The sequence below is a fragment of the Pantoea sp. CTOTU46764 genome, assembly GCF_031974595.1.
GTDB classification, from domain to species: domain Bacteria; phylum Pseudomonadota; class Gammaproteobacteria; order Enterobacterales; family Enterobacteriaceae; genus Pantoea; species Pantoea trifolii.
In genome coordinates this window covers 1-43,623 of record NZ_DALYOQ010000034.1, presented here as the reverse complement: position 1 = coordinate 43,623, position 43,623 = coordinate 1, and the positions used below count along the sequence as shown (strand labels likewise).

The 43,623-nt window shown below is 54.5% G+C and carries 38 protein-coding genes, 1 tRNA gene and 1 rRNA gene; 17 read left to right on the top strand and 23 right to left on the bottom strand.

Annotated elements, in window-relative coordinates; all coding sequences use genetic code 11:
• Positions 1–101, top strand: a 5S ribosomal RNA gene (rrf, locus tag RTM06_RS13015); the annotation flags it as partial.
• A 150-nt stretch (positions 102–251) separates the two neighbouring features.
• Here rrf and RTM06_RS13010 read toward each other — a convergent pair.
• The 15 genes from RTM06_RS13010 to msrP form a co-directional block, all read right to left on the bottom strand.
• On the bottom strand, positions 252–1,013 hold the full coding sequence (locus RTM06_RS13010) for an amino acid ABC transporter ATP-binding protein (protein ID WP_061720213.1): 762 nt from the start codon (positions 1,011–1,013) through the stop codon (positions 252–254).
• An 8-nt stretch (positions 1,014–1,021) separates the two neighbouring features.
• Positions 1,022–2,122, bottom strand: a complete 1,101-nt coding sequence (locus RTM06_RS13005) for an amino acid ABC transporter permease (RefSeq protein WP_061720212.1) — start codon at positions 2,120–2,122, stop codon at positions 1,022–1,024.
• A gap of 15 nt (positions 2,123–2,137) precedes the next feature.
• On the bottom strand, positions 2,138–3,316 hold the full coding sequence (locus RTM06_RS13000) for an amino acid ABC transporter permease (RefSeq protein WP_256697614.1): 1,179 nt from the start codon (positions 3,314–3,316) through the stop codon (positions 2,138–2,140).
• A 66-nt stretch (positions 3,317–3,382) separates the two neighbouring features.
• On the bottom strand, positions 3,383–4,408 hold the full coding sequence (locus RTM06_RS12995) for an amino acid ABC transporter substrate-binding protein (protein ID WP_293792380.1): 1,026 nt from the start codon (positions 4,406–4,408) through the stop codon (positions 3,383–3,385).
• Positions 4,409–4,950: 542 nt separating this feature from the next.
• Positions 4,951–5,247 (bottom strand): DNA-binding transcriptional regulator Fis, encoded by a 297-nt coding sequence (gene fis, locus RTM06_RS12990; protein ID WP_007891954.1) that lies wholly within the window; start codon positions 5,245–5,247, stop codon positions 4,951–4,953.
• A gap of 24 nt (positions 5,248–5,271) precedes the next feature.
• A complete protein-coding gene (dusB, locus tag RTM06_RS12985; RefSeq protein ID WP_036648759.1) occupies positions 5,272–6,237 on the bottom strand; it encodes a tRNA dihydrouridine synthase DusB in 966 nt (321 codons plus the stop codon).
• Positions 6,238–6,627: 390 nt separating this feature from the next.
• Positions 6,628–7,356 carry a carbonic anhydrase family protein gene (locus tag RTM06_RS12980; RefSeq protein ID WP_312182665.1) on the bottom strand — a complete coding sequence of 243 codons (729 nt, stop codon included), beginning with the start codon at positions 7,354–7,356 and terminating at the stop codon, positions 6,628–6,630.
• A gap of 203 nt (positions 7,357–7,559) precedes the next feature.
• Positions 7,560–8,441 (bottom strand): 50S ribosomal protein L11 methyltransferase, encoded by an 882-nt coding sequence (gene prmA, locus RTM06_RS12975; protein WP_256697611.1) that lies wholly within the window; start codon positions 8,439–8,441, stop codon positions 7,560–7,562.
• Positions 8,442–8,452: 11 nt separating this feature from the next.
• Positions 8,453–9,898: a sodium/pantothenate symporter gene (panF, locus tag RTM06_RS12970; RefSeq protein WP_061720208.1), complete on the bottom strand. Its 1,446-nt coding sequence runs from the start codon at positions 9,896–9,898 to the stop codon at positions 8,453–8,455.
• Positions 9,888–10,130 (bottom strand): YhdT family protein, encoded by a 243-nt coding sequence (locus RTM06_RS12965; RefSeq protein ID WP_008102001.1) that lies wholly within the window; start codon positions 10,128–10,130, stop codon positions 9,888–9,890. Before RTM06_RS12965 ends, panF begins: the two co-directional genes overlap by 11 nt.
• Before the next feature lie 72 nt (positions 10,131–10,202).
• On the bottom strand, positions 10,203–11,552 hold the full coding sequence (gene accC, locus RTM06_RS12960; protein WP_008101999.1) for an acetyl-CoA carboxylase biotin carboxylase subunit: 1,350 nt from the start codon (positions 11,550–11,552) through the stop codon (positions 10,203–10,205).
• Positions 11,553–11,563: 11 nt separating this feature from the next.
• Positions 11,564–12,034, bottom strand: coding sequence for an acetyl-CoA carboxylase biotin carboxyl carrier protein (accB, locus tag RTM06_RS12955; RefSeq protein ID WP_265298602.1), 471 nt, complete (start codon positions 12,032–12,034; stop codon positions 11,564–11,566).
• Between the two features lie 21 nt (positions 12,035–12,055).
• Positions 12,056–12,508: a type II 3-dehydroquinate dehydratase gene (gene aroQ / locus RTM06_RS12950; protein ID WP_007891972.1), complete on the bottom strand. Its 453-nt coding sequence runs from the start codon at positions 12,506–12,508 to the stop codon at positions 12,056–12,058.
• 232 nt (positions 12,509–12,740) lie between these two features.
• The gene (gene msrQ / locus RTM06_RS12945) at positions 12,741–13,343 is read right to left on the bottom strand and encodes a protein-methionine-sulfoxide reductase heme-binding subunit MsrQ (protein ID WP_312182661.1); all 603 of its coding nucleotides are present in this window, start codon (positions 13,341–13,343) and stop codon (positions 12,741–12,743) included.
• A complete protein-coding gene (gene msrP / locus RTM06_RS12940; RefSeq protein ID WP_312182659.1) occupies positions 13,344–14,348 on the bottom strand; it encodes a protein-methionine-sulfoxide reductase catalytic subunit MsrP in 1,005 nt (334 codons plus the stop codon).
• Between the two features lie 324 nt (positions 14,349–14,672).
• Between msrP and csrD the strand changes: the two genes are divergently transcribed.
• From csrD to tldD, 8 genes are all read left to right on the top strand, one after another.
• Positions 14,673–16,619, top strand: coding sequence for an RNase E specificity factor CsrD (gene csrD / locus RTM06_RS12935; RefSeq protein WP_312182657.1), 1,947 nt, complete (start codon positions 14,673–14,675; stop codon positions 16,617–16,619).
• Positions 16,620–16,929: 310 nt separating this feature from the next.
• On the top strand, positions 16,930–17,973 hold the full coding sequence (gene mreB / locus RTM06_RS12930; protein WP_007891976.1) for a rod shape-determining protein MreB: 1,044 nt from the start codon (positions 16,930–16,932) through the stop codon (positions 17,971–17,973).
• A 156-nt stretch (positions 17,974–18,129) separates the two neighbouring features.
• A complete protein-coding gene (mreC, locus tag RTM06_RS12925) occupies positions 18,130–19,164 on the top strand; it encodes a rod shape-determining protein MreC (protein ID WP_008101989.1) in 1,035 nt (344 codons plus the stop codon).
• Positions 19,161–19,649 carry a rod shape-determining protein MreD gene (gene mreD, locus RTM06_RS12920; protein WP_008101987.1) on the top strand — a complete coding sequence of 163 codons (489 nt, stop codon included), beginning with the start codon at positions 19,161–19,163 and terminating at the stop codon, positions 19,647–19,649. The genes mreC and mreD overlap by 4 nt, the downstream gene beginning before the upstream one ends.
• Positions 19,650–19,657: 8 nt before the next feature.
• Positions 19,658–20,251: a nucleoside triphosphate pyrophosphatase gene (locus RTM06_RS12915; protein ID WP_258144061.1), complete on the top strand. Its 594-nt coding sequence runs from the start codon at positions 19,658–19,660 to the stop codon at positions 20,249–20,251.
• Complete coding sequence (gene rng / locus RTM06_RS12910; protein ID WP_061720203.1) at positions 20,241–21,710, top strand: ribonuclease G; 1,470 nt, start codon at positions 20,241–20,243, stop codon at positions 21,708–21,710. Before RTM06_RS12915 ends, rng begins: the two co-directional genes overlap by 11 nt.
• A 46-nt stretch (positions 21,711–21,756) precedes the next feature.
• Positions 21,757–25,575, top strand: a complete 3,819-nt coding sequence (yhdP, locus tag RTM06_RS12905) for an AsmA2 domain-containing protein YhdP (RefSeq protein WP_312182648.1) — start codon at positions 21,757–21,759, stop codon at positions 25,573–25,575.
• Positions 25,576–25,639: 64 nt separating this feature from the next.
• Positions 25,640–27,085 (top strand): metalloprotease TldD, encoded by a 1,446-nt coding sequence (gene tldD / locus RTM06_RS12900; protein WP_061720201.1) that lies wholly within the window; start codon positions 25,640–25,642, stop codon positions 27,083–27,085.
• Positions 27,086–27,413: 328 nt separating this feature from the next.
• Here tldD and aaeR read toward each other — a convergent pair whose 3' ends face one another.
• On the bottom strand, positions 27,414–28,331 hold the full coding sequence (gene aaeR, locus RTM06_RS12895) for an HTH-type transcriptional activator AaeR (RefSeq protein WP_008101977.1): 918 nt from the start codon (positions 28,329–28,331) through the stop codon (positions 27,414–27,416).
• A 259-nt stretch (positions 28,332–28,590) separates the two neighbouring features.
• On the opposite strand from aaeR, the gene aaeX reads away from it, so the two are divergent.
• The 5 genes from aaeX (at position 28,591) to RTM06_RS12870 (ending at position 33,559) form a co-directional block, all read left to right on the top strand.
• The gene (gene aaeX, locus RTM06_RS12890) at positions 28,591–28,794 is read left to right on the top strand and encodes a p-hydroxybenzoic acid efflux pump operon protein AaeX (protein WP_007891984.1); all 204 of its coding nucleotides are present in this window, start codon (positions 28,591–28,593) and stop codon (positions 28,792–28,794) included.
• A 10-nt stretch (positions 28,795–28,804) separates the two neighbouring features.
• Entirely contained in the window at positions 28,805–29,734 is a 930-nt protein-coding gene (aaeA, locus tag RTM06_RS12885; protein ID WP_008101975.1) for a p-hydroxybenzoic acid efflux pump subunit AaeA, read from the top strand.
• An 11-nt stretch (positions 29,735–29,745) separates the two neighbouring features.
• A complete protein-coding gene (aaeB, locus tag RTM06_RS12880) occupies positions 29,746–31,698 on the top strand; it encodes a p-hydroxybenzoic acid efflux pump subunit AaeB (RefSeq protein WP_256697601.1) in 1,953 nt (650 codons plus the stop codon).
• A gap of 111 nt (positions 31,699–31,809) precedes the next feature.
• The gene (locus RTM06_RS12875; protein WP_312182645.1) at positions 31,810–33,264 is read left to right on the top strand and encodes an NAD-dependent succinate-semialdehyde dehydrogenase; all 1,455 of its coding nucleotides are present in this window, start codon (positions 31,810–31,812) and stop codon (positions 33,262–33,264) included.
• Between the two features lie 25 nt (positions 33,265–33,289).
• Positions 33,290–33,559, top strand: coding sequence for a hypothetical protein (locus tag RTM06_RS12870; protein WP_036647722.1), 270 nt, complete (start codon positions 33,290–33,292; stop codon positions 33,557–33,559).
• A gap of 50 nt (positions 33,560–33,609) precedes the next feature.
• Here the strand turns inward: RTM06_RS12870 and yhcN (RTM06_RS12865) are convergent, their stop codons facing one another.
• The 4 genes from yhcN (RTM06_RS12865) to argR form a co-directional block, all read right to left on the bottom strand.
• Positions 33,610–33,876: a peroxide/acid stress response protein YhcN gene (gene yhcN / locus RTM06_RS12865; RefSeq protein WP_312182644.1), complete on the bottom strand. Its 267-nt coding sequence runs from the start codon at positions 33,874–33,876 to the stop codon at positions 33,610–33,612.
• A 102-nt stretch (positions 33,877–33,978) separates the two neighbouring features.
• Positions 33,979–34,245 (bottom strand): YdgH/BhsA/McbA-like domain containing protein, encoded by a 267-nt coding sequence (locus tag RTM06_RS12860; RefSeq protein WP_007891990.1) that lies wholly within the window; start codon positions 34,243–34,245, stop codon positions 33,979–33,981.
• 89 nt (positions 34,246–34,334) lie between these two features.
• Positions 34,335–34,598: a peroxide/acid stress response protein YhcN gene (gene yhcN, locus RTM06_RS12855; protein WP_256697598.1), complete on the bottom strand. Its 264-nt coding sequence runs from the start codon at positions 34,596–34,598 to the stop codon at positions 34,335–34,337.
• 489 nt (positions 34,599–35,087) lie between these two features.
• Positions 35,088–35,558, bottom strand: coding sequence for a transcriptional regulator ArgR (argR, locus tag RTM06_RS12850; protein ID WP_008101964.1), 471 nt, complete (start codon positions 35,556–35,558; stop codon positions 35,088–35,090).
• Positions 35,559–35,982: 424 nt separating this feature from the next.
• Here argR and mdh point away from each other — a divergent pair, with 424 nt between their 5' ends.
• On the top strand, positions 35,983–36,918 hold the full coding sequence (mdh, locus tag RTM06_RS12845) for a malate dehydrogenase (RefSeq protein WP_097095873.1): 936 nt from the start codon (positions 35,983–35,985) through the stop codon (positions 36,916–36,918).
• 52 nt (positions 36,919–36,970) lie between these two features.
• Here the strand turns inward: mdh and mscM are convergent, their stop codons facing one another.
• The 3 genes from mscM to rsgA form a co-directional block, all read right to left on the bottom strand.
• A complete protein-coding gene (gene mscM / locus RTM06_RS12840) occupies positions 36,971–40,306 on the bottom strand; it encodes a miniconductance mechanosensitive channel MscM (protein WP_312182640.1) in 3,336 nt (1,111 codons plus the stop codon).
• A gap of 15 nt (positions 40,307–40,321) precedes the next feature.
• Positions 40,322–41,218, bottom strand: a complete 897-nt coding sequence (asd, locus tag RTM06_RS12835) for an archaetidylserine decarboxylase (protein WP_256697595.1) — start codon at positions 41,216–41,218, stop codon at positions 40,322–40,324.
• Positions 41,219–41,311: 93 nt separating this feature from the next.
• Positions 41,312–42,355: a small ribosomal subunit biogenesis GTPase RsgA gene (gene rsgA / locus RTM06_RS12830; protein WP_256697594.1), complete on the bottom strand. Its 1,044-nt coding sequence runs from the start codon at positions 42,353–42,355 to the stop codon at positions 41,312–41,314.
• Between the two features lie 103 nt (positions 42,356–42,458).
• Between rsgA and orn the strand changes: the two genes are divergently transcribed.
• Together orn and RTM06_RS12820 are read left to right on the top strand one after the other, a co-directional pair.
• On the top strand, positions 42,459–43,007 hold the full coding sequence (gene orn / locus RTM06_RS12825; RefSeq protein WP_008101955.1) for an oligoribonuclease: 549 nt from the start codon (positions 42,459–42,461) through the stop codon (positions 43,005–43,007).
• Positions 43,008–43,306: 299 nt separating this feature from the next.
• Positions 43,307–43,382, top strand: a tRNA-Gly gene (locus RTM06_RS12820).
• The last annotated feature ends 241 nt before the right edge of the window (positions 43,383–43,623 follow it).

The window sequence follows — 43,623 nt, the reverse complement described above, 5'->3', positions numbered from 1 at the left end:
GCGGTGGTCCCACCTGACCCCATGCCGAACTCAGAAGTGAAACGCCGTAGCGCCAATGGTAGTTTGGGGTCTCCCCATGCGAGAGTAGGGAACTGCCAGGCATCAAACACAAAAGCCCTGAACGAAAGTTCAGGGCTTTTTTGTATGCATCAAAACCTTCTATGCCCGCCAAAAGCACCCCATTAAAATTGCAGTTATAAAAAAGCCCCTGCTTTGCAGCAGAGGCGCTTTTCAATCTCACTATCTGGATATTAATGAATAACCTGCGACAGAAACGCACGCGTACGTTCTGATTTCGGGTTAGCGAAGAACTCCTGAGGTGGAGCTTCTTCCACGATTTCACCGCGATCCATAAAGATCACGCGATCCGCCACGGTACGCGCAAATCCCATCTCATGGGTAACACACAGCATGGTCATGCCATCTTCTGCCAGGCCAATCATCGTATCGAGCACCTCTTTGACCATCTCAGGATCGAGCGCTGAAGTTGGCTCATCAAACAGCATAATTTTCGGCTTCATACAGAGTGAACGAGCGATAGCCACGCGCTGCTGCTGACCACCCGAAAGCTGGCCGGGAAACTTATGCGCATGCTCGGCAATGCGCACACGCTGGAGGTAATGCATGGCCAACTCTTCCGCTTCTTTCTTCGGCATTTTGCGTACCCAAATCGGCGCCAGCGTACAGTTTTGCAGAACCGTAAGATGCGGGAAAAGATTGAAATGCTGGAAAACCATACCTACTTCGGTACGAACGCGTTCGATATTGCGCACATCGTGATTGAGATGGATACCATCCACCACGATACGTCCTTGCTGATGTTCTTCGAGGTGGTTGATGCAACGAATTGTCGTCGATTTACCCGAACCAGAAGGTCCGCACAGTACGATACGTTCACGTGGTTTTACTTTTAGGTTGATGTCTTTCAGTACATGGAACTGGCCGTACCATTTGTTAACGTTTTCGAGTGTAATCATCATGGCATCAGCCGCATTAGTCATAGTTTGTGTCATGTTAAACCTCAGTGCGATGCACGCCCGGTGTGAAAACGCTTCTCCAGATACTGGCTATAGCGCGACATGCTAAAACAGAAAATCCAGTAAACCATGGCAGCAAACACATAGCCTTCTGTCGACATCCCCAACCAGGTTGGGTCGACGGTGGCTTGCTGCACGCTACTGAAGAGATCGAATAGGCCGATGATGATCACCAGGCTGGTATCTTTAAACAGGGCAATGATGGTATTCACCAGGCCGGGAATGGTCATCTTGAGTGCCTGCGGTAAAATCACCAGCATCTGGGTTTTCCAGTAACCCAGCGACAGCGATTCCGCAGCTTCATATTGGCCTTTCGGTAGCGCCTGCAAACCGCCGCGTACCACTTCCGCGACATAAGCGGACTGGAACAAGATCACGCCAACCAGTGCACGCACCAGTTTGTCGATGGTGGTGCCTTCCGCCATAAACAGCGGCAGCATCACCGATGACATAAACAGTACGGTTATCAGCGGTACGCCACGCCAGAACTCAATGAAGATGATCGAAAGTGTACGCACCACCGGCATTTCTGAGCGGCGTCCCAGCGCCAGTAAAATCCCCAACGGCAGTGCGCCGGCAATCCCCACTGACGCGATAATCAGCGTCAATGTCAGGCCGCCCCACTGGCGAGTCTCTACGCGCTCTAAACCGAAATAGCCGCCATACATCAGGAACCAAACCACAATCGGATAGACCACCGCCCAGCAGGCGATATAGCGACCGCGACGCGGCATTGATTTGATGAACATCGGAATGATCGAGAGCAAGCCGATGACCAGCGACAGATTGATGCGCCAGCGCAGCTCATGCGGATAGAGTCCATACATAAACTGGCCAAAGCGTGCATGGATAAACACCCAACATGCGCCTTCTTTGGTGCAGTCTGCGCGCGTCTCACCAATCCAGTTAGCCTGAAATACCAGCCAGTTCAGTGCCGGAGGAATCACGTTCCAGATAAGCCAGATACTGAATAGCGTCAGCAGCGTATTCAGCCAACTGGAGAACAGATTTTTGCGTGCCCAGAGCCAAGCCTTACTCAGTGGGTTGGTCGGAATCGGCGGTGTTTCATGTGTAGTAACAGACATAATGATCCCGTTCTCTTAACGCTCAACCAGCGCAATTTTGCGATTGTAGAGGTTCATCAGCAGTGAAATGATCAGGCTGATAATCAGGTAGACCGCCATGGTAATCGCAATAGTTTCAATCGCCTGACCGGTTTGGTTCAGCACGGTACCGGCAAACAGCGAAACCATGTCTGGATAGCCGATAGCGGCCGCCAGCGATGAGTTTTTCACGATATTGAGATACTGGCTGGTCAGTGGCGGGATAATCACACGCATGGCCTGCGGGATAATCACCTGACGCATGGTTACTGGATTAGGTAAACCGAGCGAACGTGCGGCTTCATTTTGACCATGCGGTACCGACTGAATACCAGAGCGAATTACTTCGGCTATAAACGACGAGGTATAAACCGACAGCGCGAGAGTCAACGCAGCGAGCTCAGGAATCATTACGAAACCGCCGCGGAAGTTAAATCCACGCAGTTCTGGCACATCCCAATGCATGGCAGCGCCAAACAGGGTATGAGCAATCAGCGGCAGCAAAACCAGCAGCCCAACCGCAGCCGGCCAGGTGCGACGCAGTTGGCCGGTTTTAAGCTGATGCTTACGGTTGTAGCGGAACAGCGCCACGCAACCCAGCACCGCTAACGCCAGCGCGATCAAAAATGGCCAGGTGCCAGGCGCGTACTCGGGCCACGGGATATACAAACCGCGATTGCTGACGAATGCTAAATCAAACGCGTTGAGTGCCTGACGCGGGCCGGGCAGGTTACGCAGTACCGCAAAGTACCAGAAAAAGATCTGCAGCAGCGGCGGGATATTACGGAAGGTCTCGATGTAAATGGTTGAAAGCTTACGCAGCAGCCAGTTCTCAGATAAGCGAGCCAGACCAACGGCAAAGCCAAGGATCGAAGCGAATACAATACAGAGCGCGGAAACCAGAAGGGTATTGGTCAACCCCACCATAAACACGCGCGCGTAGGTGTCGCCTTCGGTGTATTCGATCAGGTGCTGGACAATGCCGAAGCCGGCACTGCGATCCAGAAACCCGAATCCGGAAGTGATGCCACGATTGGCCAGGTTGATTACGGTGTTGTGGATTAGATATCCCACCACAGCAAGCACGGCAACAATCGCGACGATCTGGTAAAGCCAGGCGCGAACCGTAGGATTACCGAACGAAAAATCCCTTTTTACGGTTGGGCGTTGCGACATGTTAAAACCTCAGTGAAGATTACGCGTGGGCACCGCAGGATGCGGTGCCCGACTGGCAGGACGGAATTAACGAACTGGCGGAGCGTACTGGATGCCGCCCGCATTCCACAGCGCATTCTGGCCGCGTTTAATTTTCAGTGCGCTGTCTTTACCGACGTTACGGTCGAACACTTCCTGATAGTTACCTACTTGTTTGATGATGTTGTAAGCCCACTTGTTATCGAGCTTCAGGTCTTTACCGAAGTCACCTTCCGCGCCCAGCAGATGTGCCATATCCGGTGTAGTTGGCTTGGCTACCATGTCATCGACATTTTTAGAGCTGATACCCATCTCTTCCGCGTTCAGCATGGCATACAGCGACCATTTAACGATGGTGAACCAATCGTCATCACCGCGACGCACAACGGGACCCAGCGGCTCTTTGGAGATCACTTCTGGCAGTACGATGAACTCGTCTGGCTTGCCAAGTTTAATACGCAGCGCATACAGCTGAGATTGGTCGGATGCGAGGGTGTCGCAACGGCCGCTGTCGAGCGCTTTGGCGGATTCGTCAGAGCGGTCAAAGGTCACTGGCGTGTACTGCATTTTGTGGGTTTTGAAGTAGTCAGCCACGTTCAGCTCGGTATCAGTACCGGCCTGAATACACACGGTGGCACCATCCAGCTCTTTAGCACTTTTCAGACCGGCTTTCTGGTGAGTCAGGAAGCCGATACCGTCGTAATAGTTTACGCCTGCAAACAGGAAGCCCATGCCGCCATCGCGCGATGAGGTCCATGTGGTGTTACGAGACAAGATGTCCACTTCGCCGGACTGCAACGCGGTGAAGCGCTCTTTTGCGGTCAACGGGGTGTATTTCACTTTGGTTGCGTCGCCAAATACTGCGGCAGCCGCTGCGCGGCATACATCCACGTCAATACCGGTGAATTTGCCGTTAGAGTCAGCATAAGAGAAGCCTGGCAGGCCGTCACTGATGCCGCACTGTACAAAACCTTTCTTTTTAATGGCATCCAGCGTGGTGCCAGCGTGCGCTTGTTGAGCAACGGCGAACAGCGAGGCTGCAGCAACCAAAGTGGAAAGCATCATCTTTTTCATAAAGCATCCTGTGTGGCGATATCGTGTGTTGTTATGTTTGCGCGCACTTTAATGTGCGCTGTTTTCTGTCTGTGGTGGTTAGCCATTCACAACTCTGCAAACCTGATGCCAGGTTTGCAGAATCCTGAATTCTCTGGAAAGATCTTTTAATAAACTGAAGCACTCAGAAGATTCTGACTAATATGGCGCACCAAAAGGCAGCATGACGAGACGACACGATCACAAATAGTGCAAAAAGTTTCACTATATGGAAGCAGTGTGAGCTAACGCTCAGGAGTGGATGTATGAGTTTGCACGCTTACGGCCGAAGCGGTTAATGATCACAGAGAGAGCGGGCTGAAGCGTGATGAAGGATAAATAGGCGCGAAGTAAAATGGAGAAAAGGTGTTGCTAAGGGGGAGGGGATATCACTGCGGAAATTGCAACTATCGTTACCATTATCGCGCCAATTGTTTCATGCGTTGCTAACGTCAGGAAATTATCCGTGCTGCAGAAACAAAAACGCCAGCCGCAAGGCTGGCGTTATCGCAGCAACGAACAGATTAGTTCATGCCGTATTTTTTCAGCTTCTTACGCAGGGTACCGCGGTTGATACCCATCATCAGAGCTGCACGGGTCTGGTTGCCACGGGTGTACTGCATCACCATGTCCAACAGAGGCTGCTCGACTTCTGCCAATACCAGCTCATACAGGTCACTCACATCCTGACCGTTCAGTTGAGCAAAATAGTTCTTCAGTGACTGTTTAACCGAATCACGCAGTGGCTTTTGGGTCACCTGATCCTGAGAGTTAACGGTAGAAACGGTGAGTACGTCAGAATTTACGCGTTGTTCGAACATAGTTCTTTCAGCTCTTTATTTCGTTTACGCAAGATTTTCGAAGTATGCCTCCAACGCCTCCAGCTGTTCGCTGGCATCCTCTATGGCGTTGAATGTGCGCCGAAACTGGTCATCAGGAGCACTTTCCTGCAAATACCAGGAAACGTGTTTTCGGGCAATACGGTATCCTTTGCGCTGACCGTAAAAGTCGTGCAGCTCCCGTATGTGTCCAATCAGCATTTGCTTCACTTCAGCCAGCGGCTTCGGTGCCAGCAGCTCCCCTGTGTCCAGATAATGCTGGATTTCCCGGAAGATCCACGGTCTTCCCTGAGCGGCACGGCCAACCATAAGAGCATCGGCTCCGGTATAGTCGAGCACCGCTCTGGCTTTATGCGGGTCAGTAATGTCGCCATTCGCGATGATCGGAATGGAAACGCTCTGCTTAACTGTCCGAATGCTGTCGTATTCAGCAAATCCCTCAAACAAACAGGCGCGCGTGCGGCCATGAATGGTGAGAGCCTGAATGCCACAGCGTTCAGCCAATTGGGCAATCTCTACACAATTACGATTTTCTTTGTCCCAGCCGGTGCGAATCTTCAGCGTAACCGGTACATCCACTGCATTGACGACCGCGGTGAGAATGGACTCCACCAGTTGCGGATGTTGCAGCAGCGCTGAACCTGCCATCTTACGATTCACTTTTTTGGCTGGGCAGCCCATGTTGATATCGATAACCTGCGCGCCAGACGCCACATTAATGCGCGCGGCAGCAGCCATCTCATCAGGATCGCAACCGGCAATTTGCACGGCGCGAATACCAGGCTCGTCACTATGCACCATACGCAAACGGGATTTGTCACTGGCCCAAACTTCCGGGTTCGACGACAGCATCTCGGAGACAGTCATACCGGCGCCGTTCTCATAACACAGGGTGCGAAATGGCTTATCGGATACTCCGGCCATAGGCGCAGCAATGAGTCGATTACGTAGCTGATGTTGTCCAATGCGCATGAAAAAGAAGTGACCCTAACTGTTCGCAAGGCGGCGTATATTACGCATTTTTTAAAGAAGATGAAAGGCCAAACTTTGAACAATTCGCCGTTAGAGAGAGGGGAAATCAACATATCAGGCACAAGGAAAGGTATTAATCTTTATATTTCATATGATTAAAAAAATATGATGGAATTGTGTACAAAAATTTTTCTCAAAACATGACCGAAATCACAACATAAAAACCGCCACTTCAGGTAATTAGCGAAAGAAATGACGCCATAATGATTATTAATTGAGCTACTTAGTTACGTTAGCTTAACGTCTTTTCCGCCAATAGTGGATTGAATGTCACTCCCCTGGAGCGCGCGTGCAGAGGGAGTGACGGATGTAACCTCAGTTATCAGGTCACTATTCAATAATCACGCGACCATTCAGCGGCTGCACAGGACGACTGTTGCCATGTTCACCCAACAAGGTGGTGAACGTTTTGAGCTGTTCAGCAGATGCCGAAACAGTTTGCTTCATCACTAACCAGCGCACACCTTCGGTGCAAGGTGGCGTCGTAAGCGAACCACTAAAGCGAAAATAGTTCTTTTGACCCGGAATCAGAGCGCTGAGATTGAGTGGCTGTTGCAGGGCCACCTCTTTGTTAACTTCAGCGGGTAACTCACGCAGTACCTCTGCCAGCGCAGGGTTTTCCGACCCGGCTTCAAACATCACGCCAACCACCGCCAGATGGCCCTCTTCGCTAGCGTGGACGAAATGCGCAGCCAGCGGAAAGCGTTTGCCATCAATCAGATTTTCGCTCGGCGTATGGAAGTGGAACTGACGCAGCGTATAAGCTTCGCCATCCAGCGTCAGCGCATCGCCATCCTTGACGTTGATCTGGAGGGTGTGACCGTTATTGATGATGGACTTTTGTTTGGCTTGATAGCTCAACGTCAGCGGCGGCAGTTGTCCATTCACCACCTTGCGGATATCGACAGGTGACTGGTTCACACCGCTTTTACAGGTATGATAATCGGCGTGCAAGTTGCCCCACTCATCTGGTGCTTCATAAGACCAGTTGGAGCTATGGGCGTGCGTGAACGACGCCATGCTTGTCAGAAAAGCGAGTAAACAAAGTTTCTTTTTCATAATCAATTACTTTCAGCGATTTATCGGAGTGAAATGCCCTACAAGACATTGCCAAAAAGGGATAGCGCTATCGCCTGGAGCAGGATTGTAATGACTGAAATGTAAAGAAACGGCAGTAGATGAGAAGGGCTGGCGCTTTGAGACGGGTCTCAGAAAAATAGAACGGCTTGCCAGTCAGTTAGCCCGACTGGCAAGCGGGCAGATTAGCGGCGTACGCCGGTGATGCGGCACCACTCTTCTTTCTCGGCAACCGCGTCGAGTGCAAAACGATCGGCGTAAGCTTCACACACGCTTTCGGCCTGGCTCGCCAGCACGCCGGACAATCCAAGATGCCCACCGGCTTTCGGCAGCACGCTAATCAGCGGCGCCAGCTCGCGCAGCGGACCAGCGAGGATGTTGGCGACCACCACGTCAGCCTGCAGGTTTTCCGGCTGCTGGTGGGGCAGATAGAGCGCCAGACGCTCAGAGACGCCATTACGTTCGGCATTATCGCGGCTGGCCTGGATCGCCTGCGGATCGATATCAATACCGATCGCCTGCGCTGCGCCTAATTTTAGTGCGGCAATAGCGAGGATGCCGGAGCCACAGCCAAAGTCGATCACCGTTTTGCCTTGCAGATCCAGCCCATCAAGCCAGGTCAAACACATCGACGTGGTGGGATGCGTGCCGGTACCAAATGCAAGGCCCGGATCCAGCATCACGTTGACGGCATCTGGATCTGGCACATCGCGCCAGCTCGGGCAGATCCACAGACGCTCACCGAAACGCATCGGGTGGAAGTTATCCATCCATTCACGTTCCCAATCTTTATCTTCGATCTGCTCGATCTTATGGCGAAACGCGGATCCCAGCAGCGGATGCTGGCTTAACTCGGCCACCACATCGCTCATCTCGGTTTCGGCGTCGAACAGGCCGATGACATCGGTATCGCCCCACAGCAGCGTTTCGCCCGGCAGCGGCTCGTAAACCGGATTGTCGTGCGTATCCTGGAAAGTGACCGACACCGCGCCAACATCCATCAGCGCATCGCTCAGGGTTTCGGCGTTTTCACCGGTGCTGTTAATTTTGATTTGAATCCAAGGCATAGCGTTTCTCTTTATTCCAGTGCCGCTGCATGCGTTGCAGGCGTGCGGCCAAACAGATTACCCACCAGGAAGGCCAGCAGGCTTAAGGTCAATGACGGAACAATTGGGTGGAAACCCCACCATTCAATGTTCAGGCTGGCAAGCAGCGTATAGCATCCCGCGCCGACCAGCATACCGCTGATCGCACCGGTAGAGTTGGCGCGCTCCCAATACAAGCCCAGTACCAGCGGCCACAGGAACACGGCTTCAAGACCACCAAATGCCAGCAGATTCAGCCAGATAATCATATCGGGTGGATTCCACGCCGCCAGCAGCAGCAGCACGCCAAGCACGAAAGTGATAGTGCCTGACAGCATGCGCAGGCGCGCCTCATTTTCACTGTGCTGCGGTGCAATACGCAGGTAGAGATCTTTGATCAGCGTAGCGGAGGATTGCAGCAGCTGCGCGTTAATGGTCGACATAATGGCCGCCATTGGCGCCGCAAGAAATACGCCCGCCGCCATCGGCGGTAACACGGTAATCATCAGCGTGGGGATCACGCGATCGGGGATGGTGAGATCGGGCAAAATCACGCGGCCCAGCGCACCGGCCAGATGCATGCCAAGCATCAGGATCACTACCACAATGGTGCCGAGCACAATGCCACGATGCATCGCTTTGCTGTCTTTATACGAAATACAGCGCACCGCAGTGTGGGGCAAACCAATCACACCGAAACACACCAGTACCGCAAACGAGCTGAGGAAGGTTGGATTGATGACATTGCCAACGCCTTCCGGCGACGTCAGTTGTGGATCGATGTTGTGCAGTTTGGTTACTGCGCTTTCCAGCCCGCCCGCCTGGTGAATTACCGCGAAGAGGAGCAGGAAGGTGCCGATCAGCATCACCATGCCTTGCATCGCATCGTTCAGCACGCTAGCGCGGAAGCCACCGAAAGCAGTGTAGAGCGCGATGGTGCCACCGAAGATGAGCAGGCCGGTGTCGTAAGGAATACCCGCAGCGGTTTCCAGCAGACGCGCGCCACCGATGAACTGCACGGTCATCGCGCCAATAAACGCCACCAATAAACTGATACTGGAGAGCCAAATCAGTAACGTGCTGCCGTAGCGGCCATAAAGCATGTCGTTAAGCGTCACAGCATTGTAACGACGCGCCAGAATGGCGAATTTCTTGCCTAATACGCCAAGAGAAAGCCAGACGGCGGGCACCTGAATCATTGCCAGCAGCACCCAACCAAGACCATATTTATAGGCAGCGCCGGGGCCGCCAATGAATGAGCTGGCGCTGATGTAAGTGGTAGTGATGGTCATGGCCAGCACAAAGCCGCCCATCGAACGGCTGCCGAGGAAGTATTCACTCAGGAAGTTGCCCTGACGCTGCTTGCGCATCGCAAACACCGACAGCGCAGCGATCAGCACCAGATAGGCCAACAGCGGAAGAATGATTTCAGAGTCCATCGTTATCCTCCAGCGACATGTCGCGGAACAGCACGCGCACCATCAGCCAGCACAACACAATAAACAGCAGCGGGGCGAACAGGCACGAAAGCTCAAACCATCTTGGTAAGCCAAAGAAGCCGATCTCATTGCCGCCCAGCCAGGCAGAAAGTCCCCAAACGGCAAGGTAGGCCAGCGTCAAATAAAACGACCAGCGCGCCTCTTTGTTCGCTTGTAAAAAACGCCAATCCATTATGTAACCTCAAAGGCGACAAAAATGAAAAAGGCCGGAGTTAACCGGCCTCTGTCTTGCTCTGCGCTGCGATTACTTCTCTTGCAGGCCGAGTTTTTTCTCCAGATAGTGGATGTTAGTCCCACCCTGCTGGAAGTTTTCGTCGGACATGATTTTCATCTGCAGCTCAATGTTGGTCTTGATGCCGTCGATGATCAGTTCCGCCAGCGCATTCTTCATGCGCGAGATTGCCACGTCACGGTTTTCACCGTAGGTAATCAGTTTACCAATCATGGAATCGTAGTACGGTGGCACGCTGTAACCGGCATAGATATGCGATTCCCAACGAACACCGAAGCCGCCCGGCGCGTGGAAGCGGGTGATCTTGCCTGGGCTTGGCAGGAAGGTATTCGGATCTTCGGCGTTAATACGGCATTCCACCGCATGACCGCGAATCACCACGTCTTCCTGTTTGATCGACAGCGGCTGACCAGCAGCAATACGCAGCTGCTCTTTGATCAGGTCGACACCGGTGATCATTTCTGTCACCGGATGCTCAACCTGAATACGGGTGTTCATCTCAATGAAGTAGAACTCACCGTTTTCATACAGGAACTCGAACGTACCTGCACCGCGATAGCCGATGTCGATACAGGCTTTAGAGCAGCGTTCGCCGATATAGCGACGCAGTTCCGGCGTAATGCCTGGCGCTGGTGCTTCTTCAACGACTTTCTGGTGACGACGCTGCATTGAGCAGTCACGTTCGGCCAGATAGATCGCGTTACCCTGGCCGTCGGCCAGCACCTGAATCTCAATGTGACGTGGATTCTCGAGGTACTTCTCCATGTACACCATGTCGTTGTTGAAAGCCGCTTTGGCTTCCGCTTTCGTCATGTTGATGGATTGCTCAAGATCCTTGTCGCTACGCACAACGCGCATACCGCGACCGCCGCCGCCGCCGGAAGCTTTGATGATCACCGGATAACCGATGCGCTTAGCGAAGGCACGGTTTTTTTCCATGTCGTCGGTCAGCGAGCCATCAGAACCTGGCACGGTGGGTACGCCGGCTTTCTTCATTGCGGTGATCGCAGACACTTTGTCGCCCATCAGGCGAATGGTGTCGGCTTTCGGGCCAATGAAGATAAAGCCTGAGCGCTCAACCTGCTCGGCGAAATCGGCGTTCTCAGAGAGGAAGCCGTAACCCGGGTGAATAGCGACCGCGCCGGTAATTTCAGCGGCGGAGATCAGTGCCGGGATGTTCAGGTAGCTTTTGACCGAAGGTGGTGGGCCGATGCAGACGGTTTCGTCTGCCAGCAGCACGTGCTTCAGGTCACGGTCCGCGGTGGAGTGCACGGCAACAGTCTTAATGCCCAGCTCTTTGCAGGCACGCAGAATGCGCAGCGCGATCTCACCACGGTTAGCAATGACAATTTTATCCAGCATGCTTCGCCTCGTTATTCGATGATGACCAGCGGCTCGTCAAATTCAACCGGTTGGCCGCTTTCGACCAGAATCGCCTTCACAACGCCGGATTTGTCGGCTTCGATCTGGTTCATCATTTTCATCGCTTCAACGATGCACAGGGTGTCGCCGGCATTCACTTTCTGGCCAACTTCAACGAAGGCTTTCGCGTCTGGGCTTGGGGTGCGATAGAAGGTGCCCACCATCGGAGAACGCACGATATGGCCACTGATTTCTGGTTTAGCTTCTGCAGCAGCCGGTGCGGCAGGTGCCACAGCGGTCGCCAGCGCAGGCTGCTGCTGCTGCATCATTGGCGCAGCATAAGCCTGCTGCATCATTGGGTAGCCGGCATTTGCAGGTGAACGGCTGATACGAACGGACTCTTCGCCCTCGGAGATTTCCAGCTCGGAGATGCCAGACTCTTCAACCAGTTCGATCAGTTTCTTAATTTTACGAATATCCATGAGTGTGGTTCCGTACTCTGTTTAATTGGAATGTGACAGGCGTTTTACTGCCGTTTGTAAAGCCCACGAGTATCCATCAGCGCCAAGTCCACAGATGACGCCGGCAGATACATCGGAAAGATAGGAGTGATGTCTGAACGGTTCGCGTGCATGCACGTTCGAGAGATGCACCTCAATAAAAGGAATGCTAACCGCCAACAGGGCATCACGCAGTGCAACGCTGGTATGCGTAAACGCAGCAGGATTGATGATGATGTAATCCACGTTGCCGCGAGCTTCGTGAATACGGTCAATCAGCTGAAACTCTGCGTTCGATTGCAAATGACTCAATTTCACATGGTGCTGATCGGCCTGTTGCGTCAGATCGCCGACGATTTGCGCCAGCGTGGTGTGACCATACTTATCAGGCTCGCGCGTTCCCAGTAAATTCAGATTGGGACCGTTCAAAAGCAGTATGTGAAATTTGTGCGCCATCTTGCTGCTATCTCCTGCAATCAGTAAGGCATCGCGTAAAATACCGCGCCATCTTGCGTTTGTCACCCTTGAGGATGAAAAAGAAGACTTCGTTTGCAATAAAGCCGGGCATTATATCCGTTTCGTCGACATTCGCAGCAAAATACTGGTCTTATCTGCGAAGTTGATCGAATGTGGCCCGAAGGCCACACTTTTTAACAGATCTCGCGGGAGGAACACAACTGTGCGGGGATTATCTGGAGAGAAGTTTACGCAACTTATTGTAACGCCACGATAACAGCGCGATGGCCAGCACGGCGTAGATTACCGGCTGCGGGGACACGACTTTCACAGACCAAAGATAGTGGATAGGTGCGAGGATCGCGACAAGATAGACGCCGTTGTGCAGCGTTTGCCAGCGACGACCCAGTTTGCGCTGCATGCGTTGAAATGAAGTGATGGCGAGGGCGAAGAGAATCGTCCAGCTGATCATCCCCAGTAACAAATAAGGACGGGAAATCAGCTCGCTGCCGAGTAAACGCAGATGATCGTAACCAAGTTCCAGCAAGTAGTAGCTGGTGAGATGTAAAGTGGCCCAGGCAAAACACCACACGCCGAGCAGGCGGCGGGTCCGAATCAGCAGCGGCTGTTTCAGGTAGCGCGTTAATGGGCTGACCAGCAGCGTGGCAAGCAGCAGCTTTAGCGCCATTCTGCCAGTAAAATGCTGGATATCTTTCGCCGGATCGGCGCTCAGCCAGCCCTGACTCGCCGCCATAAACAGATAAACAAACGGCAGAAAAGCCGCCAGATGCAGCACAACTTTTAACGCAGTAATGTGGCGTAAAGTGAGGCGCACTTAATAGTTCTCCCGTAAATCCAGCCCGCGATACAGTGAAGCCACTTCTTTCGCGTAGCCGTTGAACAGCAGCGTAGGTTGGCGATCAACCTTTAGAATGCCGCCCGCGCCAATAAAGCGTTCGGTAGCCTGCGACCAGCGCGGATGATTCACATGCGGGTTCACATTGGCATAGAAACCGTACTCATTGGCGGCGATCTGGCTCCAGGTGGTTGGTGGACGATCGTGCGTCAGCGTGATCTTCACGATCGATTTAATCCCTTTGAAGCCATATTTCCACGGCACCGTCAGGCGAATCGGCGCGCCATTTTGCGGTGGCAGCGCTTTGCCGTATACGCCGGTACTCAGCAGCGTCAGTGGATGCATCGCTTCATCAAGACGCAAGCCTTCTACATAGGGATAATCCAGCCCGCCGCCGATAAAGCGATCTTTCTGACCGGGCATTTGGTCAGGTGCGTAAAGCGTTTCAAACGCCACATAGCGTGCATTGCTGGTGGGTTCAGCCAGTTTCAGCAGCTTGTTGAGCTCGAAGCCGACCCACGGAATCACCATCGACCAGGCTTCGACGCAGCGCATGCGATAGATGCGCTGTTCCATGGCGAAACGCTTGAAGATGTCATCCATATCCAGCGTGATCGGTTTGGCCACTTCACCTTCAATGCGCAGTTTCCACGGATTGGTTTTCAGCGTGCCGGCATTGGCGGCAGGATCGGCTTTATCCAGACCAAATTCGTAGAAGTTGTTGTAACCCGACACCTTATCAAACGGCGTGAGCGGCAAATCGGCCTGCCATTCGGCCGGTTTAGTGAAATCTAAATCTCTGCCAGCGGGCGCGGGCGGGCGGTTATTACCTTTAAACCAGCTCAACACATCGGCTTGCGCCGTGCCTGGCAAGCTGGCTGCTGCTGCGCCTAATCCCAACGCTTTCAGCACCTGACGGCGGCGCATATTAAAGACGCTTTCTGGCGTGACGTCGGCTTCTGTGAGCAAGTGCTTCAGCTTCATGACGTTCTCCTGTGAATAGTAAGTTATTACCAGCATGCTCAACTTCAGCGTCAGGCGCGAACTTGCGGGGAAAAATGTGAAATTTCCTGGCAAAACGCACTCTTTGAGAATAGGACGAAAAAGCCCGTAGCAAAGTCAGGCCATCACGGTTTAACGCTATACTCGCGCCGTAGCGCTTATCAAGCTGTGTTATGTGCGATTTTGATGCCAGTCTGGCGCTGAATCACACCTTGATTTGTGCTATTTTGCTCAGGTTTGCGCCAGTGGTCGGAGTGGCGCCAACGGATTAACACCGTTCATAACCGCAGTAATGCAGGCACAGGGATGCGATTAACAACTAAATTTTCTGCGTTTATTACCTTATTAAGCTTACTGGCGATGATATTGATGCTGGTGGGCTGCGCTTTTAGTTTTATCTGGCTGTCGCAACAGCGTGTGGAAACGCGTATGCAAACGCTGGCGACTGAAGTGGATAAAGCCCTGGCTTCACAATCGCCGCAAGAGATCACGCAGTGGCTAACGCGCATGATGCCGGTGGTCAATGCCGAACAGATGCAGCTGCTGAATGGCGATACCTTAGTGTTCAGTTTAGCCCGCCACGAAAATCCGATGTTAGAAGATGAGCCGAATCGCTTTGTGCAGTTCGATTTGCCCCTGACGCATTCACCGGGCCTTGAACTGCGCGTGGTGGTGCTCGATCCCGCCAAAACTCTGTTTCGCTCCTTTACCGGCACTTATACGCTGGTGGTCCTGTTTACTGTCGTCGCTATCATGTGTGTGCTGCTGGTTATGACTAACCGCTGGCTCAATCGGCGCTGGCACAATATGGAACAGCTAGAAGCGCGCGCCGATCGCATTCTGGCCGGGGAACGCAGCTCGCCGGACGAGCATGCGGCGGAATGGCCGCCGAAAGCCAGTCGCGCCATCGATACGCTTCTGGGCGATTTGCAGGAAGCGGGCGAGCAGCGTTTACGCATCGATACCTTAATTCGCACCTTTGCGGCGCAGGATCCGCGTACCGGTCTCAACAATCGCTTGTTCTTCGATAACCAGTTGGCGACGTTGCTGGAAGATCAGGAAGATGTTGGCACGCACGGCGTGGTGATGATGGTGCGCCTGCCGGATCTCGATACCCTGCACGAAACCCTCGGCCCAACGCTGGTGGAAGAGTATCTGTTTGACCTGATTAATATGCTGTCGACCTTTGTGCTGCGCTATCCGGGCGCATTGCTGGCACGTTACTTCCGCAGTGATTTCGCCGTCTTGCTGCCGCATCGCACTCTAAAAGAAGCCAACAGCATTGCCGACCAACTGATCAATGCCGTCGATTCACTGCCGCCGATGCGCATGGTCGATCGCGATGATTTGATCCACATTGGCATCAGCGCGTGGCGCAGCGGACAAAGTGTTTCGCAGGTGATGGAAAATGTGGAGATGGCCACGCGGCGTGCGACATTGCAGGGCGGTAATAGTTGGTCGGTTGGCGAAGGCAATACGCTGGACATGGGGCGCGGCAGCGTGCGCTGGCGGACCTTGCTGGAGAATACACTCAATCGTGGTGGCCCGCGTCTGTACCAGAAACCGGCGGTACTGCTGGATGGAAAAGTCCATCATCGCGAATTGCTGACGCGCGTGTTCGATGGCGACAAAGAAGTGGTATCGGCGGAGTTTATGCCGCTGGTGCTGCAGCTGGGTATGACCGACAGCTGGGATCGCCAACTGGTGGCGCGCATTGCGGCGCTCTCTGAAATGTGGCCGGATGAAACCCTGGCACTACCCGTGAATATTGACTCGTTGTTGCAGCGGCCTTTTCAGCGCTGGCTGCAAAAACTGCTGCTGCAGTGCAGCAAATCGCAAAGAAAACGTTTTTTATTTGAACTTGCTGAGGCCGACGTTTGTCAACACATCAGCCGTTTAGTGCCGGTTTTCCATATGTTAACGGCATTTGGTTGTCGCATTGCGGTGGTTCAGGCCGGATTGACGGTTGTGAGCAGCGCCTATATTAAGCAATTCCCGATAGAAGTGATTAAACTTGCGCCGGGTTTGGTACGCAATATTGAACGGCGTACTGAAAACCAGCTGTTTGTGCAGAGTTTGCTGGAAGTGTGTAAGTCATCACCGACACAGGTTTTCGCCGCCGGCGTGCGTACACGCGCGGAGTGGCAAACGCTGTCGGGATTGGGGGTTTCTGGCGGGCAGGGCGATTTCTTTGCGCCCTCGTTGCCGGTCAACAGTAACGTAAAGAAACACTCACAACGTTATCGAATTTAAACCTTCAGCGCGCGAAATGCAGGCTGATGGCTGTTTTTCTCGCTTATTTGTGCCGGAGCGCGCGATGCTGGAGGCTGGAAATGTTAGATTTTATGTCGAAATTTGCCCGCTATCGCCGGGAGAATTTAGGTTAAAACGGCGTGTTAACGCCTTTTAACTGCGGCAAAAGACCCTACCATCAGGCCAAAAAAGTATTCAGCGTATTTTTTCACCGAAGCAGAACGTTTTTGCGCCTTGTAGCGGCTTCGCGTGGTTGGTAAAGTAGGCGGATTTTATTTTCCGCCCCCAGCTTGCAGGATTATCCCTTAGTATGTTTAAAAAATTTCGTGGCATGTTTTCCAATGACTTGTCCATTGACCTGGGTACCGCGAATACCCTGATTTACGTGAAAGGACAAGGCATCGTGTTGAACGAGCCTTCTGTGGTTGCTATTCGTCAGGATCGTGCCGGCTCCCCAAAGAGCGTAGCGGCTGTCGGTCATGACGCTAAGCAGATGCTTGGCCGTACGCCGGGCAATATCGCTGCTATTCGTCCTATGAAAGATGGCGTTATCGCCGACTTCTTCGTCACCGAAAAAATGCTGCAGCACTTCATCAAGCAAGTGCATAGCAACAGCTTTATGCGTCCAAGCCCACGTGTGCTGGTCTGCGTACCGGTGGGTGCGACCCAAGTTGAGCGTCGTGCCATTCGTGAATCTGCACAGGGTGCAGGCGCGCGTGAAGTCTTCCTGATTGAAGAGCCAATGGCTGCGGCGATTGGTGCAGGTCTGCCGGTTTCTGAAGCAACCGGTTCGATGGTGGTTGATATCGGTGGTGGTACCACTGAAGTAGCAGTGATCTCGCTGAACGGCGTGGTTTACTCCTCTTCTGTGCGTATTGGTGGTGACCGCTTCGATGAAGCTATTATTAATTATGTCCGCCGCAACTACGGTTCACTGATCGGTGAAGCGACTGCTGAGCGCATCAAGCACGGTATCGGTTCTGCTTATCCGGGCGATGAAGTGCACGAGATTGAAGTGCGCGGCCGTAACCTGGCAGAAGGTGTGCCGCGTGGCTTTACCCTGAACTCCAACGAGATTCTTGAAGCGCTGCAGGAACCGCTGACCGGTATCGTGAGCGCGGTGATGGTTGCACTGGAACAGTGCCCGCCAGAATTGGCTTCTGACATCTCCGAGCGCGGTATGGTGCTGACCGGTGGTGGCGCATTGCTGCGTAACCTCGATCGCCTGCTGATGGAAGAGACCGGTATTCCGGTGGTCGTGGCAGAAGATCCGCTGACCTGCGTAGCACGCGGCGGTGGTAAAGCATTGGAAATGATCGACATGCATGGCGGCGATTTGTTCAGCGAGGAGTAATTCCTCAACGGCTAAGGCCCTGGTCAAATTGCGCAGGGAATAGCGCCTATGCTGACGCTGCTGCTGCAACGCACGACGGCGAGATGCGTCCAGCCCTGGAGGCGTTGGCTATAAGGCTAACGCTTCTTCCCTGATGTCGAGGAACACGCAGAATTTATGAAGCCGATTTTTAGCAGGGGACCTTCCCTGCAGTTGCGCCTCTTTCTGGCAGTCATTGTGGCTATCGCGATTATTATCGCTGATAGCCGCGTGAGCTCCTTTTCCCAGATCCGCAACTACCTGGACACGTCGGTCAGTCCATTTTATTTTTTGGCCAACGGGCCAAGACAACTTCTTGATGGCGTTTCCGAAACGCTGGCGTCACGTCAGCAATTGGAGCTGGAAAATAAAGCACTGCGCCGTGAGCTCTTCCTGAAAAACAGTGACTTGCTGATGCTGGGGCAATATAAGCAGGAAAACGCGCGTCTGCGTGAACTGCTTGGCTCGCCGCTGCGCCAGGATGAGCACAAGATGGTGACGCAGGTGATCTCCACCGGCACCGATCCTTACACCGATCAGGTAGTTATCGACAAGGGCAGCGTAAACGGTGTTTACGAAGGTCAGCCGGTGATCAGTGATAAAGGGGTTGTCGGTCAGGTGGTTGCAGTAGGTCAGGTTACCAGCCGCGTATTGCTGATTTGCGATGCATCGCATGCATTGCCGATTCAGGTGTTGCGTAACGATATTCGCGTGATAGCCGCCGGTAATGGCTGCAGCGAAGATCTGCAGCTGGAACATCTGCCGGGCAACACCGACATTCGCGTCGGCGATGTGCTGGTCACGTCTGGCCTGGGCGGTCGCTTCCCGGAAGGTTATCCGGTTGGCGTGGTCTCCTCGGTGAAAGTCGATACACAGCGTGCTTACACGGTGATTCAGGCGCGTCCAGCGGCTGGCTTGCAGCGTTTGCGCTATCTGCTGCTGCTGTGGGGCGCGGATCGTAACGGCGTAGCACCGATGGCGCCGGACGAAGTGCATCGCGTTGCCAACGAACGTTTGATGCAGATGATGCCGCAGGTTCTGCCGCCAGCAGGCGAAATGGGCCCACCGGCACCGGATACTTTGCAGTCATCGCAGCAAATGGGGCCACCGCAACCCGCTAATAGCAGTCGTTCGCAAGGGAATTCTGCGAACACACGCGGAGGCCAGCCTTGAGTCGATATCGCAGCCAGGGCCGATGGGTTATCTGGCTGTCCTTTCTGATTGCCCTTATCCTGCAAATCATGCCGTGGCCGGAACAGATCTTCATGTTCCGGCCTTCATGGCTGTTGCTGATCCTGATTTACTGGGTGCTGGCGCTGCCGCATCGGGTGAATGTTGGTACCGGTTTTTTCCTCGGTGGCATCATGGATCTGGTGGCAGGCTCAACGCTGGGCGTGCGTGCGCTGGCATTCAGCATCATCGCGTATCTGGTGGCCTTTAAATTTCAGTTATTCCGAAACTTAGCGTTGTGGCAGCAGGCATTAATGGTTATGGTGCTGTCCCTTGCGGTGGATGTGATTGTTTTCTGGGCAGAATTCCTGGTGATCAACGTCTCATTCCGCCCGGAAATCTTCTGGAGTAGTGTGGTCGACGGCGTCCTGTGGCCCTGGCTATTCTTATTGATGAGAAAGATTCGCCGTCAATTCGCTGTTCAGTAAGGAATACTATGATTAGCCTGTACCTCGCATCCGGTTCACCGCGTCGACGTGAGCTGTTAACGCAGCTTGGTCTGCAATTTGAACGCCTGATTACCCACGTAGAAGAGCAGCGTCAGCCAGAAGAAGCGGCTGAAGTTTACGTGCGTCGTCTGGCGTCAGATAAGGCGCGCGCGGGCGTCGCGGTCGCACCGCAGGATCTGCCGGTGTTGGGTGCAGATACCATTGTGGTACTGAACGGTGAAGTACTGGAAAAGCCGCAGGATGCCGCGCACGCCGCCGCGATGCTGAGTAAGCTGTCGGGACAAACTCATCAGGTGATGACCGCCGTAGCGCTGGCTGATAAACAGCGTGAACTGGATTGCCTGGTGACCACGGACGTGACCTTCCGCAAGATGACGGCGGAGGAAATTTCGCACTATATCGCCAGTGGCGAGCCGATGGATAAAGCCGGCGCGTACGGAATTCAGGGCCTTGGCGGCAATTTTGTCCGCAAGATTAATGGAAGCTATCACGCCGTGGTGGGATTGCCGCTGGTTGAGACCGGTGAGCTGCTGAGTCATTTTCAGTCACTGCGGGCGTTAAGGGGACAAGATGACGGCTGAACTGCTGGTAAATGTGACACCTTCGGAAACCCGTGTTGCCTACATTGATGGCGGCATTCTGCAGGAAATCCACATTGAGCGCGAAGCACGACGCGGCATCGTGGGCAACATCTATAAAGGACGCGTCAGTCGCGTCTTGCCGGGTATGCAGGCGGCCTTTGTCGATATCGGCATGGAAAAAGCTGCCTTTCTGCACGCGTCCGACATCATGCCGCACACCGAATGCGTGGCGGGTGATGAGAAGAAAAATTTTGTGGTGCGCGACATCGGCGAACTGGTGCGTCCCGGCCAGGATTTGATGGTGCAGGTGGTGAAAGATCCGCTTGGCACCAAAGGCGCGCGCCTTACCACTGATATAACCTTGCCTTCGCGCTATCTGGTGTTCATGCCTGGCGCATCACACGTTGGCGTCTCACAGCGTATTGAGACCGAAGCCGAGCGCGAACGACTGAAAACGGTGGTTGCGGCGCACTGTGACGATCTCGGCGGCTTTATTATTCGTACCGCCGCCGAAGGCATTGGTTCGGAAGAGTTGTCGCAGGATGCCGCTTTCCTGAAACGTTTGTGGACCAAAGTCAGCGAGCGTAAAAAGCGTAATCAGACGCGCTGCCTGCTGTACGGTGAGCTGGCGTTAGCGCAGCGCGTACTGCGTGATTTCGCCGGCGCTGCGCTGGATCGCATCCGCGTGGATTCGCGTTTGACCTGCGATTTGCTGGTGGAATTCACCAGCGAATACATTCCGGAAATGGCCAGCAAGCTGGAGCTTTACAGCGGCAAACAGCCGATTTTTGACCTGTTCGATGTCGAGAACGAAATCCAGCGTTCGCTGGAGCGCAAGGTTGAGCTGAAGTCCGGCGGTTATCTGATCATCGATCAAACTGAAGCCATGACCACGGTGGATATCAATACCGGCGCGTTTGTCGGGCACCGCAATCTTGACGAAACCATCTTCAATACCAACATTGAAGCGACGCAAGCTATCGCGCGTCAGCTACGACTGCGTAATCTCGGCGGCATCATCATTATCGATTTCATCGACATGAGTAACGACGAACATCGCCGTCGCGTGCTGCATTCGCTGGAGAGTGCGCTGAGCAAAGATCGGGTGAAAACCGGCATCAACGGTTTCTCGGCGCTGGGTTTGGTGGAGATGACGCGCAAGCGTACGCGAGAAAGTATTGAACATGTGCTGTGCGCCGATTGCCCGGTGTGCAAAGGGCGCGGCACCTTGAAAACGGTGGAAACCGTCTGCTATGAAATTATGCGTGAAATTGTGCGCGTGCATCACGCCTACGATTCTGACCGCTTCCTGGTGTACGTTTCCCCGGCGGTGGGTGACGCGCTGAAGGGCGAGGAGTCACACGCGCTGGCGGAAGTGGAAATCTTCGTCGGTAAGCAGGTCAAAGTTCATGTTGAACCGCTCTATACCCAAGAGCAGTTTGATGTCGTCATGATGTGATCGTGAGGTTAAGTTCCGCAAGCCAACGGACAGCAAGGAGAGGTGTGTGAGGCGGTTGCCGAGGATTTTGTTACTGCTGCTCGCCGCAATCATCGTAATTGTGGCGCTGCTGGTCAGCGGGTTGCGCCTCGTGATGCCGCACCTCAACAGTTATCGCAGCGATATTCTGCAGACGATCTCACGCGTCAGCGGCGTCACGGTCGATGCCAGCGAACTGCAAGGGAAATGGGAGAATTTCGGCCCGACGCTGCAGGTGCGCGATCTCAACATATCGATGCAGGAAGATGGTCAACTCACCATCGGCCGCGTCAATCTGGCGCTCAATGTCTGGCAATCGCTGCTGCACTGGCGCTGGCAATTCCGCGATCTCACCTTCTGGCAGCTGCATCTCGAAACCAACCATCCGCTGTTCACCAGCGATGAACAGAAGAACAGCTTCAAACCGGCGCAAATTAACGATCTGTTTTTGCGTCAGTTCGATCACTTCGATCTGCGCGACAGCAGCATCCGTTTTCTGACGCCGTCCGGCCAGCATGCCGAACTGGCGATTCCACGCCTTACCTGGCTGAACGAAAATACCCGTCATCGCGCGGAAGGCGAAGTGAGCCTCTCCAGTTTTACCGGCCAGCATGGCGTGGTACAGGTGCGGCTTGATCTGAACGACAGCAACGGTTTACTCAGCGATGGCCGCATCTGGATGCAGGCCGATGATGTTGATGTGCGGCCGTGGATTGGCCCGTGGCTGCGTGACAATACCAGCCTTGAAAGCGCACGTTTCAGTCTGGCTGCGTGGGCAAATTTGCGTGATGGCGATCTCTACGCCGGTGATTTGCTGCTGAGCAAAGGCGGCGCGCGCTGGCGCGGCGAGCAGGGCGATCATCAATTACAGGTCGATGGCTTAACCGCGCACTTGTCGCGCTATCATAATGGCTGGAGCCTTTCAGTACCGCAAACCCGACTGAGCACCGACGGCATCGCCTGGGCGCCAGGGCATTTTTCTTTGCTGTGGAAGCCGGAAGATAAGCAGATGCTCGGCGCCAACAGCGCGGCGGAAGTGCGCGTGCGTGCCACCCAACTCGACTTAGAACGTCTGGCACCGATCGTGCCGCTGTTTAAGCCACTTTCCCCCACTTTGCTGGATAACTGGCGTTCGCTGCAACCGCGCGGCCACATTGATGCGCTGGCGCTGGATATCCCGCTGCAACAGCCGGAGCAAACGCGTTTGCAGGCGAAGTGGCGCGATCTCGCCTGGCAACAGTGGGAATTGCTGCCGGGTATCAGCAATCTCAGCGGCAGCGCCAGCGGCAGCTTAAACAACGGTTTGCTGGATGTGGCGATGGGCCAGGCGGAAGTACCGTATGGCGATATGTTCCAGGCTCCGCTGCAGATTAAACAGATCACTGGCCAGCTTAACTGGCTGCGTGATGCCAAAGGCTTAACGCTGGATGGACATCAGCTGGATGTGCAGGCGCGCTCGCTGTGGGCACGCGGCGATTTCCGCTACCAGCAGAATTTGGGGACCGCGCCGCGCCTTGATATTCTCGCCGGGATTCGTGTCACCGATGCCGGCGATGCGTGGCGCTACTTCCCGCAGCAGCTGATGGGCCACGATCTTACGCACTATCTCAGCGACGCGATTAAAGGCGGGCAAGTGGATAACGCCACGCTGCTGTTTGCTGGCGATCCCGCGCTATTCCCGTTTAAGCACAATGACGGCATGTTTGAAGTTTGGGTACCGCTGCGTAACTCCACCTTCCAGTTCCAGCCCGGCTGGCCAGCACTGGAAAATCTCGACATTAACCTCGACTTCCTCAACAACGGTTTGTGGATGAAAGCCGATCAAACCAAACTCGGCGAAGTTGATGCGCGCAACGTCAGCGCGGTGATCCCGGATTACCTGAAAGAGAAGTTGATTATCGATGGCGATATCAGCGGCGAAGGCAAAAAAATCGCCGACTATTTCGAGCAAACGCCACTGAAACCAACACTCGGCGCGGCGTTGCAGGAGTTGCAGATTGGCGGCAATGTGCGCGGCAAACTCAATCTCGATATTCCGCTGGATGGCGAGCAGGTGCACGCCAGCGGCAATGTGGTGCTAAATAACAACACGCTGCATATCAAACCGTTAAAAACCACGCTGAACAATCTCACCGGCCGTTTCCGTTACAACAACGGCAATCTGGAGAGTGAAGAGTTGCAAGCCAATTGGTTCGGGCAGCCAACCGGCGTGAGTTTTAGCACGCAAGAGAATCCCAACGACTTTGGCGTGAACGTCAAGCTGTTGGGCGATTGGCAGCCAGGTAAACTCAAGGTGCTGCCGGACGCCATCACGCGTCAGTTAGGTGGCTCTTTACCGTGGCAGGGCAATGTCGACATCACGTTGCCGCACAAAGGTGGCGCGACTTACAAAGTTGCACTGCAAGGCGAGGGCAAAGCAGTAAGTAGTCACTTACCAGCACCGCTGGATAAAGCGGCCGGTGAAGCGATGCCGATTACTATCAATGCGGAGGGCGATCTCAAAGGCTTTACCTTGAGCGGTAGCGTACGCGATCACCATCGTTTCAATAGCCGCTGGATTCTGGAGCCGCAGCTGCGCGTTGATCGCGGTATCTGGCTTAACGATGCGAAAAGCACACCGAAGCTGCCGGAAAAACGCGGCATGGAGCTGAATCTCCCGCCGCTGGATGGCGAAGCCTGGATGGGGATGATGGCTGGCGCGGGCAGTTCACGCAGTGCGCAGGGCGAGCCTGAAGTGGGCGGCGCATTGCTGCCTGGCGATTTTATTCTGCGGACACCGGCGCTAACGCTCGGTGGTCAGCAGTGGCACGACGTTAACGCCACCGTCACGCAGGGTGCAGGCGGCAACACGCGTTTGCAGCTGGAGAGCCGTGAAGCACGCGGCAGTTTGCAGACGGCGCAGCAGTCACCGTGGCAGATCAACCTGAGCTATCTTTACTACAATCCTGAATGGACTGAGAAAAGCGATGGAAAATCATCGCCGTTTGGCGGCAACAGCAGCAACATCAACTTCAGTAATTGGCCAGCATTGCAGCTTAACTGTGATGAGTGCTGGTTGCGCGGACAGAAATTCGGTCACATGCAGGCGAAGCTGCAGCCGCAAGGCGATACGTTAGCACTTACTAACGGTTCGATTGATTCTGGCAGCTCGAAGCTCAACGTGGCGGGTGAATGGGTGAATAAACCCGGCGATCAGCGCACTTCGCTGAAGGGCAGCCTGAGCGGTGACAATATCAATGACGCCGCCAACTGGTTTGGCATGAACACGCCGCTGCGCGACGCACCGTTCAAACTCGATTACGATCTGCACTGGCGTTCTGCGCCGTGGCAACCCTCGGTAGAGACGCTGAGCGGTACGCTGAAAAGCCACTTTGGCAAAGGCCAGATCGCCGATGTTAATACCGGTCGCGCGGGACAGTTGCTGCGTCTGTTTAGCTTCGATGCCTTGCTACGTAAGATGCGCTTCGATTTCAGCGACACCTTTAGTGATGGTTTCTATTTCGATTCGATTAACGGCACCGCATGGATTGAAAACGGCGTGATGCGCACCGATAACCTGCTGGTGGATGGCCTGGAAGCGGATATCGCCATGAAGGGCAACATCGATTTGGTGAAGCGTCAGATCGACATGGAAGCGGTGGTCGCCCCGGAAATCTCCGCCTCGGTCGGCGTCGCCACCGCCTTTGTGATCAATCCGGTGGTCGGCGCAGCGGTGTTCGCCGCCAGTAAAGTGCTGGGGCCGCTGTGGAATAAGATTTCGCTGCTGCGTTATCACATCAGCGGACCGCTGGATAAGCCGGAAATCAATGAAGTACTGCGCAAACCGCGCGTAGACGATAAGAAGTGAATTTGACGCCGTCGGGTAATTGCCGCAGGCTATGACTATCCGAGCACATAATGAGTGAGAAACGATGACTCTGAATCTGGTAAGTGAGCAGTTGCTAACTGCGAACAGCATTAATCAGCAGGACCTTTACTCCCTGTTAGGGCAGCTTTCAGAACGTCGTCTGGATTATGCCGATCTCTATTTCCAGTCCAGTTTCCACGAATCCTGGGTGCTGGAAGACAAAATTATCAAAGATGGTTCTTACCATATCGATCAGGGCGTGGGCGTCCGCGCCGTCAGCGGCGAGAAAACCGGTTTCGCCTACGCTGACCAGATTTCCCTGAATGCACTGCGTCAGTCGTCTGAAGCGGCGCGCAGCATCGTGCGTGAGCAAGGCAACGGCAAAGCGCACACCTTGTCGGCGGTCCTGAACCGTTCGCTGTATGCGCCCGTCAATCCGCTGGATAGCCTGACGCGTGAAGACAAAATTGCCCTGCTGCATCGCGTCGATAAAGTGGCACGCGCTGCCGATCCACGTGTGCAGGAAGTGAATGCCAGCCTGAGCGGCGTTTACGAACAAGTGCTGGTAGCCGCAACTGACGGCACGCTGGCGGCAGATATTCGTCCGCTGGTGCGTCTGTCCATCAGCGTGCAGGTCGAAGATCAAGGTAAACGCGAACGTGGCTCAAGCGGCGGCGGTGCGCGTACCGGTTATGAATTCTTCCTCGCCGACGAGAGCGGTGATGTGCGTGCCGATGCCTGGGCGCGTGAAGCGGTGCGCATGGCGCTGGTCAATCTTTCCGCCGTGGCGGCGCCCGCTGGCATGTTGCCGGTGGTGCTGGGCGCAGGCTGGCCGGGCGTGTTGCTGCATGAAGCGGTCGGGCATGGTCTGGAAGGTGACTTCAACCGTCGTGCGACATCGGTATTCAGCGGCAAAATGGGCCAGCTGGTGGCTTCAGAGCTGTGTACCGTGGTTGACGATGGCACCATTGAAGGTCTGCGCGGTTCGCTGGCAGTCGATGATGAAGGCGTGCCGGGCCAGTACAATATGCTGATTGAAAATGGCGTGCTGAAAGGCTATATGCAGGACAAGTTGAATGCGCGTCTGATGGGCGTCAATCCAACCGGCAACGGTCGCCGTGAATCTTACGCGCACCTGCCAATGCCGCGTATGACCAACACTTACATGCTGGCGGGTAAATCGACGCCGCAAGATATCATTGAAAGCGTGGAGTACGGCATTTACGCGCCGAACTTTGGTGGCGGCCAGGTTGATATCACCTCCGGCAAGTTTGTGTTCTCCACCTCAGAAGCTTACCTAATCGAGAAAGGCAAAGTGACTACGCCAGTCAAAGGTGCCACGCTGATTGGCTCTGGCATTGAAGCGATGCAGCAGATCTCGATGGTTGGCAACGATCTGGCGCTGGATAAAGGCGTCGGCGTATGCGGTAAAGAGGGACAAAGCGTGCCGGTTGGCGTGGGCCAGCCAACGCTGAAGCTGGATAAAATCACCGTAGGCGGCACCGCCTAAACTTGTAGGGTCGCCATTCATGGCGACCTTGGTGCGTCGCTGCCAGAACCACGCTGGGTTGTGGCGGTCCTCGCGCCGCTTACACGGTGCCTTCACGCCGTTCGGCAGCCTTACGGACCGGCTCAGACGGGGCTTCCTGCCCCGGCTTCGCCTTAAGCTCGCGTCCTGCGAGCTTATCCTGGCCGCCTCACTCTGTTCAGCGCTGCGGATTGCCACAACCCAGCGCGGCTCAGTCAGCTTTTCAACATTTGCAGTGTTAGATCAATTCACAGTTTTCACTATCCAGCAGCAGCAGACGTTGCAGCTACCGCTCTAAATACAAAACAAATCAACCCTTCCGATGCTGCTGATACTGCTGCGCCACCTGCTTAAAATACTCGGTCAGATAATCAATACAGACCTGCACTTTCAGCGGCAGCTTATCTTTCTCGGTATAGAGCGCATACACCGGGCGCGGCTCAGAGTGATATTGCGGGAACAGAATATCGATTTCCCCAGCGCTGATCTCATCAATCACCCACATCAACGGCACGTAGGCGATACCGCAACCTGCTTTCAGCCAGCGAATCAGCGTCTGCGAATCGTTGGTGACGAAACGGCCCTGCGGCGTCAGGCGCGTCACCAATCCTTCCGGCGCAACCAGTTCAAACGTGTTATCCGGTCGCACGCTGTATTCCAGCCAGGAAAAATTATCGATCTCGCCGGGCTTCTCTGGCGTGCCGTGCTGCGCCAGATAGCTCTTCGCTGCGCACACTACCATCGGCATCGCACCCAGCCGACGCGAGAACAAGTTCGAATCCTGTAACGCACCCACGCGCACCACCAAATCCAACCCGTTGGCGATCAGATCGGGTGCAGGAATGCCCGTCACCAGATTGACGCTCAAACCCGGATATTCGCGTAACATTTCGCTGGTCATCGCCGATAACACATTTTGCGCCATCGTTGATGAGCAGCCGATGCGTAGAATACCGATCGGCGTGTTGTTGAAGGCATACAGCTGCTCGTGCACCTGCGATGCCTCCGCTAACATGCGACGACAGCCCTGAAAATAGATCTTTCCTGCTTCGGTCAGACCAATGCTGCGCGTGCTGCGATTAAGCAATTTGACCTGTAATTCATCTTCCAGTTTGGCAACAATCTGGCTGATAGACGAAACGCTAAGCTGTAGCTGGCGCGCTGCGGCGGTAAATGAACCCAATTCAACCACTTTGGCGAAAATGGACATGCTTTTAAGTCGATCCATTGTTTACTCTGGCTAAAAAGTGATTTAGCTCACAATATGTAGAAAACGTATAGTCAAGCGCGTTACTATACGCGTCGCTGGGTCTCTTCACTGCACCTGTACATGGCTGTGTTAACCCGATGATACGCTATGATTAGCTCAACGCGGCCTGAATGTTGCCATCAGTTTATCCGTCATCCCCTGATCGTAAACCCAACGTGCCGCACGGCATGTGGGCAGGTATCGGTGCAATCCGGCAAGGTCGAACTAAGGATCCGAAATGAGTGTGCTTCCGGTATTTGTCGTATTCGGGCTGAGTTTTCCGCCCATCTTCGTTGAACTATTGGTTTCACTGGCGCTGTTCTGGCTGGTGAAACGCGTGCTGACGCCCAGCGGGATCTACGATCTGGTTTGGCATCCCGCACTGTTTAACACCGCGCTGTATTGCTGTGTGTTTTACCTTGTATCCCGTTTATTCGTCTGAGGTTCTTTAAGTGAAAGCGCTAATAAGAAAAATCGCGCGATACGCGATTACACTCCTGCTGGTTGTCATCGCCATCGTGATCATCTTCCGCGCGTGGGTGTTCTACACCGAATCACCGTGGACGCGTGATGCCAAATTCTCTGCCGATGTGGTGGCGATCTCGCCTGACGTCACCGGCATCATCACTGACGTGCCGGTGCACGACAACCAACTGGTGAAAAAAGGCGACACGCTGTTTGTGGTTGACCGTCCGCGCTACCAAAAAGCGCTGGATGAAGCCCAGGCGGATGTCGAATATTACCAGGCGTTGGTGAGTGAAAAACGCCGTGAAGCCACGCGTCGCAATCAGTTGGGGACCAGCGCGATGTCGCGTGAAGCGATTGAGCAATCCAACAACGATCTGCAAACCAGCGAGCATCAGTTGGCGAAGTCTGTTGCCACGCGCGATCTGGCGGTGATCGATCTCGATCGCACCACCATCAAAGCGCCATCTGACGGCTGGGTCACCAACCTTAATGTTTATCAGGGCGAATTTATTACGCGCGGTTCAGTCGCCGTGGCGCTGGTACAGCAGCACTCCTTCTATGTGCTGGCCTACATGGAAGAGACCAAGCTGGATGGCGTGCGTCCTGGCTTCCGCGCGCAAATCACGCCGTTGGGAAGCAACGCAGTGCTGCGCGGCACCGTCGACAGCATCGCGGCAGGCGTAACCAACAGCAGCAGCAGCAGCGACAGCAAAGGCATGGCGACCATCGACTCGAATCTTGAGTGGGTGCGTCTGGCGCAGCGTGTGCCGGTGCGTATTCGTCTTGATGAGCAACCGGGCAACCGCTTCCCGGCCGGTACCACCGCAACGGTGGTGATTACCGGTGCGCAGGATCGCGAAACCAAAGTCTCGCCGCTGGCGCAGTTGTTCAATCGCCTGCGTGAGTTTGGTTAAGCGAGGGCGATATGATTGAGTTTTTGCGTTTCCCGGTGAAGCTCACCTTCGCGCTGGTTGCAGCGTTGATGATTGGCTTTCACTTCAATCTGGAAACGCCGCGTTGGGCGGTGATGACCGCCGGCATCGTGGCCGGTGGTACCGCCTTTGCTGCGGGGGGCGATCCCTATTCTGGCGCACTGCGCTATCGCGGCATTCTGCGCATCATCGGAACCTTCATTGGCTGTATCGCCGCGCTCACCATCATGATTGCCACGGTGCGTGCGCCGGTGGTGATGCTGCTGCTGTGCTGTATGTGGGCTGGCATGTGCGTGTGGCTCTCTTCGCTGATCAAAGTCGAAAACTCCTATGCGCTCGGCCTTGCCGGTTACACCGCGCTGATCATCGTGGTCACGGCGGATGCCAGCGGTGGCTTAACGCTGGCTCCGCAGTTTGCGGTTGAGCGCTGCAGTGAAATCGTCATCGGTATTCTGTGTGCGATTCTCGCCGACATGCTGTTCTCGCCGCGTTCAATCAAAAAAGTGATTGAGCAGGAAGTGGATGCGCTGCTGGTGGCGCACTACAAACTGCTACAGCTGTGCGTAGCGCATGAAGATAAAGACGAAGTGGATAAAGCCTGGAGCGCGTTAGTGCGTCGCACCACGGCGCTCAACGGCATGCGCGGCCAACTGATGATGGAATCGTCACGCTGGAAAAACTCCAGCCGCCGCCTGCAAATGCTTAACACCTTATCGCTGACGCTGATTACCCAAGCCGCCGAAACCTTCCTGATTCAAAACTCGCGCCCGGAATACATTCCACCGCACTATCGTTTGCTGATCGAAAAAGAGGTCAACGACGTCAACGATGTGCATAAACGCATGAAGGTGATGCGTCGCTTGATTGGCGTAAGCAGCAAAACCGTGCCGGTGACGCTGGCGAGTTGGGTCGGCGCAGCCACCGAATATCTGCTGCTGATCAACGGCATCAAAAGCAACAGCCGCATCACCACGCTGGAAGAGAGCATTCTGCAGCGCGAAGTGGTGGTTCAGGCGCGATCCGCTGAAACCCATCACGCAATGATCAATGGTGTGCGTACCTTTGTCGCTACCGCGCTGGGTTCGCTGTTCTGGTTATATACCGGCTGGACATCGGGCAGCGGCTGCATGGTGATGCTGGCGGTGATTACCGCGCTGGCGATGCGTATGCCGAATCCGTTGATGATGGCGAAAGACTTCCTTTACGGCATGACGGTTGCGGTGCCGCTCGGCGCGCTTTACTTCATCTTTATTCTACCCGCGACCCAGCAAAGTGCGTTGCTGTTGTGTATCGCCATTGGCGCGCTGGGCTTTATCGGCGGCATCTTCGTGCAGCGCCGCCAGTTAGGTACGCTGGGCGCGCTGATTGGTACCATCAACGTGCTGGTACTGGATAACCCGATGAAGTTCGAGTTCAACGTGTTCCTTGATAACGTGTTGGGCCAGGTGATTGGCTGCTTTGTGGCGATGATGGTGATTCTGCTGATTCGTGATAAATCACGCGATCGTACCGGACGTAAGCTGCTAAACCGCTTTATGTATGCAGCAGTAGCCGCGCTCACCACCAATCAGGCGCGTCGTCGTGAGAACCACTTGCCGGCGCTGTATCAGCAACTGTTCTTGCTGCTTAATCTGTTCCCCGGCGATATCGATAAGTATCGTATCGCGCTGACGCTGATTATCGGCCATCAACGCCTGCGTAATGCCGAAGTGCCGGTGAATGCCGATCTCTCGGCTTATCACCGCCAGCTGCGCTCCACCGCCGATCGCATTATTTCGGCGACCAGCGATGACAAGCGCCGCTATTACTTCGAGCGGCTGTTGCAGGAGCTGGAGGTGTATCAGGAGAAGCTGCAGCATTATTCGGCACCTGATAACGTCACCGAACCGGTGAAACGTTTGGCGCTGATGCTGGATAAGTATCAGAACACCTTAATACAAATCTGAAACTGGCCGCTGCAACCTGCAGCGGCCTTTTAGATCCCACGCTGACACAAAAACCTCTGATATTGGCATCTATACTTTCCTGACAGGACGCAAACTGACAGGAGAAAACCGATGTCCACTTCCCTGCAACAACACGACTTATTCAAGACCGGCTATTTCGCTGATGGTCAGTGGCATAACGCCAGCGCGACCTTTGAGGTGACCAATCCCGCTACCGGCGAAGTCATCGCCAACGTAGCGAAAGCCGGCCAGCACGAAACCGAACAGGCGATTGCCGCCGCGCAGCGTGCATTTCCCGCCTGGCGCGACAAAACCGCCAAGGCGCGTGCCGACATCCTCAATCGCTGGTATCAGCTGATCATCGAGAACAAAAGCTGGCTCGGTCAGTTGATGACGGCCGAGCAGGGTAAACCGCTCAAAGAAGCCGAAGGTGAAGTGGAATACGCCGCCAGCTTTATTCAGTGGTTTGCCGAGCAGGCGAAACGCGCCAACGGTGAAATCATCCCGCCAGCTAAACCGGGCTCGCGCATTCTGGCGACGCGTGAACCAATTGGTGTAGTCGCAGCGATCACGCCGTGGAATTTCCCGATGGCGATGCTGACGCGCAAACTCGGTCCCGCGTTGGCTGCGGGCTGTACCGGCATTATTAAACCCGCGAATAACACGCCGCTGAGTGCCTTCGCGCTGCTGGCGCTGGCGCAGAAAGCCGGCGTCCCTGATGGCGTGCTCAATGCGGTGGCGGGCGACACGCATGCCATCAGCGACGCGATCATGGCCAGCAAAGCAGTACGCAAAATCTCCTTTACCGGTTCCACCGCGGTGGGCAAAACGCTGATGCGTAATGCCGCCGAAACCATGAAAAAAGTCTCGATGGAGTTAGGCGGCAACGCGCCTTATATCGTGTTTGATGATGCCGATATTGATGCGGCGGTGCAGGGCGCGATTGCCAACAAATTCCGCAACGCCGGACAGGTGTGCGTCAGCGTCAACCGCTTCTATGTGCATAACGCGGTGTACGATCGCTTCGTCAATCAGCTGGCCGATGCGGTGGGCAAACTCAAAGTCGGTAATGGCGTGGAAGAAGGCGTGATTGTTGGCCCGCTGATTGAGCAGTCTGCGCTGGAGAAAGTGGAAGAGCACGTCAAAGATGCGTTAAGCAAAGGCGGCAAATTGCTGGTCGGCGGCGAACGTCACCCTCTTGGCGGCAATTTCTGGCAACCGACGGTCATCGCTGAAGCGCATGAAGAGATGAAGCTGGCGCAGGAAGAGACGTTTGGTCCGGTTGCGGCCTGTTTCCGCTTTGACGATGAAGCCGAGGTGATTCAGCGCGCAAATAATACCGAATATGGCCTGGCGGCTTACTTCTATACGCAGAATTTGCAGCGGGTGTTCCGCGTCTCAGCGGCGCTGGAAGCGGGCATGATCGGTATTAATGAATGCGCGGTATCAACCGAGCTGGCACCGTTTGGCGGCGTGAAAGAATCCGGGCTGGGACGCGAAGGCTCGGTATTGGGGATGGAAGAGTATCTGGAAGTCAAAGCGTTGCACCTCGGCGGACTCAGCTAGCCGCGACAACTAAGAGGGCGTCATGATGAGAACCGAGCGTTTCGATTTCGACGAGATTGTCGATCAAGCCCATTTTTATCGACAGTTTAGCGATCGTTTTGCGCTAGCCGATCTCGCCATCAACGATCTTGACGATCTTTGGGATGCGATTGTGGGTGAGCAACTGCCGTTGCCGCTGGAGATTGAGTTTGTAAATCTGGGGAAAGGGCAGAAACGCCGGTATGGCGCATTGATCCTGCTATTTGATGAAGCAGAAGAGGAGCTGGAAGGCCAGCTCCGCTTCAATATAAAGTAAAAAGGGCCCCGGCGAGCGGGGCCAAAGGGTTCGTCTTAATTGACGAGGAATTACTTATACAGCTCAGCTGTCACGTGATAGCTGTCGCCGGTTTTCGCTTCAATCACTTTGTAAGCGCTGGCACCTTGCTCATCCGCTTTCTGAGAAAGCTCGGCACGAAAATCCATTGGCGAACCGCCGGTTCCGCTGATTGAAATAGTGCTGCCGGTAGGTTGCAGATTCTGCGCCTGTTGTTCAGTCACCAACTGTGCTGCAGAAGCACCAAAGGCGAACAGGGACAGCAGGGTTGCAGTTGCGATGGTTGTTTTGATTTTCATAATTTTCTCCTCGTTTAATCAACAACCTGCGGCAGAAAAGGGGGAGGCGGGTCGTCGATCTATTGCCTGGCGCCTTCAAGGCGCCGGACGTTCAATTAGTGATTATTTGTAGAGTTCAGCAGTGACGTGGAAGGTATCACCACGATTGCTTTCAATGATGCGGTAGTGGCTGGCACCCTGCGCATCAGCTTTCTGTGACAGTTCCTGACGAACGTTAGTCTGGTCGCCGTCAACACCGCTCACGCTGATGGTTTGGTTCAAGGATTGCAGCTGTTCAGCTTGTTGGTTTGAAACCAGGCTTGCGGCGCTGGCACCAAAAGAAAGAACTGAAGCCAGGCCCAGTACTGCGATAGCTAATTTGGTTTTCATGATTCACTCTCCTGAAATTGGGTCGGCAACCTGAGAGGCAAAAGCGTCTCAAACGGGTCGCCGTTCACATTGCGTCTTAAGTCAGTAACTTATTTATACAGCTCAGCGGTTGCGTGGTAGCTGTCACCGGTATTCGCTTCGATCACGCGGTAAGCTTTCGCACCTTGCTGATCGGCTTTATCGTTTAACTGCTGACGGATATCCATTGGAGAACCGCCCACGCCGCTGACGCTAATGGTGCCTGCGGGTTGCAGATTCGCTGCCTGTTCGGCGTTAATAGAATCTGCTGCAAAAGCACCAAATGACAGGGCAGAGAGAACACTCAAAGTCGCGATAGTAGTTTTAACGTTCATGATATTTTTCCTCGTCGTCTATTTTTATCTTTTTCTTTCGTGTGATTTGCATCACGAAAACAAGTATAGATCTAATCACCCAGGAAATTAATACCGAGCTAATAATGTTTGGTTGTAATTCTTTATCCTTATGGCACTTTTTTAGAACCTGAAGTTATAAAAAACGCCTGGATCTTAACCATTGATGGTTATTTAGCCGTAAAAACAATGATCTACATCAAATTATCTTTTAGTGCGAAAGATCATGGTTGATCTCGCTGGCTGATACGCAGAGGGAAGGGAATAGCACTGAGCACGATGTGTAAAGCAGTGTAAAATAGCGCATAAGGTTAAGCAGGCGCAAAGGTCGTACCAATCTGTTAGCCTGAAAAGAACCGCTAAGCATATGGATAACTTATTATTTACCAAGGGGTTTGTAACAGGTTGGTTACGGATGAAGCGGGAAGGGCAAGATAACCGGCAGAGGATCTGCCGGTATGCAGCAGGGTTTTATAGCTCTTGTTCGAATAAAACCAGAATCGCGTCGTACAGCTGTTTGACTGAGAAGGTGCGCGCAGGGGTAATAAAGATGGTGTCATCACCGGCGATGGTGCCGAGAATCCCTTCCGCTTTACCCAGCGAATCCAGCAGACGCGCAATCAGCTGCGCAGCGCCCGGGCTGGTGTGAATCACCACTAACGCATCGTTGTAATCGATATCCAGCACCAGATTCTTCAGCGGGCTGGTGGTGGTGGGTACGCCGAGTTCAGCTGGCAGGCAGTAAACCATTTCCATCTTGGCGTTACGCGTACGCACCGCGCCGAACTTGGTCAGCATGCGAGAAACTTTGGACTGATTGATATTCTCGAAGCCGTCTTCCTGCAGCGCCTGCACGATTTCGCCCTGGGAGCTGAATTTCTCTTCCTTCAATAAGGCTTTAAACGCCTTAATCAAGTCGTCTTGTTTCGATGGGTTTCGCATAAGCTACCAATTAAAAGAGGGTTGCAGAGGGCAACAGGCCCACGGCAGATAAATTATTATGCATTTAGATGAATTTTTATGCAATAAGTCTGATGAGAGAATCGCGGTAATGACCTGCGGGGCGGGCATAATAACAGAATATGATGTCGCACCAAAATCGCGGGTGGGCGCGCAAAGCGAAGGTTGCAAAGTTGTTATATTATTGAGGTGGTAACAACAATATCGATGATCATTGCCGTCCATTGTCTTCTGGCTGCGAATGAATCATTCAGGCGACTTCTGAAGTGGAGATGTCTCGGGAGCCGATTGCGGCGTAGTGTTAAGTGCGCGACAGGTTTAGTCGCTATCGCCTGAGAAGTTGATTAAACTCGTAACCTGATGGATTTTCGGCATATCTCTGCCCCACCTTAATAAGGAGTTCAGGATGAAAGTTGCCGTTCTCGGTGCCGCTGGCGGCATAGGCCAGGCGCTCGCACTGCTGCTCAAAACGCAATTACCCGCAGGCTCAGCTCTCTCACTTTACGATATCGCCCCGGTAACGCCGGGTGTGGCGGTCGATCTCAGTCACATCCCAACGGCAGTCACCGTGGAAGGGTTTAGCGGTGAAGATGCGACGCCTGCGCTGCATGGTGCCGATGTGGTGCTGATCTCTGCAGGTGTGGCACGTAAGCCGGGCATGGATCGCGCCGACCTGTTTAACGTTAACGCCGGTATCGTGCGTAACCTGATTGAACAGGTTGCCAGCACGGCGCCGAAAGCGCTGATTGGCGTGATCACCAATCCAGTCAACACCACCGTGGCGATTGCGGCCGAAGTGCTGAAGAAAGCTGGCGTGTATGACAAGAATCGCCTGTTTGGTGTTTCCACCCTCGATATCATCCGCGCTAATACCTTTGTCGCGGCGCTGAAAGGCAAGCAGCCTAACGAGATTGAAGTGCCGGTGGTTGGCGGGCATTCAGGCGTAACCATTCTGCCGCTGCTGTCGCAGGTAAAAGGCGTGAGCTTCAGCGAGCAGGAAGTGGCGGATCTCACCAAACGTATTCAGAACGCGGGCACCGAAGTGGTGGAAGCCAAAGCCGGTGGCGGATCGGCAACGCTGTCGATGGGACAAGCGGCGGCCCGTTTTGGCCTGTCATTGATTCGCGCCCTGCAAGGTGAAGCCAACGTCGTGGAGTGCGCATATGTGGAAGGCGATGGCGAATATGCCCGCTTCTTCTCGCAGCCGCTGCTGCTGGGCAAAAACGGTATTGTTGAGCGCCGTCCGCTGGGTACGCTGAGTGCCTTTGAACAGCAGGCGCTGAACGGCATGTTGGAAACGCTGAAGAAAGATATCGCGCAGGGCGAAGAGTTTGTGAAGTGATCGGCTCTGAGCAGCAATAAAAAACGCCCGGCAATTGCCGGGCGTTTTGTTTTTATAAGCCGCCAGATTTGAAGGTCTTATTGGCGGGCGCGCCGTTGCTGGCGGGATTTTGTTTTCCTAGCGTCTCCATGCGTACCTGGAACGGCGGGAATGGCATCTCAATGCCGTGCTCCTCAAAGCCGCGCAGAATCAGCTGATGCAGTTCATGGCGCAGCGGCATGCGATGTCCCATCTCCGCCGCATGCACGCGCAGTTCAAACAGCTGAATACCTTGCTGCAAATCGACAAGGAACACATCCGGCGCCGGCATATCCAGCACGTAGGTGCAGCGATCGGCCGCCTGTTTAAGAATGTTGGTCACTTCATCACTGTTGACTCTGGCTGGCGCCGGAATCGTCAGCACTACACGCGTCACCGAATCCGATAGCGACCAGTTTACGAACTGCTCCGTAATGAAGGCTTTGTTCGGCACGATGATCTCTTTGCGATCCCAATCAGTGATGGTGGTGGCGCGCGTGTTGATACGGGTGATGCTACCGGTCAAATCGCGAATGGTTACGGTATCGCCGATACGGATCGGTTTCTCAAACAGGATAATCAGGCCAGAGATAAAGTTGGCGAAAATCTCCTGCATCCCGAAGCCCAAACCCAGACCTAACGCAGCAACCAGCCACTGCAGCTTCGACCACTCAATGCCCATCATCGAGAAGCCAATCAAGCCGCCAATCAGCATCAACGCATACTTGGTCAAGGTGGCAATGGCGTAGCCGGTGCCCGGTGCCAGGCTGAGATGCTGTAACAGCGCCAGCTCCAGCAGCGCGGGCATATTGCGCACCAGCTGCGTGGTGATAATCAGCACCAGAATCGCAATCAGCACCGCACCCAGCGTAATCGCCTGCACGCTATCAACGCCCTGAATGGTGGTGCTGGCATTCCACAGCGGAATGTTATCGAGGAAACTAAACGCCGAGTGAATTTCTGACCACAGCACAATCACCGAAACCAGCGCGATCAGCGTCAGGATTGAACGTACCAGACGCAGCGACTGCGCGCTGATCTCATCGAGATCAATGCTTGGCTCATCGATTTCGATGGTGTCGGCATTCGCCGGCATCGATTGCTCTTTCTCTTCTTCACTGCGCGCGCGGTTGGCCAGCATATCGGCACGACGCTGACGTGCACGGTCAAAGGCGATGCGGCGGCGCTGAATCAGCATCCAGCGGCGGATAATGTGATACACCACCAACAGGAAGAACCAGATACCCACCGAGGTTTCCAGACGCGCCAGCAACGCCTGCGCGGTGGCGAGATAACCGATGCAGGAGGCGAGGGCAGCAACCAGCGGCAGGGCGATCATCAGGTTCCACAAAATGCGGTTTACAAAGTTATCGCCGTTGCCCTCTTTATCCAGATAGAGCGGAATACCGGCGCGTTTCAGGCTAACGGTAACGATGCTCAGCGCGCCACAAATCAGGATGAAGCATACGCGACCCAGCGTGCCGGAGAATTGCGGATCGTCGAGGTTTGCAAAGGCGATCAGCAGCATGATCAGCGGCACAATCAGCCCAACCGACAGCGAGTAATAGCGCATCGCACGCGCCACGCGCGCTTGCGGCCAGCGGAAGTGCACCACAAACAAGCCATCGGGGCGCGCAAAGGCGGCGCTGATCATAAAGGCCCACAGCAGCGGCAGCGTGGCGGTGATGCCATCGCCAATCGCCACGGCGAACGGATAAGGCCAGGCATGCTGTAAACCGTAACCGAGCGCGGCCCACAGCACCGGCAGCGGCACCGCCACCAGAATCGACCAAAATACCGTGCGCAGCGTCAGGCTAAAGCGGTCCTGCGTGACTTTGCCGACGCGGCTGGCGGAGCGCTCCATAAAGGCGTTGTAATGACGACGCGAACTGATGCTGAAGCCTACCAGCAGTACCGCACCAATAATCGGCAACACGGTTTCGCGATTGGTAAACATCATCGCCAGCGCTTTACCGAGCTGACCCGCCGTATCCAGCGACAGCAGACGCTTAAGGTCCTGCGCCATCTCGACCGGGAAATTCAGGCCGATGGTGTTGACGTCGGCGGTCCAGAACAGATAGCGATGCGTCGCATCTTTAACTTCGGCTAAGGCATCCTGCAGCTGCGTATTGGAAACTTTGAGCTTGGTGATTTCCAGAATCAGCGTATCGCAACCGGAAATCAATGAATTCAGCAGTTCGCGCTGGGTTTTGAGTTGCGCTTCGAGGATGCGCACCTGATCGCTGCTGAACGGCGTGCCATCATCCTGCTTGGCTTTACGCAGATCCTGCTGGCGCTCGAGCAGATCTTCATAATGCAGACGCTGCACGCGCAGCTGGCCCATTTCGCTGTCGATCTGCTGAGATTTCGGCATCTCGGGCAGACGCGCGACCTGCGCGCGCAGGGCTTCACCCAACAGATTGGACGCGCCCAGCCATTGCGACTGCTCACGCAGCGTGCTCAGCGCCTGACGCACCTGCAAAGTCTGATTGGTGGCGAGACGCTGCTGCGAGGCAACTAAATCCATGCGCTGCGCTTGTTGGTTGAGGTCAGCGGAGAGTTCGCGGTTAACGCGGAACTGATCGCTGATCGAGCTCGGCAGATCGCCGCTGTTTTCGGCCAGCTGCTCGGTACGCTCCAGCGCCAGTTCAGCTTCACGTTGGCGCTGGTTGTTGAGTTGATTGCGCAGCGCCTGCAGATAGTTATCCAGCTGGGTGGCTTTGCGCTGATGTACTTCGGCGCGCATACGTGCCAGTTCCTGACGGTTATTCGCTGATAGCTGTGCCAGCTCTAACTCGTCCACGCGCGCTTTGTTGGCAGCATTTTCCGCCTGACGTGCGTATACCTGTGCCTGCGCCAGCGGCGTGGTGGCTGTCGAGGAACTCTGCGCGCGGCGATCGCTTTCGGTCATCGCCCGGCGTGCGTCGGTTTGTTGCTGTGGCAGCTGCGACAGTGAATCGCTAATTTCGCGCGCGCGATCCTGCTCCTGCTGTGCCTGACGGCCTTCCTCCAGCAGCTGGCTGCTGACCTGCAACAGCTCCTGATCCAGCTCGGCGCTGCTCATATTACTGCGCACCGCCTTGCTGCTGTCCGTCAGCGTGGCGATCTGCTGACGTAATTCACGCGCCAGGCGCGGGAAATCATCAATCACCTGCTGATACTGCTTCGCGCGTGCCAGCGACTCATCGCGCTCGTTGAGGAAGTTGATCGCCGCTTCCAGCGCCTGTACCTGTTCGGTTTGCGCGGGGGAGCTTTTTGCGGATTTAGCCGCATCCAGTTCCTGCTTAAGCTGGCTGGATTGCGGAACGGTGGCTGCAAATGCAGAACTGCTGAGCACAAGGCTCAGCAGCAGGGAGAGGAGAACACGCACGGGAGAGGTTCCGGGTTATTTGCTAAGTGAGACGCTGTCGCCAGGCTGAGGCAGGGCGATGGCCAGCGGCTGACCGAGACGGGTTTTGCTTTCGGCTTCAAGGCTTTCCGCCAGCTTCACGCGATTCGGCGCGAACAGGTTGATCACCGTTGAACCCAACTTGAAGCGACCCATTTCCTGGCCTTTCAGCAGCACCACCGCACCGTCATGATCGGCAGACGGATAGCGCCAGCGTTTGATTACACCTTCGCGCGGTGGCGTGATGGTGCCCGCCCACACAGTTTCGATGCTGCCGACAATGGTGGCACCGACAAGGATCTGCACCATCGGGCCATGATCGGTATCGAATACGCAGATCACGCGCTCGTTGCGCGCAAACAGATTTGGGATGTTACGCGCGGTCAGCGGATTGACCGAGTAGAGATCGCCAGGCACATAGATCATTTCGCGCAGGACACCATTACACGGCATGTGTACGCGGTGATAATCGCGCGGGGCGAGGTAAGTGGTAACGAACTCGCCGTCATGGAACTGATCCGCCAGATCGTCGTTACCGGCCAGCAGCGCCTGCAGGCTGTAAGTGTGGCCTTTAGCCTGGAAGATCTGATCGCCGGCAATGCGGCCCAGCTGGCTGATCGCGCCATCGGCGGGCAGCGCCAGTAAAGAGGCGTCAGGATCGACAGGACGCGCGCCCTCTTTTAACGGACGCACGAAGAAATCATTGAAGGTGCGGTAGCTGCCGGTATGTGGCTTGCTGGCTTCTGCCATATCCACTTTGTAGTACCAGACAAATATGTCGATGACCGCTTTAGTGAGCCAGCCACCACGACGGCTGGCGCCCCAACCGGCGAGTTCGGTGAGCCCTTTTTTGGGCAAAATATGATTCAGGCCGAGTTTAAAACGATCAAACACCGTTGCCTCCTGGCTTAATTACGTATCGTTAACAAAAAGGGGGGCGGATTGTAGCAGCGCCCCAGCGCGTTGGCGAATGTGCCGTTGTACTGCTTAATCCGCGTCGGAGGAAAAGTTTTTACGCGTCTTTACCTGCGCCATACTTTCCAGAATTCGGTGGTAGTTATCGAAGCGCGAGATGTCGATCTTGCCTTCTTCTACCGCTTCGCGGATGGCGCAGCCCGGATCGGTATCGTGCTTACAGTCGCGGAAACGGCAACTGCCCAGGAATTCACGGAATTCGACAAATCCGCGCGTCACTTGTTCCGGCTCAAGATGCCATAAACCAAACTCTCGCACGCCAGGTGAATCGATCACATCGCCGCCCGCCGGAAAGTGATAAAGGCGCGAGGCGGTGGTGGTGTGCTGACCCAAACCGGAGACGTTCGACACATCGTTAGTCAGAATTTCCGCCGCCACATCCAGGCCAAGCAGGTTATTCAACAGGCTCGATTTGCCTACGCCCGATTGACCGGCAAAGATGCTGACGCGGCCGGTTAAGGCACTTTCCAGTTCAACCAAACCATCTTTGGCGTGGCTGGAAACCATCAATACGCGATAACCAATATTGCGATAGATCTCCATCTGCTCATCAACAAACGCGCGGCCTTCGGTATCCAAAAGATCGGTTTTGTTGAGCACCAGTAGCGGTTCCACGCCGAGCGTTTCGCTGGCGACCAGATAGCGATCGATAATGTTGAGCGACAGTTCCGGCAGGATCGCCGAAACAATAATGATCTGATCGATGTTGGCGGCAATCGGTTTCACGCCGTCATAGAAGTCTGGGCGCGTTAGTACCGTTTTGCGGTCATGTACCGCTTCGACGATCCCTTTACCGCCGCCAATCGCGACGCGCCACAAAACGCGATCGCCGGTGACCAGCGAGCGAATGGTGCGGCGGATGTTACAGCGATGCACAACGCCTTCGCTATCTTCCACGTCTGCGTGCATGCCGAAACGGCTGATCACCACGCCATCAGCCGCTTCCCCAAACAGGCTATCATCCGGCTCCGGCTTATCGCTCCGTTGCTGCAGACGACGCTGATGGTTGGCGCTTACGCGACGTTGTTGACCTTTCGACAGTTTGTTTTTACTCACGCATCCTCTCACGGCTTTCGCCAGGCTTCGCCCTGCTGGGCAAAACGTCTATGATACACCTGAAACGAGTTTAATGACGACTTTGGCAACAAGCGGGAAACGCATGACAGCTGGAAATGAAAACAACCTGATTTGGATCGACCTCGAAATGACCGGATTAGATCCGGAGCGCGATCGCATTATTGAGATCGCCACCATCGTGACCGATGCCAACCTGAACATCCTGGCAGAAGGTCCGGTGTTCGCGGTGCATCAATCTGACGAGCAGCTGGCGTTGATGGATGACTGGAACGTGCGCACGCACACCAATAGCGGATTGGTGGCGCGTGTTAAAGCCAGCGAGCATGACGACCGTGCAGCAGAATTGGCCACCATCGAGTTCCTGAAGCAGTGGGTGCCGGCGAATACCTCGCCGATTTGCGGCAACAGTATTGGTCAGGATCGTCGCTTCCTGTTTAAGTACATGCCTGAATTGGAAGCCTATTTCCACTATCGCTATCTTGACGTCAGCACGCTGAAAGAGCTGGCGCGTCGCTGGAAACCCGATATTTTGCCAGGCTTCAAAAAGTCCGGTAGCCATCAGGCACTGGATGACATTCGCGAGTCCGTCGCCGAGCTGGCGTACTATCGCGAACACTTCCTGCAGCTTTAATCGCCAGTGGGTGCGCAGGAAATCATCAGGTTGTCGATAAAAGCAGCGAACGCGCGGAAAGCGCAAAATTTTGCTTTTAGACTCTTGCGACTGAAAGGATTTCTCGTATAATGCGCACCCCGTACCGGTGAAGAATTTGATTCGGAATTCGGAACGGAGAAGTAAAACGAAGTTCAGAATCGAGCATGTTTGTTTGATGCAAGGCGGCAACTGAACGAGTCATAGCGAGCTTACATCAGTAAGTGACCTGTGCGAGTGTAGGCAGCCAACGCAGCAGCAAATAAACAGGCAAAGATTATGCGGGAATAGCTCAGTTGGTAGAGCACGACCTTGCCAAGGTCGGGGTCGCGAGTTCGAGTCTCGTTTCCCGCTCCAGAGTTTGTAGTAAACCATCCAAATCACGGATTTAGTCGTTAGCGTGATTGTTGTGACAAAAATACGAAGATGCAGAATCGAGTATTTTCGTTTGCAACAAGGCGGCAACTGAACGAATCCCTGGGAGCTTACATCAGTAAGTGACCTGGGTGAGCGAAGGCAGCCAACGCAGTAGCAGACTAAAATACGAAGATTATGCGGGAATAGCTCAGTTGGTAGAGCACGACCTTGCCAAGGTCGG

What these genes read in the sequence shown, in the direction of transcription:
- accC (WP_008101999.1), bottom strand. Translation starts at nt 11,552, where the DNA reads ATGCTGGATAAAATTGTCATTGCTAACCGTGGTGAGATCGCGCTGCGC.
- aaeX (WP_007891984.1), top strand. Translation starts at nt 28,591, where the DNA reads ATGAGTGTGCTTCCGGTATTTGTCGTATTCGGGCTGAGTTTTCCGCCC.
- RTM06_RS12870 (WP_036647722.1), top strand. Translation starts at nt 33,290, where the DNA reads ATGAGAACCGAGCGTTTCGATTTCGACGAGATTGTCGATCAAGCCCAT.
- accB (WP_265298602.1), bottom strand. Translation starts at nt 12,034, where the DNA reads ATGGATATTCGTAAAATTAAGAAACTGATCGAACTGGTTGAAGAGTCT.
- RTM06_RS12875 (WP_312182645.1), top strand. Translation starts at nt 31,810, where the DNA reads ATGTCCACTTCCCTGCAACAACACGACTTATTCAAGACCGGCTATTTC.
- RTM06_RS12980 (WP_312182665.1), bottom strand. Translation starts at nt 7,356, where the DNA reads ATGAAAAAGAAACTTTGTTTACTCGCTTTTCTGACAAGCATGGCGTCG.
- RTM06_RS13010 (WP_061720213.1), bottom strand. Translation starts at nt 1,013, where the DNA reads ATGACACAAACTATGACTAATGCGGCTGATGCCATGATGATTACACTC.
- RTM06_RS12965 (WP_008102001.1), bottom strand. Translation starts at nt 10,130, where the DNA reads ATGGATTGGCGTTTTTTACAAGCGAACAAAGAGGCGCGCTGGTCGTTT.
- panF (WP_061720208.1), bottom strand. Translation starts at nt 9,898, where the DNA reads ATGGACTCTGAAATCATTCTTCCGCTGTTGGCCTATCTGGTGCTGATC.
- rng (WP_061720203.1), top strand. Translation starts at nt 20,241, where the DNA reads ATGACGGCTGAACTGCTGGTAAATGTGACACCTTCGGAAACCCGTGTT.
- RTM06_RS12860 (WP_007891990.1), bottom strand. Translation starts at nt 34,245, where the DNA reads ATGAAAACCAAATTAGCTATCGCAGTACTGGGCCTGGCTTCAGTTCTT.
- RTM06_RS13005 (WP_061720212.1), bottom strand. Translation starts at nt 2,122, where the DNA reads ATGTCTGTTACTACACATGAAACACCGCCGATTCCGACCAACCCACTG.
- RTM06_RS13000 (WP_256697614.1), bottom strand. Translation starts at nt 3,316, where the DNA reads ATGTCGCAACGCCCAACCGTAAAAAGGGATTTTTCGTTCGGTAATCCT.
- msrP (WP_312182659.1), bottom strand. Translation starts at nt 14,348, where the DNA reads ATGAAGCTGAAGCACTTGCTCACAGAAGCCGACGTCACGCCAGAAAGC.
- yhcN (WP_256697598.1), bottom strand. Translation starts at nt 34,598, where the DNA reads ATGAACGTTAAAACTACTATCGCGACTTTGAGTGTTCTCTCTGCCCTG.
- aaeB (WP_256697601.1), top strand. Translation starts at nt 29,746, where the DNA reads ATGATTGAGTTTTTGCGTTTCCCGGTGAAGCTCACCTTCGCGCTGGTT.
- RTM06_RS12915 (WP_258144061.1), top strand. Translation starts at nt 19,658, where the DNA reads ATGATTAGCCTGTACCTCGCATCCGGTTCACCGCGTCGACGTGAGCTG.
- fis (WP_007891954.1), bottom strand. Translation starts at nt 5,247, where the DNA reads ATGTTCGAACAACGCGTAAATTCTGACGTACTCACCGTTTCTACCGTT.
- orn (WP_008101955.1), top strand. Translation starts at nt 42,459, where the DNA reads ATGACAGCTGGAAATGAAAACAACCTGATTTGGATCGACCTCGAAATG.
- RTM06_RS12995 (WP_293792380.1), bottom strand. Translation starts at nt 4,408, where the DNA reads ATGAAAAAGATGATGCTTTCCACTTTGGTTGCTGCAGCCTCGCTGTTC.
- mreC (WP_008101989.1), top strand. Translation starts at nt 18,130, where the DNA reads ATGAAGCCGATTTTTAGCAGGGGACCTTCCCTGCAGTTGCGCCTCTTT.
- aaeR (WP_008101977.1), bottom strand. Translation starts at nt 28,331, where the DNA reads ATGGATCGACTTAAAAGCATGTCCATTTTCGCCAAAGTGGTTGAATTG.
- mdh (WP_097095873.1), top strand. Translation starts at nt 35,983, where the DNA reads ATGAAAGTTGCCGTTCTCGGTGCCGCTGGCGGCATAGGCCAGGCGCTC.
- argR (WP_008101964.1), bottom strand. Translation starts at nt 35,558, where the DNA reads ATGCGAAACCCATCGAAACAAGACGACTTGATTAAGGCGTTTAAAGCC.
- mreB (WP_007891976.1), top strand. Translation starts at nt 16,930, where the DNA reads ATGTTTAAAAAATTTCGTGGCATGTTTTCCAATGACTTGTCCATTGAC.
- yhcN (WP_312182644.1), bottom strand. Translation starts at nt 33,876, where the DNA reads ATGAAAATCAAAACAACCATCGCAACTGCAACCCTGCTGTCCCTGTTC.
- csrD (WP_312182657.1), top strand. Translation starts at nt 14,673, where the DNA reads ATGCGATTAACAACTAAATTTTCTGCGTTTATTACCTTATTAAGCTTA.
- tldD (WP_061720201.1), top strand. Translation starts at nt 25,640, where the DNA reads ATGACTCTGAATCTGGTAAGTGAGCAGTTGCTAACTGCGAACAGCATT.
- aroQ (WP_007891972.1), bottom strand. Translation starts at nt 12,508, where the DNA reads ATGGCGCACAAATTTCACATACTGCTTTTGAACGGTCCCAATCTGAAT.
- dusB (WP_036648759.1), bottom strand. Translation starts at nt 6,237, where the DNA reads ATGCGCATTGGACAACATCAGCTACGTAATCGACTCATTGCTGCGCCT.
- prmA (WP_256697611.1), bottom strand. Translation starts at nt 8,441, where the DNA reads ATGCCTTGGATTCAAATCAAAATTAACAGCACCGGTGAAAACGCCGAA.